Here is a 56,156-nt window from a genome sequence, read left to right on the forward strand (position 1 = left end):
CACTCACGGTTACATACGGTTCATAGGATGCATCAGGAGCTTCAAAGCTGACCGTAAAAGAGTGCTCCTTAGTTGGAACGACTTCAATGATGTCGGAATTCGGCTTTTTCACAACCACCTTGGTGACATTCGAAGTCACAATCCCCTTTATGTACACTTTGTTATTTTCAGTCTTGGCATTTACACTCACGATTTCTTCATCATTGTCTGTCAAGCGCACTTCCAGCCAAATATCGCTGTAGTACTCGTTGTAAATACGCTCCCACTCCGCCTTGTTTTCTTCCATAAAGGTTTGCAGCTTCGTATTCAAGTTAATCTCTTCTACAATGATGTACAAGTGATCCGCTTGATTTTTCAAGAGCATATTCAACGTGGTTGGATCATTTTGGGCAAGCTCTTTCAGATTGTAGCGTGTGACTTGCTTCCCCTCGTCATTCATGACTACCTTTGTGGCACTTGGACTAGCAATCGAGCTTGCATCGGCAAAAATCGGCGTCAAGCACCCAATAATACCTGCAGCTGTCACCACGGCTAATACGGGCTTCGTCATGTACTTTTTCAATGGTAGTTCCCCCTTCTAGTCTGTCAAAATCCCCGTGTTTGTATGGGGCATGAATATTGACGGGAAATCTTTTTCAAAAGTTGCATCATCCAAGAAACCGCGGCTTATTACCTATGACAAGCCCTTGATACAAAAAAACTCCACCCACCTTCCGAACCATTTCGGCAAGTGGGGGAGTCTTTGTCCCGTTAATTACAATTGTACTTGGGTTCACTCTCAATCGCGACCAGTAAAGCTTCGACTGATTCCGCCGGGTATCGCACTTCCATAGACTGTGAATCAGCGTTTCCAAATAGCACGTACCAGCTGCCTTCCTGACGATAGCCGATATCGCTGATTTGATGATCCTCTTTCAGCAATTGCAAGAAAAAAGCAGCTGTATCCAAAGCAGAGCGGTCTTCTGGTCGCGCATCGGCAACCACTTGGATTTGGAGCCAATTAAAGAGTGCATCTTCACGTTTCACGCGGTTCTCCTCACTTTCGCCCCGTTTGCTCCGGCTTGATCCGTACCTTCACTATCACGAGAATTGCAATCGCCACGAACATTGCACTTTTCACAGGAAGCTGCACATCCAAAATAGCGAAAATGAGGGCTCCAGCAAACAATAGAATGTACAGAAGCACGTTTTTCAAAATAGGCATACGGATACGGGTAGCAAAGCCAAGATAATAGACGATAATTAATTCCACGAACAAAATCCAAGCCCGATATTTATCAGCCCATACGCGAAAGCTATCATATGCTGTGAGCTGATCTGGATTAGTTGGCACATAAGTTGATGCGATTTGTATCCAGTCCATCAGTTATCTCTCCTGTCTTCAAGCGGTGAAACTCCTAACGCTTCACATGCCACTACATAGGCGGAATGAAACGAATAGTCACTCCTTTTTTCTTAGGAAAACGCTATCTTTCTTACTTTATCAGGTGGTGGATTCTGTGTCAAAAAACGGTAGTCCTTTCCATGTTGCTGGCATGATTTTCGCCGTACATGCTATGATGAGGATACGTCAGTAGAAAAAGGTGGGAATAAGATGAGCTTGTATGATATTGCCGTCAAAACGATTTCCGGTGAAGAGAAGACATTAACCGCCTTCAAAGGGCATGTACTGCTAATCGTGAATGTCGCTAGCCAATGCGGCCTTACTCCTCAATACAAAGGGCTACAGGAGCTGTATGAGCGCTATCAGGATAAGGGTCTCGTCGTTCTTGGCTTCCCTTGCAACCAGTTCGCTGGTCAAGAGCCAGGAACAGAAGAAGAAATCGCAACGTTCTGCGATCGAAATTATGGCGTGACGTTTCCACTGTTTGCGAAGCTTGATGTCAATGGTCCTGGTACTCACCCGTTGTATCAGTACTTGAAGGAGCATGCCCCGAACGAAGAAAATCAAGATATCGAGTGGAACTTCGCCAAATTCCTCGTGGATAAAAATGGTCATGTCGTAAAACGCATCGGTGCTCGTACACAGCCCGAGGAGCTCGTCTCAGATATTGAAAGTCTCCTATAAGGACTCCCTTGAAAAGTCAAAAGCTCCCGCACCCAATCGCTGAGCAGGAGCTTTTTTTCGTTGGCGTCAGTGGGCTCATCCCCGCTTCAACTCATCGACATGACCAATCAATAAAACGAAAACGCCACTTCATCCCTTAACAGGATACAGTGGCGTTTCTCATTTTAAGCTTATGCTTGCGGTTGTACTTCCCAACGTCTTTGCTTCTCGTAGCGCTCACGATCTGATTTGTTCAGATATTTTTTGCGCAGACGAACGGATTGAGGAGTTACTTCGCACAGCTCGTCGTCATTCAAGTACTCCAATGCTTCTTCAAGAGAAAGAAGGCGTGGAGCCTTCATTTTTACGGTCTCATCTTTGTTAGCAGAACGTACGTTAGTCGCATGCTTTTCTTTACATACGTTAACAGTCAGGTCATTGTCGCGGTTATGCTCGCCCACGATCATTCCTTCATATACTTCTGTACCTGGCTGAATGAACATCATTCCGCGATCTTCTACGGACATCAGGCCGTATGTGGAGGCTGTACCTGTCTCATGGGAAATCAGTACCCCTGCGTGACGTCCACCTACCGCTCCTTGAACCAGCGGACGATAGCTGTCGAAGGAGTGGTTGAGAATGCCGTAACCACGTGTGATGGTCAAGAACTCGGTACGGTAACCGATCAAACCACGGGATGGAATGATGAACTCCAAACGTACTTGTCCGAAGCCGTTGTTGATCATGTTCACCATTTCGGCTTTGCGTTGACCCAATGTCTCCATGACAGGCCCTGTATATTCTTCAGGCACGTCAATGATCAAGAGCTCTGCAGGTTCCATTTTTTGACCGTCGATCATACGGATGATAACTTCAGGCTTGGATACACCTAGCTCAAAGCCTTCACGACGCATGTTTTCTACTAGAATGGACAGGTGCAATTCACCGCGTCCAGATACTACATACGCATCTGGCGAATCTGTTTCATCCACACGAAGAGATACATCTGTCTCCAGCTCAGCCATCAGACGATCGCGCAGTTTGCGGGAAGTAACGTGCTTACCTTCGCGACCAGCAAACGGGCTGTTATTCACCAGGAACGTCATTTGCAGAGTAGGTTCGTCAATTTTCAGCAATGGCAATGCTTCTGGATGGTCAATATGACAAACAGTTTCCCCTACGTTAATATCGTCAATACCCGAAATCGCTACGATATCTCCCGCTCTTGCTGTTTTTTGCTCAACTCGTTGCAAACCGGAGAAACCGAACAATTTTTGAATACGAGCTTTTTTCACATTACCTTCACGAGTGGTTACCGATACCATATCATTCAGGTTCATGGTTCCGCGATAAATACGGCCAATCCCGATACGACCCAAAAAGTCGTTGTAATCCAGCATGGTTACTTGCATTTGGAGCGGAGCAGATTCGTCTGCGTCAGGAGCAGGCATATGCTCGATGATGGTGTCAAACAGTGGGCGAAGGTCGCCTTCCAGTTTATCTGGCTCATGTCCGGCAATTCCTTGCAGACCGGAAGCATACACGATTGGGAATTCCAATTGGTCTTCCGTCGCATCCAGATCAATGAACAGGTCATACACTTCGTTGATAACTTCTTGAGGACGTGCATTGTCGCGGTCTACTTTGTTCACGACAACGATTGGGGTAACTTTTGCTTCCAGCGCTTTTTTCAATACAAAGCGTGTTTGTGGCATACAGCCTTCGAATGCATCGACGATCAAAAGAACGCCATCCACCATGCTCATGATACGCTCAACCTCGCCGCCGAAGTCAGCATGGCCCGGTGTATCCAGGATATTGATGGTGAATTCATTGTATTGTACGGACGTAGTTTTCGCCAGGATCGTAATTCCACGCTCGCGCTCTAGGTCGTTGGAGTCCATCATTCTCTCCTCTACCTGTTGGTTAGAGCGGAATGTGCCCGATTGGATCAATAGTTTGTCAACCAGAGTCGTTTTCCCGTGGTCAACGTGGGCAATAATTGCAATGTTGCGTATGTCAAGACGCTTCATGTGAACCTCCTCTATTATGCATACCTTCCATATTAACAGGTCGTGAAACGTGGCACAATGGGCAGTTTTTTACGGGAGCCACTTCCTGAGTAAGGGACTTTATTTTCGTCATACTAAGAGAAATGGAGGTGGCATACGTATGAAACGGTACGGCCCGAAATATTTGGTTGGCTTGGTTATCATTGCAACCATAATGAGCGGATGCGCAAGCTCGAGCAGCCATCCAAAAAATCAAGCGCACACACAAAGTACCACCAATCAGCAAGCCCCCGGTGCCAGGACCAGCCTCGCTCATGATTATCATGCCTACACTGGCACAATCAATGCCCGCAATTATCGAAACGGCTATACGGTCAATGGCTTTAATCAGGATTTGGCTGAACAGCTCACCTTGGCCGCAGATGACGTGCCTGGTGTAGAACGTGCTACTGTGCTCGTAAATGGTACGGATGCCGTCATCGGGATTCGTGTTCGGAAAAATTTTGGCCCTGAGCAAACGCGCGTAATTGAACAGCAAGTCCACTCAGCCGTTCGTTCACGTGTGCCCAACTTTTCAATCCAAGTAGCCTCCGATGCGGCCACATTTGATCGGCTTCGCGCCATCCATGCAGATATTTATGAAGAAGCGACGCATCGGACCAATCAAGTCTATGTGAAGCCCGATATGAAAAGCCAGATTACCAATACTTCCACGGAATTTCGTTCGCTGCTCCACGATCTTAGCCGCAGAATTCCTACTGTTACTCCATGATGACAAACTTGATCCGAAGCTCCATATAAAAGAGGTGCGGAATCAGCCCGCACCTCTTGAAAACTTTTCCATTTGTTACTTACTTTGCCGCTTCAACCAGTTTCATTTCTGGCTCAACAACTTGCAGTTCACCCAAACCACGAACTAATTTCTTCGCGTAAGTTTTTTCCGGCTTCAGCACGGAAACCAAGTAGTCGATGGCAATTTGCGGATCAACGGTTTCCCCACACGTGTAGCAATCCAGAGCTGCGAAGCCGCGCTCAGGATACGTATGAATGGACAGGTGACTTTCCGAGAGCAGAACCAGTACGGTAGCACCCTGAGGAGAAAACTGCTTCGCTTGCACACTCAGTACCGTAGCACCGCATGCCTCAGCAGCCTCAATCATTTCCTTTTTCAAAAATTCTGCGTCGTTCAACAAATCAAACTGAACTCCCCATGTGTCAACAGCAACGTGTCTTCCGAAAGTCGAATATTCCATCTTTCGGTTCCCCCTTCCTAACGAGTGTAATGTTAAACATCGCTAGGACCTGCGTCATTCACTAACGGGGGCGGTTTCCGTTGTTATCCACCCTTTAAAGTGAATCCTGGTTCCTAATCCTGTTTCCAACGAAAACAACAATACCATGCATAGGCCTAGTTTGACAATACCCTTTTTCAATAATCTAAAAGAACAATACAAATAAGCTGACGACTTTCTCTATAGGACGAAGCGCCGCCACCTGCTACACACGGCTTTTCGCCTATTTTCCCTTATTCGTTTTTTAGCGCTTCCCGGATATTGTCGTTTACTCTCAAGCTATTTTTGATAAACTTTACCATCCTCACTCGCCCATAACCCTTTTGAAGTGTGCTAAACTTTCAGAAAAGGAAATGAACCAGAATGGAGAGGATCGCAACCCATGATTACTATCCGTAATGCCACAACAGAAGATTTGCCAGCATTGATCGCCATCGAGCACCTTTGCTTCTCGCCAGAAGAAGCTGCGACACAAGAAGCATTTGAGAAGCGCATTCGATTGATTCCTGACAGTTTTTTGGTAGCGGAGGCGGATGGGGTCGTTGCAGGTTTGGTCAATGGACCTGTCACTGAATCCCCCTTCATTACCGATGATTTGTTTCAAACGATTAAAGAAAATCCGGCGACTGGCGGACATCAAACCATTTTAGGATTAGCGGTTTCTCCCGCTTTTCAAAAACGTGGCATTGCCTCCATGCTCCTAGCACACCTGGAAGCATCAGCAAGAGCGTCCGGTCGTGAGACGATCACGCTGACGTGTAAGGAAGATTTGATTCGCTACTATGAAAGCCATGGATACCTCAACAACGGTGTTTCTGACTCCGATCATGCTGGAGTAATTTGGTACAATATGAGCAAGCCATTACGCTAAGTGAGGGCACAAAGCAAACGCGGGCATCCCTTGTTAGAAGGGGTACCCGCGTTTTATTAGTCACTGCGATACATAAAAAAGGGCGCCCAAGGCACCCTTTTCTCACTAAACTTCTAATTCAAATAGACGCCGCGATAACGTAACTAATCGAACATCAATTGCTGGAAGTTTTTCCGGGGCAGTTCTCTTTGCCCAATTACGCAAATCCAGCCATCGGTCCGTTTCTTGACGTAAGGACTCAATCTCTTGCTCACTGCCCACTTGCTGGAACAACGCCTCCAGCTCATTGACCATGTGCAGAGAGTTATTTTCAAAGATGGACACTTCTTCGTCTCCGGTTAGCTCCTGAATGCTCACAACCGATCCTTGATCGTAGTGATACACCATTGTGAAGCCATCATAAATCCGGTGGACAATTCCATAGCCTCGGAACGTTTTCATTGCTTTTCTCATAGCATTTGCCAGCTGCCGATCTTGGATCAGATACGAGCTGTCGCATGAGTAGCGGCTGCCAACCCGGCAAAAACTCAATTGAATTTCGCCGTTCTTGTCATTCAAGATTACGTCACGATCGCCATTGTCACACACTTTGACTTGGACTGAAATGTGATCATTGGTGAAAAGCGAAACGAACTGGTTCAGCTCTTCTTCATTCACCGTGAAATAGGCCTTGGCGTAATTAGTTGCTAAACGCTGTGCCATAAATATCTCCTCAATTCTTTTGGTTTGCATGGGTCGAGTACGACCGAACAGTTATCCAAATCAGAGGAGATACGCTAAGTGTCAACAAAAGAACGCTGTAGAACCTGGCCTTGCCCCGCGAATCGAAAATCGATTTGGGTAATGAAGGCGGATCACCTACTTTTTGTTTTTCGCAAAAAAGCCATTTTTGACATCTTTATTATACCTCAAGTGCCCTCAAAAGTCTTGAGCAAAATGACGATGAATTTTAGCAAAAAACCGGAATATCCGCAATCAGAGGCAGGGAAACCAAAAGATCTCCCTGATTCATTCATATGCTTGCTGTTTCATTGAATTTCAGAGGGACTTATATCCCTACCGTTGAGGTCATCGCTTTTTTGATCGCAGCCTGTTCTTCTTCAGACAGATGGTAGCTCGATGTCCCTTGCTCAAGCGGCTTGGCGTACACCCGAGATTCTTCACGTCCAAAAATGCTGGTGATCACAACGCCGTTCCCAGCGTCGTCTGTTATCGCCAACGAAAAGCTAAGATCACTGCCGACATCCCCGAAGGCATTGTAACGGATAATCGCTACTTTGCCACATTGCGCTGCCATACGTTGTGACAGTCGATTGATAGCAAACTGCTGATCGCTATGCTGTTTTTTCATCTCATCTACCTGATCCAGCAATCTGTGCAACCCTTCCTCGAGATTGGCTCCTCCCGCTCCTGTCATAATCCGGTTGATTGATTTCCTCAATCGACTAACCCGGACGGACTGCATAATCACGATCCATAACAGGATCAGTGTCAATGCGATAACAGCTAAAAGCAGGATCGCTACATTGGGGATTTGTGATAGGAATGCTTCCAAAACTTTTCTTCCTTTCCGGCGCGTGCGTAAATATGCTGTCAAAAACCTTCTTTATTGTACAACCGCTGGGCCTCCCATTCAAACAAGTCTTTTCTAAAAACAAGAATTACTAAATGGGCGACTATCACACTAAAAAAAGCGACACCCTCATTTGTTTGAGATGTCGCTTTTTCATTCCGTATTGGTTTGTGTCAAACTCATCGTCCTTTGCCTATCCTCCAGTCTGCCTACGCTTCCAAAAGCAACATTTCCCGACGGAGCAGTTTTAATCGCTCTGTGGACTGCTTTATTTGAGTTTGGTCCTTTGCTTGCATCGCGTCATACAACGTCGCCAATTCATAATCCAACTCCAGACGCAGCACCGGGATTCGTTCTTCCGAGTCACGTCGTTTCATCGCGGCAATTACCTGATCCATCGTTACATTGCAAAATTTTTCATAGATCACTTTTTTCTCAGCTCCTTTTAATTCCACTATTCTGACAACTTCCCCGTACTGGATTTGCTTCAGCAAGACGCACTCTTCAAAAGTGACCTTGATCATGGCATGCCCTTTTGCCCGCTCTACGAAGTGGTACAGTACGAGTGCCACCCGTGAATCATTGACAGGAATGCCTGCAATGTGCAGCTTATAGGACCCATTTAAACGCTGCATTTTCCAGTCGGATCGGCCATCTGTGGTGTTCACGAGGAGGTGAAACTGCTCGGGAGATTCTTTCCACGTGACGCTCACCCCTGCTTCCACCAGGGCCTGCACCATCGCGTGCAATGTTTTGCGGTCAAACCAAACTGCCAAATGAAAATACTCCAACTCCATGCCGAGATTCATCTTCTACAGGCCCCTCCCTTTGACAGAATACTCAGTTATCGTTTTTGCCGTAAGGGAGTGAGTGGTATATCATATTATTCAGGCTTTGGTTTTGCTATTCATAAAACTCGGCATGTATTTTTTTCCTGGATGGTATGATATCATATGGAGGATTCCAAGCTCCCTTGACGGGGACGATCGCCCTTTTCTTTCCAGTAGGGTTCGATGATGCTTAAAAAGAGGTGTTTGTTACATGCCAACGTTTCCGGGCTTTCGTCAAGAAGATTTTGATGTTTTTGCCATTGATGGATTGGATGCTCGGATGGACGCGATTAAAACCAATATCCGTCCCAAATTCGAAGCACTCAGCCAACACTTTGCGCCTTTTCTCTCCGTATCAACCGGGGATGAAATGTTTACGCACATAGCAAAGCATGCACGCCGTACGGTGAATCCACCCGCAGATACGTGGGTTGCCTGGGCTAATGATAAACGCGGCTACAAAAAACATCCGCACTTTCAAATCGGCTTGTGGGGAACACATTTGTTCGTTTGGTACGCGGTAATTTACGAGTCTCCTTCCAAAGAGGTCATCAGCGATGCGTTTAACAAGCGTCTAGATGAGGTCATTGCGATGATTCCGGAGCATTTTCACTGGTCCCCAGATCATATGCAACCAGCAAGCACCTCTCAAAAAGAGCTTGGTACGCCTGGCGTGAAAAAGCTGGTGGACAGGCTGGCACAGGTAAAAAAAGCGGAGTTGCTCTGTGGAATTACCATTGACCGTCATGATCCCGTCCTGGCAGACGGAGAAGCATTGCTCAGTCGTCTCGAAGAAACATTTGGCGTGTTGAGCAAGCTCTATACATTGGGAAATTCTCGTGGATAGATCGCCTCCCGCTTACTTTAGTTAAGATATATGCAAAAGAACAGGTCCGCTTTCTTTTGAAAAACGCAGGCCTGTTCTTTTGTTTTAGGAAAAAGACTGCAGTCGGTCCAAGGACTTGTTCACATCGCCAAACATGCGATCAAACAATTGCTGGACACTTGGTACATCATCAATCAAGCCGATAACCTGACCTGCCCAACCAAAACCACGCTGACTGTCGCCTTCATAAATAAATGTGCAATTGTTCTCTCCACTGATGAAGCTTTTTAACTGTTCGTAGCCTGCTCCTTCTTTTTCCAATTGAAGAATGTGATCAGAGCCCAGTGTACGAACGACCCTCGCAGGTGTTCCCAGTGTGCGCTTGATAACTGCGGTATCGTGCTCCGATCCAGCAACCAACGCCTCTTTGTAGGCAGGATGCGCATGGACACACTCTTTTGTCGCAATAAATCGCGTCCCCATCTCCACACCTTCTGCGCCAAGTGTAAGCGCAGCCAAAATCCCCCGACCATCACCGATGCCACCGCTTGCCAATACCGGAATTTTCACGGAATCCACCACACGCGGAATCAGAACAAACGTCCCGATATCATCACGCCCCAAGTGACCCCCACCTTCTTGTCCAACAGCCATCACAGCGTCTGCACCGATCGATTCCGCTTTTTGTGCTTGACGGGCAGATGCAACCAACACGAGCTTTTTGATGGGATGACCATCGAGTCTGCGCAGCAGCGGCTCTGGATTGCCTCCTGTTACTGAAATAGCCGCCACCCCTTCTTCAATTGCCACATCCAGCATTTCTTCATACGGTCGACCGTGTTGCCCAATCGCATAATTCACACCAAATGGTTTATCTGTCAATGTGCGGACCTTGCGAATCTCCTGTCGCAATGCATCCGCTGATGGCAAGGACATAGCCGTAATTTGACCGAGTCCCCCGGCGTTAGAAACAGCCGCAGCCAAGTCTGCGTAAGCCAAATAAGCCAAGCCACCTTGAACTACCGGATATGTAATTTGAAGTAGCTCCGTTACTCTCGTTTTCATCCTTTTATCACCCCGTGTAAATGACCTTCTCGGCTTACAGGCCAAACTCCTGCCACCACTCGCAAGCATGAATAAAAATTCGCTTGCTTTCCCCCCCTATTTTGCTATACTCAATTTGTTTGTTTTTGTCCTTATTATTCTTGATTAGTAAAGCGAGGCGATCGTAGTGAGACAAATGAAAACTCCTTTGTTCAGCGGGTTGTTGGAGCACGCCAACCGGAACCCGATTCAATTTCACATTCCGGGCCATAAGAAGGGTATGGGTATGCATCCGGCATTTCGCGAGTTCATCGGGGACAACGCTCTTTCGATAGACCTCATTAACATCGCGCCATTGGATGACCTGCATCACCCGAAGGCAATGATTAAAGAAGCACAAGATTTGGCAGCCGAGGCATTCGGCGCTGACCATACATTTTTTTCCGTTCAAGGTACAAGCGGTGCCATCATGGCGATGATCATGGCGACCTGCAGTCCTGGCGACAAAATTATCGTACCGCGTAACGTACACAAATCGATTATGTCCGCGGTTATTTTCGCTGGAGCAATCCCAATCTTTATTCACCCTGCAATGGACGAGCGTCTGGGTATTTCTCACGGGATCACAGTGAAGGCCGTACAAAAAGCACTGGAAGCCCATCCTGATGCTGCTGCCCTGTTGGTCATTAACCCAACGTACTTCGGTATTGCAGGTGACCTGCGTGAGATCGTGCGGGCTGCGCATAACTATGAAATTCCTGTCTTGGTAGACGAAGCTCATGGTGTGCATATTCATTTTCACGAGGAACTGCCGATTTCAGCCATGCAAGCAGGTGCCGACATGGCAGCGACGAGTGTACACAAGCTGGGCGGCTCTTTGACTCAAACGTCGATCTTGAATGTACGGGAAGGCCTCGTCGATGTCGATCGGGTTAAAACTGTAATGAGTATGCTCACGACGACCTCGACTTCTTACATCTTCCTCGCGTCGTTGGATATGGCGCGTCAGCATTTGGCCCTCAACGGAAAAATGCTTGCGGACCAAGCGATGGAACTGGCAGCAAAAGCACGCGATATGATTAACGAAATCCCACGCATCTACTGCGTTGGCAAGGAAATCCTTGGAAAGCCTGCAACTTTTGCGATGGACCCAACCAAGCTCCTCATCCACGTACGCGATCTCGGAATTACTGGATGGGAAGTCGAGAACTGGCTGCGTGACAAGTACAACATTGAAGTAGAGATGAGCGATCTGTACAACATCCTCTGCTTCGTTACTGCGGGAGATACGGAAGAATCTATCCGTACGCTGGTAAATGGCTTGCGTGATCTGTCCGTTGAATTTTCGCACGTACAAGCAGAAGAGAAGCCCACCATCTCACTGCCGAACATCCCTGTGCTGTCCACCACCCCTCGTGAAGCATTCTATGCAGAAACAGAGACGATTCCGTTAGTGGAAGCAGCAGGTCGGGTCATCACTGAATTCATCATGGTGTATCCTCCAGGTATCCCGATTTTCCTGCCTGGCGAGGTAATCACCGATGAAAATATCGCGTACATTCAAGAAAACATTCGAGTCGGGTTACCTGTACAGGGCCCTGAAGATGAGACACTGAAAACGATCAAAGTCGTAAAAAGACAAACCGCCATTTCTGGCTAAGCGATCCGAAACCAAAAAACGGCTGCCTCTTTCACGAGAGAGCAGCTTTTTTTATTTTTTATGCCAACATTTTGAGATAAGATGGGGATAGGAAAAATCAGGAAAGGCGGGCGATGCTGCCATGCCAGACTGGTCGTATCAAACGATGTTTCGGCCACTTCTCTTTCTCATGCCACCCGAACGGGCCCGATCTATTACCTTGCAGGCAATCGGCGCTTTGGCAAAAATTCCGGGTGGTTCGTTCATCATCGAATGGATGGGACATATGGAGCCTCCCTCACAACTCTCCAAAACAATTGGTCCTGTCACATTCCCTACTCCAGTCGGGTTGGGTGCCGGATTGGACCTGGAATGCATCGCCATTCAGGCGCTGTCCAAATTCAGTTTCGGGTTTCTAGAGCTGGGACCTGTGTCCAAAGAACCGATTGATTCTCACGGCACCGTTCAACGTGACGTTGCAGCGATGAATATCCACTATTCCAATTCTCTGGTAAATAATGGGATATATACCCTTCAGAGACGCTTGGAGGGGTCTTCTGGCATCAAAATTCCTATCGGAGTCAGATTGGCCTGCCGACCAGAAGCCAGCCTGAGAGAAGCCACAGAAGAGCGTCAGGAGCTGATCGTCCAACTGGAGCGTTTTTGTTCGTTTTTCACGATTGATACGCGGGCGAACATAGGACAGCCAGGATGGAGTCAGCCAGAATGGAAGGAACACTTTTGCAGTTTGCGTAGCCAAACGGATCTGCCACTCTTGCTGGCGCTCCCTCCTAGCCTTACAGAAGCGGAAGCACTCCCGATTTTTATCTCGGCAAAAGAAGCAGGACTCAACGGTCTAGTTGTCGCTGGAGGTATGATTCAGGAAGATTCACCATGTGCGAACAACTCTGTTTACATCACTGGGAGGAGTTCACACGAGCAAGCCGTCAAATTTGTCTCTTGGGCACGGGAACAGTGGTCAGATTCCCTTATTATTGGATCAGGTGGCATTCTGGAGCCACAAGATGCTCTGACCCTTCTTGCAGCGGGTGCCAATTTTGTGCAGTTGCACAGTGGCTTGGTCTATTCTGGCCCCGGCTTGCCAAAACGAATTAACGAAGCCATCTTGCAAACACAACCAGACACTGACCCTCCTCAAGAAAAACGGCCTGCTTTTTTATTTCCTTCTTGGATATGGGGAATCATGTTGGGCATGGGCATGATCATCGGTGGGGCACTTGCTTGGCTGGTCGCCGCAACAACCGTCATCCTCCCCTATGACGAACGTTTTCTCGGAATGTCAGCCGAACAGCTTGAGCTCCTTAATGCGCAGATCCTCTCTTTTATGTCACACGATCGGATTAGCCTGGCTGGAACGATGATGTCCATAGGAATTTTGTATAGCCAATTGGCCTACCATGGCCTACGCAAAGATATTCACTGGACGCGGACCATCTTGCTCGTCTCTGGTGCCGTTGGGTTTTCCAGCATCTTTTTATTTATTGGATACGGGTACTTCGATTACTTGCACGCGATTTTAGCGCTCGTGTTGTTTCCCTTGTTTTTGCTCGCATTACGGACACCTGCAAAGGTTCATTTGACTCGCTTACCACCACAGCTTCACAATGATCGGGATTGGCGAATGGCTCTATGGGGACAATTGCTCTTTGTCATCATCGGATTCGGTTTGACAGGGGCTGGTCTTATCATTTCGATCATTGGCGTCACAGGTGTCTTCGTTCCTTCCGATCTCGTCTTTCTCTGTGTGTCTGCTGATACCTTGCAGTCTTACAATGAGCGATTAATTCCGGTGATTGCTCATGACCGTGCTGGCTTTGGCGGGGCATTAGTTTCGAATGGCCTGGCCGTCTTGCTGATTAGCCTTTGGGGTATCAGGCGAGGAGAAGCGTGGATTTGGTGGACGTTGTTTTTAGCAGGCATTCCAGGCTTTGTTTCTGGCATAGGCATACATTTTACTGTTGGCTATGTCGATTTTATTCATCTCTTGCCTGCTTATGTTGCAGTCATTTTATTTCTCGTAGCACTCGTCCTTTTGAAGCCGTATTTATGCCGGACATAAAAGAAAACAGACGAAAGAAATCCTTTCGTCTGTTTTTCTCTCATGGAGTCTGACTCTATTTATTCAGAATCAGTCCTCGTCTTTTTCATCATCATCATCGTCGTCTTCGTCATCATCACCCGAAGCGAAAGCCAACGTGTAAACGTACGGATCTTTGTCGCGATCATCTACCCAGACAATGCGATTTCCACCCATGCGCGGGTTTTTGATTTCCGCATCATCATCCCACTCGATATCGCTAAATGACCCCTCTTCGAAATCATACAGCTCAAAGTAGGACTGTTTGCCTTTCCCGGACAGACGATTGTCTTCGAACAAAATCATATTGCGTGAAGCCTGTGGATTTTTCTGGTCGCCTTCTGTATATCGCAGCAACGGATTCACTTTTTGACGGTCGATGCTGTAATAATACAAATCCCAACCTGTTTTGGAATTGCCAGTATCTTCGCTCCAAACCACGAAATTGTCGCCAAGCTCTGCTTTCTCGACTTTTACGTTATCACGAATTTTTCTTTCTTTATCATCTTCGATATCGTAGAGAACAATCGTTGCTTTCTTTTTACCTTCTTCGACTACCCAGGTTGCATAGTTTTGATAAATATCAACGCTCAACGGTTCACTTTTCAGCCTTGATACCTCCGTATGCTTTCCAGTGGACAGATTTGTGATGATCACTTCTGCTCTGCGATCGACATTGACCCACAATAGGCGCTCTCCGTCGATTTCATAAAACTTCTCACTCGGCTTTTGATCATCATCTTCATTTGTAATCTGCGTTTGGACGCCTTTCCGAATATCGTAGGAGAAGAGTGCGTCTTCCCGCTGATCATACCAGACAACATAACGAGAACTGACGACAGGGCGAGCTGCATCGTGATCTGGGTCACTGATGGCTTTGCTCGTTCCTTTTACCATATCGTAAAGAACGATGGAATTGTTATTCTTAGACTTTGATGCATAAGCGACATAGCGATCGTGACCACTTGGATCAATAGGATTGCCACCTACACTCCCCAGCGGAACTTGCTTTTTCTCGTCCAGATCATACAGGTGAAGCTGGAGCCTTTTATTACTGTCCTTTTTGGCATACAAAACATAGTCGCCATAAATTCTCGGCCCTACATTTCCATAAAGGTTGGAGTCAAGTTTCTTTTTGGACGATTTATCGACGGTACGATACATCAGATTATTATCTTCAGCATACACATAATCGTCTTTGTACATATGTACAAATTCTTTGTCATTCGAACCGTTCGTCAATTCTTTATTTCTACCATTGCTGATGGTATGCACGTAGATTTGATTATAGGAGCGATTCTCGTACAAAATTTTATTCGAGGAAAGAGTAGGACGCCCTTGATCGCCTTTTTGGACGACAGCTGCCTTTTCTTCTCTCTTCTTGATATCGTAATAGTAAATATCGCCGTTGCCATCACGATCATCTTCCCATGCGACATATGCATCGCTTACCACTGGGTTGCTTGCTTTTCCACTCGCAGATACGATCTCTGTATCTCCTGTAGAAATTTTGTGCAGATAAACATCCCCGTTATCTGTCCAGACAACGTTTTTATCCCCGATCTCCACTCCATCGACAGATGCTGACCCGTCTGACAATCGGGTTTCTTTTTGCTTCGCGATGTCGTACAAGTAGACGTTCGAACCTCCGTCACGGGAGTCGATCCACACGACATACTCACCATCGACTTTTGGATTCGTCTTTTCAGATTCCTTGTCGCCAATTTGAGTTTGTGTACCTTTATCGAGATTGTAAAGGGTTACGGCTTCTTCCCCTTCAACCATCCACACGGCATATTTTTTGGAAATGTCATAACCGGCTCCAGAAATTTCAGGCTTGCTCGCGTCAATTTTTTCTTCATCACCAATAGTGTAGGCAAGCGCCGGTGTCCCGCTCCACAGAGATGTGACCAAAAGTGCAGCGGCCAGCATTCCCTGCATCGGTTTTCGCTTCATGAAACAATTCCTCCTTTTGCAACGATTTTCACACTTCTCCATTATCCTCCATACGGAAAAGGTTGTCAAAAAAAACAGGCCTCAACATAGGCCTGTTGACTATATTTTATTCTTTTTCCTGTCTGTCACCAGGTCGGCAGTCACAGTTGCACACCGCATAAAGCGTTTTCACTGAATTACATTCAAAATGCTCGATGATGGTTCCGCAAGTCTGACATACGATAGTTCCCATCTATGTCCCCTCCGCATTCAATTGATTCACATATTCCTGTAAATGTTATGTTACATTCATATTAATATGCCACCACATTCGGAGTCAAGATGCATTTGATGATAATTAGTATGTCACATTAATTTGTAATATTGTCATTCAACCAGTTCACGATTTTTCGCAAGACTTCTTCCTTTTCCGGTTCATTCAATATTTCGTGCCGCAAGCCTGGGAATCGTTGAAAGGTTTGTCTGTCTGGTAGACCCGCTGTAAACTGCTCCACTGCATCCGCATCAACCAATGTATCAGCACCAGCCTGCAAAACAAGGACTGGATGCTTGATTCGACTTCTTTCTTCCCATGCCTTTTCCATAGAGCGGTTCAATTCCGTGAACCATCTGACACTTACCTTGGAATAATTAAGCGGATCATTCTGATAAGCAGCCTGAACAGCTTCGTCACGCGATACCATGTCGGGAGTGATTCCATTCGGCATGACAAGTGTTGGCCAGACCCGATCGAGAATCTGTGCCAATTGCTCCTTCCACGCCGGCACAGTCAGTTTTAGCTTCAAGCATGGCGATGTGAGAATTAACCCTGCTAGCTCTTTACTCCGCTCATCCGTTTGAATAAAGCGAGTCGCAATGAGACCTCCCAGACTATGCCCCATTAAAAATACTGGCTTCTCTCCTGACGCATCTGCAAGAGCGTTGCTCGTCCACTCGCGCACACGGGACAAATAGTCTTCGAATGATTCAATATGACCCCGTCTCCCAGGAGAGCTCCCCCATCCCGGCAAATCATCCGCATATACGTCCCAGCCTGCCTGATTGAAATATCCTGCTACATGTTCATAACGCCCATGATGCTCACCCGTTCCATGGACGAGAACAATCGCTCCCCGAGAGTCTTTGGCCGACCATTTATGTACACCCATCCACACTGTTCCTCCTACTACTTGATTTCTTTCGATTATACTAAAAAACGGATAGGCCATTTTTTACAGAAAAACCAAAACGAGCAGAAGATAAACTTCTGCTCGTTACCTAATACTGATTTTCTTCAAATGGAATGGTTGGTAAATGCTCCTGGAAAAATTCAGCAAGCGCGACTGCCTCGTTCTCTGAATCCAGCCTGAAAATTTTTTGCAGGTATCCTGGATTCACCGCGTCCTCTGAACTGAGAAGAGTCGATTGCCCTGTTTGCATACAGATCACTAACGGCTTCCCATAAAACTTGTGTGTGAATACCATGCCAAAGTCGTAACGAGTTCCCTCTGAGATAAAACCAAGGAAACGTACATTAGCGTTCTCCGAAACGTCGTATAAGTGGTCGTAGTGCTCCATCAGCAATCCCTCCTCAACAGTATTTTGGCATCCGAATTTCGTGAAATATTCGGATTATTAACTAGTATAAGCGAAAAATCACGATTTTGCCACCCATACTGCATTATTTACCAGACGCGTCGGGTTAATAACCCTGTCTTCCCCTTCTTGAATCCATCTCACTTTTTCTGCACCATGCAAAGATTGCGCGACAAAGGAGAGACATTCAAAGAACAGTTCAACTACTGCTGTACTGTATCGTTCCTCCATTTTCTCCAATGCATACGTCAATCTAAAAATATCTGGTACACTTCTTCGACTGGCTTCCAATACTTCTTTTCCTTTTTCCGTCGGGTATACGTGAACCACGCGTCCATCCAACTCCGACTTTTCGATGGTCACCATGCCTTTCTCCATTAATTTCTTGATATGAATGACAATCGATGAGGGATGCCAGAAGGTCCAATCTGCAATTTGTGTGACGCGTACACCTTCATAACAATAGATGATCCAGAGAATGTTTAACTGTACGGAAGAATCCAATTCGGCTTCCTTCGCTGCCCGCTCCCAGTCTTCTTTGTTCACCACATCGATGGCGCGCATGGTGTTTAAAGCTTCGAATACGTGTCTAATTGAGGCCTCCTGCATCGTATATTCCTCCATGATCCTTTATCGTTCATCTAACGGCTATATAAATATGATATATATTTTACACTTTTCAGAAAAAACGCGCAATTGTTTTTGGTCGCCAACTGCCTCATTGCCAAAGAGTGGAAGACAATGCTACACTAAACGCACAGAATACCGGTACTAGGAGTGAGTGCAGTCGTGAAACTTCAATCGGCCTACATCTATTTCGTTGATGGTTCTACCGCAGCATCTGTAAGTATTGACGACGTGAAAGCCAAGTTTACGCGATACGTTGACATGACCACAAAAACAGGAAAGCAGTTGGGCTGGACCTATGCTGACGCCGCTTTCCCTTACACCCTAGAAGAACGCCCTGAAGGAACGAACTCGTGGTTCCTTCTCAAAGGAAAAGACCCAAACATGTACAAAGCCATCGTCGTGGGAGTCGGGAGCAAAAATGAAAACGGTTCCGAAAAGCACTACATACAAGTGTCCCTTCCTGAATCAGCAACACACGGCGATAAAAACAAGGCAAATGAGTACTGTCGATACTTGGCACGCGATTTTAAAGGAGAGCTCCACCTCTTCAACAAGCGTATTCAATACTTCCAGCCTCGAAAACCATAATGCAAAAACGTAAAAACAGTCGAGAAATATCGGCTGTTTTTTTCATGTTCAGGCCTATTCCCCCTACCCTCTTTTTTTCATACGAATAACAAAGAGAGGAAAGGGGTGTGCTTATGGATGCGGCATTTATTGAGTTGGTTGCTGTCCAAGCGAGAAAGTCTTATCTGAACTATCGTTTATTCCCCTCCATTATCATAGCGCAAGCCATACTCGAGTCAGGTTGGGGTAAAAAAGTACCTGTTGACCCTGCCACTGGCAGATCCTCGTACAACCTCTTTGGAATTAAGGGAACGGGACCTGCTGGCTCTGTCACCATCGAAAGCAAAGAGGTCGAAAACGGAACGACGGTCACACGTACTTCCCAGTTCCGTGCTTATGAAAATTACCAGCAATCCATGGACGATCATACCCAGTTTTTACTCAAGCCCGCGTACAAAAACGTGCTGACAGCCACTACTCCCGCACAAGCCGCACAGGCTTTAGAAGAAGCCGGCTACGCTACAGATCCTGCGTACGCTGAAAAGCTAACGCGCCTCATTCAGACGTACAATTTGTCCCAGTACGATCAATTCGCCTCAGAAGAACCACAAGCGTTTCCTCCCTGGAAATTAGAGCTGGGCAATCGTGCGTTACAAGAGGGCTTACTGACCTCGCCTGAATGGCTAAAAAAGTTAGACGAACCAATGCCAGTATGGGCGGTTTTAGCGGTTGCCCTGCGCCTGCTGGATATACAGAGAAATAAGCCATGAGTGCATGAATAAAAATCAAAAGCCCCATTGCCACAAACAAATCTTGTGGGTAATGGGGCTGTTTCGTATAAAAATGCAGTTGCCTCAGTCGTACGTTGCTTGAGCACGTTGATCAAATCATTTGAGACCTGGACAGCGAATAAAACCTTCCGTCCACCATCCGAATTCCCAGATCGACGCAATATTCCAATCCTTGCGTCACTCCGTACAATATCCATTCGGAAGAGCGGTGGTTGATATCAAAATCAGTGTAAAGGTCAGTGCCATCATTTCGGATCTCTTTGCGGTACGTCACATCAAAAAGGCGTAGGACAAAAGGCAGTTCAGCAAACGGAATAGCAAACTTTCGCTCTATTTCTTGCTCAAACTCCTTCGTCATGCTCCACTCTGCCTGAATGGATTGTTCATCTTTCCAGGCAATGCGTATACTCGGGCCTTCTACATCTGTGGACGATCGCGGGGGATTTGTCTCCATTTGCTCCCATCGTTCCTTTCTTTCATGTACTTGCTATCACCAAGAATATTGGCTTTTCCGTCTATTATAGCACGGGGACATGCAAAGTGGAAACGCATCCAAGCCATAATTTTTAACGCCCAACTGCAAATGTATTTTCACCAACGGTTACATAAGAAGTGAATTTCTCGGATTTCATTTGAACTTGTACTTTATAAGTACCGTATGCTTCGAGTTTAGTAGATACAAAAGGCTCAGAGAAATAGAAGCTGTTTGCATTTTGCGTGGAGTATTTCCACTCTTTCCCTTTGGACACTTCTTTGCCGTCTGGTCCGATCAACACGAGTTGCATGCGCAAATCTTTGGCTATAGGCGCGTCATCGACCTCGACGAACACGTTAAACGTACGAGGCACATTCTTGTCACTGTATCCTTTTACAGGGTTGCTGAAAACGACATTTTTATTGCGGGTCTGCTGAATCCCTTCGACCACAATAATATTCACGTTTGGCTTAATCACTTGCAATTTTCCAGATTGCTGATCATAATCGGCGAAACCACCGAGCCTGTTCACTAATGTTCCTACCGATTCAGCCTTGGATGCAGGCATTTCACTCGCTACCGTTTCAGCGCCGAAAAATACGCGCATCGCACCCTCTCCCATCGCGGCAGTGCTCCCCACCCCTGCTGCTACAGTCAACGCCAACAAGGCCGATAACCATGCTTTTTTCATGTCAATAATCCTCCTGTATGTGTGCGCGGCAGCGCTTGTTTTTCCGGAATTTCTTCTCTCTAGTTTATACGTTTGGAAAAGAAAATAGTTGTGCTGCCCCGATAAGTTTTTTCAACACTATCCACATTATCCACAAGCACAAAAAGCGTAGGAAGAAAGACTTATGCACAGAGATGTTAGTAACTACTTCTGTAATCTTGACGAGAATACCCGTTGGGAATGAATGACACAGAAAAAAGAGCGGCTATCAAGCCACTCTTTTTTGCTCCTGACACCTGCTACTCCTGTTGCGAAAGCCTTGTAAAATACCGAGAGACCAGTCGAATGGCGACCTCGATCGCGTCTTCGTTCGGCTCAATTTTGGAATGATGCAAGCCGTACGGCGTCTGCACACCCAGCCAGAACAAAAAGCCGGGAATTTCTTTCAAAAAGTAACCGAAGTCTTCTCCAGTCATGGCTTCCTTGCAGGTGATGAGGGTTACATCTTCAGATTGTTCCTGTACCCAATGCATGAAGTCTGTCGTTAGCTGCTCCTCGTTGTAAACCTGGCAGTAGCCAACACCGTAGTCAATCGTAGCCTGGCACTCAAAGCCTGTTTCCACTCCCTTTACGAGAGATTCAATACGGCTCTTGACGAGTGCCATTGATTCCATCGAAAAGGTTCGGATGGTCCCTTCTAGCCTGGACTTCTCCGCGATGATGTTCTGCTTCGTCCCGCTCTCCAGCTTGCCAATCGTGACAACGGCCGAATCCAATGGATCAATATTGCGCGAAATAATCGATTGAAGCTGTGTCACCAGATGGCTTCCTGCGACCACCATGTCGTTCGCTTTATGCGGGAAGGCTGCATGCCCCCCTTTGCCAATCAAATCAATGTACAACTCAGAAGTGTTGGCAAACAGAATTCCAGGCTTCGTCGCAATATGACCAACTGGATATTCTGGTGCGATATGCAGGGCAAAAATACAGTCAGGTCGCCACCCTGCAAACTCTTCACTTTCCATCATCGGTTCCGCACCGCCAGGACCTTCTTCTGCCGGTTGGAAGAGGAACAGCAAATCATCTGCTATAGGATGCTCGGTAAAATGAGTCAGGAGGCCAAGAGCAATTGCCATATGCATGTCATGCCCGCATGCATGCATGTATCCTTCATGAAGCGAGCGAAACGGGTAGGACGTTTCCTCTGCGATTGGCAGGCCATCCATATCCGTTCGCCAGGCAATTAGTCGTTTTGGCTTCATTCCTGCCAGCTTGACCAAAATGCCAGTCCTCCACGTTTTGATCTCGATTCTCTCCTGGGGAAGCTTTTTCAAATAATCGAGCAAGTATTGTTGCGTCTTCACTTCAGCGAAGCCTGGCTCTGGTATTAGGTGCAGGTCTCGGCGAATTTGTGTAAACAAGGAAGTCGTCATGGTTTACGCCTCCTTTTTCGTACCTGTTCTTGCTGTTAATTGCCCCTCGAACACAGCAAGGAAACGGTCTACATCGGCTTTTGTCAACGTCAGTGGCGGAAGCAGACGAACAATCGTTTTCTGCGTCACGTCAACGAGAATTCCTTCGTCAAGCAATGCTTGCTGTAAGTGGCTTACCTCTTCTGGGGTCGATGAGAGCGGAATTCCAACCATCATGCCTTTCCCGCGAAGGGATTGAAGCTGATCTGGAAGACGCGTTCGCAGCGCATCCAATCCCGACCACAGGTACGCAATCACCTCTTCTACATGAGCAGTGAAGGCTGGATCAAGCAATTCGTCCAACACGACATTCCCGAGGGCAGCAGACAGTGGTGATGGTGCAAACGTCGTTCCGTGATCCCCCGGTCTGAACTGGTTCATCAGCTTTGGACCAGCGATGACACCACCGAGCGGAAGCCCTCCCCCTATGCCTTTGGCAAAAAGGATAAGGTCTGGTGTTACGCCTGCATGCTCATAAGCAAATAGCTTTCCTGTTCTGCCCATTCCTGTCTGGATCTCGTCCATGACAAAGAGCATGCCTTCTTGTTCACAGATCGCAGCTACCTCTCGCAAGAACTGTTCCGTTAGCGGCACCACACCGCCAGAACCCAAGACTGGCTCCATGAGGATCGCAGCGGGGCTTGCTTCCTGGCAAATCGCTCGCAATCCTTCCGTGTCCTCCGCATCCAGTTCATAAACAGGAAAAACCGGCTGAGGAAAGTCTTGATAGACGTGAGCCTGCCTCGTCAAACGCACGGCTCCAAGTGTTCGACCGTGAAAGCTGTTGCGTAAAACAACGATGCCTTCACGACCTGCTCCCTCGTTCTTTGTCCATTTATGAATCAGCTTGATCGCAGATTCTGTAGCCTCTGCACCAGAGTTGGTGAAAAATACTTTCCCACTGATGCTGTTCGCAACCAAGCGCTCGGCCAAACGAATCGCCGGCTTGTTTAAAAATACATTAGAAATATGCAAGAAGCGCTCTCCCTGCTCACGCAACGCCTGTACAATGCGCGGATGAGAATGCCCCAGAACGTTTACCGCGAGTCCGGTAAACAAGTCGAGATAGCTCTTTCCATTCGTATCGTACAAGTAATTTCCTTCGCCTTTTTCGATGGCAATCGGAAGTCTTTTGTAAGTGGAGACAATATATTGTTCATCGAGCGAACGCCAGTCCATGTGCACTCTCTCCCTTACAGCTGACGTAGCTCCTGCTTGATCTCTGTCTTGGAACGAGTTTTTTCATCGATTTGCTTGATTACACGTGCAGGTGTTCCCGCAACTACCACGTATGGAGGTACATCTTCAATCACGACAGCACCCGCTGCAACTACAGCACCTTTTCCTACTCGTACGCCTTCCAGAATGACAGCATTTGCTCCGATGACAACATCATCCTCGACAACAACTGGCTGTGCAGATGGCGGCTCGATTACACCCGCGATAACCGATCCCGCGCCGATGTGGCAGTTTTTCCCGATGGTTCCACGTCCACCTACCACAACATTCATGTCGATCATTGTACCTTCACCGATAACTGCACCGATGTTAATGGAAGCACCCATCATGATGACCGCGTTGTTACCGATTGTCACTTGGTCACGAATAATTGCGCCTGGCTCAATACGCGCTTGAATCCCTTTCGTATCAAGCAATGGAATGGCGGAGTTGCGGCGATCGCTTTCTACCACATAGTCTTCAATTTTGTCTGCATTAGCTGCGAGTACTGGCTCAATCTCTTTCCACTCACCAAAAACAACACCAGTCGGGCCAGTAATGAAAGCTTTGGAGCTCGCACCGAAGTCGATTCCCTCCAGATTCCCTTTCACATATACCTTCACCGGTGTTTTCTTTTCGCTTTTTTGAATAAACGCGATAATTTCGTTGGCATCCATCATGTTCATAGTTACATCCTCCTCTAAAATAACAGCGTGGTAAATCAAAAAAAGCAATGAGTGCATTCGCTATCTCATTGCTCTTGATACTACTTAAGCAAATCATAAATAGCGCTCCACAAAAAGACGTAAGGTCCCTCGTGACAGGATGATCATTTTTCATGAGACACCCCAGCCTGTGCTACGTAAGGGCATAGCATAAGCTTCGGCGCTTTAGCCTTTCTTCCTTCTCCTGCCCCCTGACAGATTACGAAAAGGCTTACTCTTCTTCGGCGCACCTCTATTTAGAGTACATTATTATAATTTTATTTAACTCTACCAAAATCAATGAAAGGTGGCAATAAGAAAAAAGTTGTTGACAACGATTCTCATTTTCATTATTTTATTTGTGAGAATGATACTCATTATCCGATTGGAGGTTTTACGTTTTATGAGCATTTTGATGGTTTACGCGAGCATGACAGGGAATACACAGGAGATTGCTGAAGCAATTGCGGAAGGTATTCGTTCAACTGGTGCTGAGCTGGAGATAAAAGAAGTAATGGATGCGAGCGCAAAAGAACTCGAAGCTTATGACGGAATTCTGCTTGGCGCCTACACATGGGGCGATGGCGAACTGCCAGACGAATGCCTGGATTTTTATGAGGAAATGGATGATATTGACCTCAGCGGGAAAAAGGTTGTCGCTTTTGGCTCTTGCGACTCCGCTTATGAGCATGTCGGTGCAGCTGTCGATATTTTGCTGAAAAAAGCGAGCGAGCGTGGCGCGGAAACGCCGATGGAAGGATTGAAAATCGAGCTTTCTCCTACTGCAAAAGAAGTGGAAACTTGCAAAGCATTTGGTGTATCGTTTGCTAAATTGCTCGGCTAAATTGCATTTCCCAAATACTCTGGCACATGATATACTATCAATCCAACTTTATCAGGAGGATTGATCTCATGTCATTACATACAGATGAGATTCTATTACGGCCTCTCCACCAACAAGACGCAGCCGAGCTCCTAGAGCTTCGGCTGCGTAATCATGACTTTCTCCAACCATTTGAGCCGATCCGTCCCGCTTCTTTTTTGACCCTCGCAGGACAGCAAGAGCAGAGTTCACAAGCACAAAAAGATTTTGAACGTGGCACCGCCTATGCTTTTGGCGTATTCTCCCGAGAATCCGAAAAGATGATTGGACGTGTAGCGTTGTCTAATGTCGCACGCAGCGCATGGCAAAATGCGACGATTGGCTACTTTATGGATCAGGCGTGCAATGGCAAGGGCTATACGACATCCGCAGTAAATCTCGCCCTTCGCTTTGCTTTAACAGATGCTGGGCTGCACAGGGTGCAAGCTGCTGTCATGCCTCGCAATAAAGCTTCCATTCGCATTTTAGAAAAGAACCGTTTTCGCCAGGAAGGGCTTTCTTTACGCTATTTGCAAATTAACGGTGTATGGGAGGACCATCTCATCTACGCTCTTACTGCTGAGGAGTGGTCTCATTAATCTCGTCGCTCTTTTCGCTTTCACGTAGCCGCTCCAGAACGCGCCGTTTGCGATACAGCATCATCCCGGCTTCAGCGACATCCTGTACGGTTGAGCGGTTCAAATATGCCCCGAACAAAATACCCGCAATGGGTACCATTTGAAATAATTTTTTCCACCCAAAGTTTTCTGTGTATGTTACCACGACTTCACGCCATCCCTGCAATTGGGCCATTACCTCTCTCTGCGCATTTGGATCATCAAAGCGCGAGAGCTCAGCGAGTATCGCTTTTTTCCCTACGATGTCTGATGAGGCAAACTGCAAGCATTTGACAACAAACAGCCGCTCTCTCTTCTCTTCTGGTCGATAGCCATAGGCAAGTGCCATCTCTTGTAATACTTTGAGGGATGTCCCCATTAATAACGGGATATCGATCGCGAGGGTAAAGATCCCTCCGAAGCCGGTCGTCGCACCTTGTACAGTGGCAAAATTCGCACGTGAATCCTTCAGCTCCATCGCAACATCATTCATAATTGTAAGCGGCACTGCAGCAATCTCTTCCTTGCCAATAACAGACGTGCCCTGTGCCTCTAACCGTTTGCGAAACCGCTTGTAAATGGGTTCATCCTGCACCAAATAAGTTCCACCTGTCTCAAGAAAGGCTGCCATTTCATCTACGGCTTTTCCCAGCTTCTCTTGGACGAATGCAGGCGTAATCCGATCCAACAGAACAAATGGAAGCCTGCCAAGCTTTTCCCAGAACCACAAGTCGTTCTGATCCTTCTCCCAAGCCTCCACTTCACGTAATGCCGTAACCAATGTCTCCTTAGACTCCCTCAACCCCAACAACCTCCCTGGCTGCTCACACAGATTCTCCTCGCTTCCACTGACATTGGTTGCGCAAAATGGACTTCATATAGTCCTGCAACTCTTCTGACGTGGCGTGACAGACGAATTCTTTTTTATTTCTTACGATTCCCAGCTTCAAATGTTTCACTTGCTCTCCTTCGATCCGAAACCCGAACTTTTCCAAGATCGCCTTCTGTTCGTTTGTCACAAAACTTCCTCCCCTTGTAGTCGAAGACCCCCATGCCAAAATGCAAGGGGGTCTTCGTACCTACTTCACTTCAATTGTAATCGTCAATGTTTCATTGCGCTCATTTACATCGGTTTTCTTATTGTACTTTCTTTTGGAGTTGATAACCGTGCAGGTCTTGTTTTTGAGCGTATTCGTTACCTTGATCTTGTATTCTCCAGGCTTATCCGTATCGATATACCTTTTCAAATTCAGTGATTCAAGCCCCTCACCATCGTCGCCATCACCTTTGCTTGGCTTGATGCTGGCGATCACTTCCTCCCCGGAAAAGATCTCGATCCGATTTTCTGAGGAAATGGTACCGTTACTGTGCTTCCGAGAGGCACCAATACCGATTTCGCCATGTTTCCATTCAAATTTCGGCATATAGTAGGCCTTCTTTTCGCTCTTATCCCTGATCTTTTTGGATCCGACTAACTCAGCATGAGTAGCGATCAGCTTTAGGTCTTCCCATTCTTCGAGATCATCGCCTGCGCTCACGGTAATCTTTTGTCCGTCCCGGTATTCCTTGCCGCTCTCGCTTCGAAGAAGGAGTGGCGAACTTGGCGGACTTACGCCTGTATCACCCGGCTCACATGCCGGATACGACTTGATTGGAGGCAAATCTTCAATCACTTGAACGTAGCCGCACCATACTTGGGCCGGGTCTCTTTTGCTATAGTAGTTGACTTTGTAGCGACCTGGCTTATAACCGGACAACAGCAATGCCGTGTGATCCCAATTCAATTTGCTCTCGTCGGCAATGACGTTATCGATCGCCCATACACCTGGCCCCTCATCATCATCCGCTTCACTTCCATATTCGATATGTTCGGCAGCAGTTGCCAGCCAGATCACATGAACAGGATTCTGATACAGCTTGACTGTATTATCAGAGGAATACAGGTTCATCTTTTCTACCCTCGGTGTTGATTGTTCGTTCTGCTGCATCAACACATCCATCGTGACATTTCCACCAGCAGGGCCGCAGGCATTTGGTGCACCTGGTATTTGTATTTGAACCGTTGTCACCGAAGTATCGCCCCACAAAGACGATGTCTCTTTTTGCCCCGAAACAGGTTCAAAGGTAACAGTGATTGTGATTCCAGCCAGTCTCTCAGGAATGTCCACCTCAAAATGCTGTGCATCTGCCAAGGTTTGTCCTGTCCCGTTCACCGACCATCTTCCTGGGATTGGCGAATACAACGGAACCTTCCCTGATGCTGCTGGAGCTGTTATTTTTTGATCTTGTGTCAGCTTTTGACCGCTTGTATCCGTTCCCATGTACAGCTCTGCAACGCCTACTTGAATCGTCGTCATCCAAGGTGACATGGTTGTATCGTCCGGAACAAAGAGGAGCTCATACTGCCCCGTCAACAATGTACCCGTCGAAAATATTGTCGCAGGAACAGACCTCATCTCTGTACTCGTGGATTTATTTGTTAATTTCCATGTGCCCGGTACAGAACTGGTAAAGTCGTGTGAACCCATCGTTCCAAAAATAGCTGTTTGCCCGCCACTTGGTACTGGTTCTCCTTCTGTCTTTTCCCCATTAAATATACTCGGGTAATTTTTGGCCTCTACTAGAAACCGCACATGCAACGTACTGCTCTTCCCTTTGGCATCCGTCACAATAAAGGTCAAGGTATGCGAGCCAGCAGACAGCTTTTCCGCTGGAATGGTAAACCGAGGTACTTGCCATTTGAAAGAAGTCTGTGACGAGGTATTTTCGGCTTGATACTCCGTTAACTCTACTCCATCCAATAAAACTTCCTTCCGATTGAGGTTGGTGCCAGTTCCATAAGTGGTCTGTATCACGTCAATATCAAGTGGCGTCTCTGGAGGAAGAATAAACTCATCGTTCTTCACCCAGTTCCAGCCATTTGAATCCAGTCCTGCAACCTGATAATCGTTAAAGATAACCATATCGTGAACAGGCTGCTGCCGGATCGGCTTAGATACTTGGCTGTTTTTTTTCATAGATGCTGCTGCCCCGGCCCCCATGGCTGGCGGTACTGACACACCTGATAAAAAGGTGCCAGTTGCCAAACACACTAGAAGTGCTTTTACAACCCATTTTTTCACGAATTGTCCTCCCACTTTCTTCCTTACAATTTTATCAACTGTGATCATTCGACAAAAACGGCGAAATATCCTTTACGACCGTACAGCTTTTTCTCGCGCTAGATATAGTTAAATACTATCCAGTTTATAATTAATATAGATTTGACTTATATCTCCCCAGTCGGTAAAAATTGATGATAGGGAGGGGATCCAGATGGTTCAAACCAATCAATGGAATGCCGGGCTATACGACGCCAAAATGAATTTCGTCTCAGAATACGGCAAAGGATTAATGGACTGGCTACAACCAGCTCCTGGAGAAAGCATTCTTGACTTAGGCTGTGGAACAGGCGATCTGAGTGCTCAACTATCGCTTGCGGGAGCAAATGTGACAGGAATCGACTTTTCTGCCGCCATGATTGAGGCTGCTCGCCAAAAATACCCGCAGTTAGCCTTTAAAGTAGCCGATGCGCATACGTATCGAACAGATGTCAGCTACGACGCAGTCTTTTCCAATGCCGCACTCCACTGGATGAAACGTCCTGCAGAAGTCGTTGAAACCATATGGTTGGCTCTTGATCCCGGAGGACGCTTTGTTGCCGAATTTGGAGGACACGGCAATTGCGGACAAATAACAAAGGCATTACGAACTGTTTTGGCACGCAAAGGAATCTCAGCCGATGAGCGCTCGCCATGGTATTTTCCCAGCATAGGAGAGTATACGACCCTTTTGGAAAAGCAAGGCTTTCACGTTGTACTCGCGTCCCATTTTGATCGTCCCACTGTCATGGCTGATGGGGACCTGGGGCTTTTGCATTGGTTGAATTCTTTTTGCAGTCCTTTTTTTGCCGGACTGTCTTCAAATGAAATCCAACAGGTATGTAGGGACGTCGCTGACTTATTGCGTCCTGCTCTGTTTCAAGAGGGTCACTGGGTGCTCGATTACAAGCGCATTCGCGTCATTGCCCATAAGAAATCAGAGAATGATGCTCTACATGGGGGAACTGCACGATGACTCGTATTGCCTGTCTCCATGGACATTATTCGAATATTTCCCTCTTATCAGATGCGTTCGCAACCTTTGATGTCGAGCTCATTCATTTTGTTGATCCAGGTTTACTCCTGCAAAACGCGGGAACACCTGTCCATACCACGGAACAATCACATGCCAAATTACGTGATCAACTAACCTGGATGCAGTGCTGCGCCGTAGACGCTATCGTAATCACTTGCACGCAGTATGCCTCACTCGTAACACCAGAGGATGAAGAAACTGCCACTATCCCAATCTTCACAATCGATGGACCTTTTTTTCATGAGCTTGCTCTGCATACTGAACCACAAGTTCTGCTGTTTTCCAATCCCGCTACTATCCAACCTACGATGGAGCGTCTCGTGAAACACGCACGTTCCCACAACCTTTATCCAGAGATTCAAGTAAACATCGTCGAAAATGCTTTTGCCCTACTCATGGAAAACAAGCAGGAAGCGTACAGAGAAGCGATAAAGGACGCCCTTTATCAACTCCACCGTACGTTTCCAGATCAACCTATTGCCGTGGCACAGCTCTCCATGGCACCTGTTGCCGATCAGTTTGCAAAGGAAAACGGCTGTACAATCTCCCATCCTTTACATAGTTTGACGTCGCAAATGTCCACTACGTTGCAATTGCGTTCAAACCTTTGAAAAGCGTATGCATGTAAAAAACAGCCCCGTTTGCTTAGGTCTTTGGCCAGTGGCAACGGGGCTGTCGCTATAATCGAATTCGATTGACTTTTACATGCCTTCGGAGTTGGTCACCAGAACCTCTTCTCCCTCATTCAAGCCACCTTTGATTTCAATAAAATCATATCCTTCAATACCGATTTCTACGTCTTTCGGCATTGGATCTCCGGTGCTCGGATCTTTCACCATTACTGTTCCCTGACCTGGCCCCAGAATTTCAACCGCATTGCTTGGCAAGCGCAGGACATTCTGTGCTTGAGCGACGATAATATCGTTGTCTCCCGTCATCCCATGCTTAAAATCAGCCTTGTCTAGCAGTTCCACTTTTACCGCGAAACGAACTTCCTTGTCTTCTTTTTTCCCTTCTTTCGGGAGCTCTATGACTTTGCCTTTAAACGGCTCGGTACCAAACGCATACACATAAACATCGACATTTTGTCCGATTTTAATCGCGGGAATATCAAGCTCTCCAACGGCTGCCACAAAGTAAACAGAAGTCGTGTCCATAATAATGGCTGCAGGATCAGATCCTGGCGCTTCACCTTCTTTTACACTTAGCTTGGTGATGACACCGCCAATTGGTGCTGTTACTTGGTTCTTCGCAATTTCACGCTTTTTCTGCTCCATGTTCAATAAGGACCCTTTTAGCGCGAGCTCTTTTTCCATCAGCTCCATACCGGACGCTTCCATATCCATCTTGAACAGTTGTTGCCCTACCTTGATTACATCGTCCTTTTTCACGTCAATCTTGCCGATTTTCCCGTAAGTACCCGCCAAAATTTCCATTTCATCTGGCAGTTCAAATTCTTGCTGGTTTCGGCTGACATACAACAGTCCCTTATCGTCCGTATACTGAACTTCACCTTTGTCCCCTACATAGATGGCTCCTGGCTTCTTAACCAAAACCTCGACATTGTGAATTCCGCCAACACCTGCTACTTTTTGACCTATTCTATCCACTTCCGTGACAACACCCTCCACAAAATACATGGAAGTCGGAATGAATACCTTCACTTTTTGACCTACACTGAATCGTTCAGACTCATAGGAAGTAAATTGCCCAATAATTTTCAAATAGTCGGTATTAGCCAGCTTGACTACTGCCTGATCCGGTCTTACATCTTGCCCTTCTTCCACAAGGACCTCAATCACTTTTCCTTCTTTAGTGGCCGCGATCTTGTCTTTCTTTTGTTTAATTTCACTTAGCTCTTTTTTCGCTTTTAAAATTTCCAGCTCCAGCTTTTGCATCTCCAGTTGTGCATCCGAGCTGTCTATCGTGAACAAGGCATCGCCTTTTTTCACAGACTGACCTTCCTTGACTAACACACGTTGCACCTTGCCATTGAGCTCTGGCTTGACTTCCTCACGCGCCTTCGCTTCCACTGTACCTGCTGAGTTGATCGTTTTCTTCACGTCACCGCGTTCCACGAGCGCTGTCGGGAAGGTCGGTTTTTCTTCTGGCTTTTCTTCTGTAACCTCTTCGCCCTTGAAGTACGGATAGCCGTAATAGCTTCCCCCTCCAAGAACGGCCACGACCGTGGCGATAATGATCCATTTTTTCTTGTTCATCCTACGTTCCCCACATTTCATCTCTTATTCAGATCGAATCGCTTGCAGTGCACTTAAACGAGATGCGCGAATCGCCGGGAAGATTCCCGCCAATACCCCAATAATAAAGGAGAAGCCAATCGCAAACAGTGCCAGCCAGCTCGGAATGACCGCTAGCTTTGTCGGCTCAGCCTCAGGATCTCCTCCACGGCCATAGCCCATGTTCAGACTATCCAAGAGACCGCCAGACGCTCCGAAGTAATTCACGAGCTCAACCGCTCCCCACGCCATGCCAAGACCAGCTAGTCCACCTATCAAGCCAATAAAGCCTGATTCCATTAAGAACAGCCAGCGAATATTCAACACAGTGGCTCCGATTACTTTCATGATGCCAATCTCTTTGGTCCGCTCTAAAATCGACATGATCATTGTATTGACGATCCCGATGGTTGCGACGAGCAAGGAGATTGCGGCGATTCCTCCGAGGACCATCTGAATCACGAAGAAGAAGTTATTGATGGTTTCCAGCTCACGTGCAGGCGACCATACTTCAAAGCCCTTTTCCTTCAACGCTTTGACGACACCCTCGACTTTTTCACGAGACTCTACCTTGACTGTAATTCTGTCAAATTCAAATGTATCCTTTTTGGCTTTATCACGTGAGCGGCGCGATGCACCCTCTTCGACTTCGTCACCTCGACTGCGCGTGACCCACTCGTTCAGCTCTTTCACAACGTTAATCGGTACATAAACCGCTGCAGACGAGTTACGTTCTTCAGACTTCTTTAATTGACCGACAACCTTCACACGTAGTTCTTTTTTCTCGTATTTCGGTTCATCGTCGATGCGATATTCTCGTGACAAGATGAGAGTCCCTGCTCTGTCTACGAGATTGAAGGCCAGTGCTTCTCCGCCCCCGATATCAGGCGGCGGCATGTTGGACATTTCATTACGACCGCCTCCGGCCTTTCTTCGCCGCTCCTCGCGCTTTTCCTTTTCTACGTCGCGCATTTCTCTGGATACATCGAAAGCAACAACTATCTCTTGTGGTGCCCCTGTCAGATAGCTCCCTTTTTCAATGTCATTTTTACGATAGGCAGCCGACTCATTCACATCAACCCCAATAAGCTGTACGTGACCTTCTCGTCTACCCACCTTAAGCTTCGCTTGCTCACGCAATTCTTTTATCGGCATAACTGCCTGAATGCCAGGAATCTTTTTTAATTCCTGCACCGCTTGCATATTCAGCTTCTTGACTTTATCCTCTGGCACATCAATCCATTCGCCATTTTCCTCGTACCAACGCAATGGCTCGACGTCCATCTCTGTCAAGTTCCCGAAGTTCTCCAAGCTTTTTACTGCACTTTCCTTAAGCCCTAAACTAAGTGCCATCATCGCGACGATTGCAGCCGTTCCGATCATGACACCAACCGACGTGAGGGCTGTCCGCAGCTTCATTCGCCACAGATTCCTCCAGACGATGCGAAAAGAATCCATTACTTTCACTGTTTGTTCACCTCATACCCTCGCCTACGCTGGTCTTGTCTTTTTTTGTACAACCCGCCCGTCCTGGAGATAAATGACGCGGTCGGACTGTTCCGCTACTTCCTGCTCATGGGTAACGATGATGAACGTAGTCCCATTTTCCTTGTTCATTTCTCTCATTAATAGGAGAATCTCTTGTTCTGTCTTCGAGTCCAGGTTTCCCGTCGGTTCATCCGCCAAGATGATGCCTGGCTGATTGACGAGCGCTCTCGCAATACTAACACGCTGCTGTTGTCCACCACTAAGCTCATTGGGTCTGTGGTCGATACGACCTTCTAGCCCTACACGGTGTAGGATTTCCGTTGCTTTCGCCCGACGTTTTTTCTTGCTTTCGCCCGCAAAAATCAAGGGAAGCTCTACGTTTTCCAACGCTGTCAGATTTGGGAGCAGATTGTATGACTGGAAGATAAAGCCCATATTTTTACGGCGAAACATGCATAATTCGTTTTCGCTGTAACTGGAAATCTTTGCTCCGCTAACCATGACACTCCCTTCCTCCGGCTTGGTCAAACCCGCAAGCAAATTCAAGAGCGTAGACTTGCCTGAACCCGACGAGCCGCACAGAGCCACGAATTCTCCCTGGTTGATATGAACGTTGATATCAAACAGCACGGGCACTTTAATTTTTCCCGTTCCGTAGCTGTGATTGACCGCTGTCACCGTCAGCTCTCCTGTTGAATTGACCATCGTTTGTCGCACCTCATTCGTTCTTTCAAAATGGAAGCTTTCGTAAACATCACATATTAAAGACGTAACATTTCGCAAAACGTAACGCTCTTTCAGAAACAATTTACGATTTACAGAATAACCATATTTTCTTCAAAAATATGTAACAGCTATGTAACCTTTTGCAGCCCGTTACGTAATACAATGTAGATGTCAACAAACCATGGAGGGTCGAAGAAGATGACTATCTATCGCTTTTTATTTGAAACAGCAACACGCAGATGGGTTGAAATCATCAAGGCACCCAGTATGTTTGAGGCAGCAAAGCAAGCCAAACAACTTGCAACCAAGCGTTCCAAGTCCATGTCCACTACCATAAGCTTCTCTTTCCACCACGCTGCATCTCAAGCATAAATGCACACATACATAAACCGCTTTCCCACTACGGGAGGCGGTTTTTATATTTTGGGGATATTATTGACAGCACGGATTTCTTCCTCTTTAATATAGAGAGAGGCAATACAGCGCATGACAGTATAGATCCGCTTCGATTGTGCAGCGGTATACAAAGGGAGATAATCACAATGACCATGAAGAAAGCACTCACCATTGCAGGTTCCGACACCAGCGGCGGAGCTGGTCAGCAAGCAGACCTCAAAACGTTTCAGGAGCTTGGTGTTTTCGGGATGACCGCCCTCACCGTTATCGTAGCCCAAGATCCACATAACGAATGGTTTCACGAAGTGTTTCCGATCGATGTCGGGATCTTGGAAAAACAAATCGAAACCGTACTTTCCGGAATTGGCGTAGATGCTGTAAAAACAGGGATGCTCGGAACCACTGAACTGGTTGACCTCGCTACCCGTAAAATAAAACAATACGATTTGAAAAATGTTGTCGTTGACCCTGTGATGATCTGTAAGGGTGCAGATGAAGCACTCCATCCAGAAATTGCAGTCAGCCTGCGTGAAGTCTTGCTCCCACACGCGACAGTTGCGACTCCTAACCTGATCGAAGCTGGTATTCTCAGCCAAATGGGCGCACTGAAAAGTGTCGATGACATGAAGGAAGCGGCGAAGCGCATCCACGACTTCGGCACCTCTTATGTCGTTGTAAAAGGCGGCAGCAAGCTTCAAAGCGGCAATGCCGTAGATGTTTTCTATGACGGGAAAACGATCGAGGTATTGGAATCAGAGCGTTTTGAGACGAGCTTTACTCATGGCGCCGGCTGCACGTTCTCAGCTGCAATCTGTGCTGAATTGGCAAAAGGAAGCTCTGTGCACAACGCAGTAGCTGTCGCAAAAGAATTTATTACCGAAGCGATTCGCCATTCGTTTGCGCTCAATAAATATGTGGGACCTACTAATCACGGTGCGTACCGCATGAAAAAGCACGGCGAAGCGATTTTCTAATCACGTGTTGGTAAGCAAAAACTCCTGACCATATCCGAGTCTTTCTCGGCGGGTCAGGAGTTTTCTTATGTTTACGCTTGTTTTTTGATGGCGACCTCATGTTTGATTGGGGCAACTTTTCGATTCATGCGCACGGAAGACACCGTAAATACGATGAGCGCAGACCAGATGAATCCAAAGCTGATGAGATGTGTTTGGGTGAAAGTCTCACCGAACAAGAAAACAGCTGATAGTAGCGATATTGTAGGTGCCAAGTATTGAATGAAGCCCACAACGGAAAGTGGGAGTCTAGTCGTTGCTTGGGCGAACCAGTAGAGCGGCATAGCAGTAGCTATCCCGGCCAGCGTCAACAACAGGAGTTGCCACCACGCTAATGATGTCATCGTCTCCGTCCCATTGACCTGTAGCATCAACAGATAACCGAAAGCAATGGGCGCCACAAACAGCGTTTCCCAAGCCAGCCCGATCATCGCTTCCATCCGGACGACCTTTTTCGCCAGACTGTAAAAAGCAAAGGTCACGGCAAGCGATAGAGAGACCCATGGAATCTCACCATACTGGAAGGTGATGAACAAGACTCCAAAAGCGGCGAGTATAAGCGCGAGCCATTGCCCGGCATGTAATTTTTCTTTTAAGAAAATGACTCCAAGCAGTACGGTGATAAGAGGATTCATGTAGTAGCCAAGACTCGTTTGCATGACTTGATCATTATTCACTGCCCAGATAAAAATGAGCCAGTTTGCACTGATCAGCAGTGAACATATCGCTAATGCTCCAAACATTTTCAAACCAGTAACCGCTCTCCACATACTGCGCCAGCGTTTCGTTACCTGGATAATGATTGCGACAAAAATAATCGACCAGACGATTCGATGGGCGAGTATCTCCCATGCCCCCATTGCCTGAAACAGCTTCCAATAGAGCGGGAGTAACCCCCAAGCCAAATACGCCACTGTTGCGTAAATAATCCCCTGTCTCATCCTTGCTCCTCCAAGTGTTTCGCCTTCTCTTTTTCTATAGACGACTTTTTGAACTTCTTCTCTATGGAGTAGTGTAACGGAAATATGAAAAAACAGCTATGTATTCTCACCAAGTATAAGGGGTCCTTTACACTTTCGTTCGTTACCATATTACCAATGCATGCAGCTAGCTAATTACCTTAGTAGCACAGTGAAGTATAGACAAAAATTTTATTGTACCACTTTTATAGCTGTAGTACAATAGTCATTATTCTTCCGAGTTTAGTCATACGAAAGGAACTTTTACTTATGACATACTGGCGATCTATCTTTTTAGTTTTACTTGGTGCATGTAGCTACGGTGTTCTCTCGATCTTCATGAAGCATGCTTTTCAACTCGGCTTTACACCATTCGAAATGAGCGGGAGCCAATTGATTTTTGGCGGCTTGATCATGACAGTCATGGCCATCTTTTTCTCCAAGCAACGGTTTTCGTTCAAGTATTTGTTGCTTTTGGCACCAGCCAGCCTCATGATGGCCTCAACCAGTCTTTTTTACCATCAGGCTGTTAGCCGAGTCTCTGCTTCACTCGCAATCGTTCTCCTCTTTCAGTTTACCTGGATCGGTGTCTTGCTGGAGGCGATTGTCGATCGCAAATGGCCGACCGCTGAAAAATGGGTGTCTCTGGCTATGCTTGGAGCAGGGACGGTTCTTGCAAGCGGCCTGGGCGAAAGTGGCATTCAGAGCGTAGACATGGTGGGATTGATCTTCGGTCTGCTGTCTGGCGCGACATTTGCCCTGGTTATTTTCTTCAGCGGGCGAATTCTCCCTGGCATGGACCCCTACTTACGAAGCGCGATTTCGATTGGCATGGCAGCCCTGATGCTCTCGATCATTTATCCGCCCACTTTCCTGGTAAATGGTCAACTTCTGCATGGTCTGCTGCCGCTCGGTCTTTTAGTTGCGATCTTCGGTTCGGTCATCCCGATTTTCTGTTTGGCTGTCGGTGTGCCGCGGATCGGCAATGGACTGGCCACCATTTTAAGTGCAGTCGAGCTGCCTACAGTCGTGCTCTTGTCGAGCTTCGTGCTTCAAGAGACTGTCTCTCTCCCTCAATGGGGTGGCGTGTTTATGATTCTCGCTGCCATTTGTGTACCGCAAGTAAAATGGCGGAAACTATTCTCCCCTTCTCGCGCCCTCGAGCAGGAAAGAATGTAACGCAGTTTCCTATACACAGCGTATAAATGGCGTGCAGACGAGCTGATTCTGCACGCTTTTTTTGTTGCTACACCCCTTCTTATAGAAGGAAGGTAGATTCTCTCGCTCGAATGTATTTGCAAAGACTGCCACGCAAAGGGGAAAAGGTATGGAAGAAAAACGTCATAGGGTGCTATTCCAGCAGCTAGAGGATTATCGACAGGAGACATTAAAAGCAATCGATGGTTTGACGGATGAAGATGTGAACCTCATACCCGATAGTTTCTCAAACAATATCTTGTGGAATCTGGGACATATCTATCTCGATCAGTATTTATGGATTGCCCACCTTACAAAAGAAACGATCCCGTTATCCCCTGGCTTCAATGAATGGTTTAACTTCGGGACAAAACCTGCTGACTGGGATACCCCACCACCAAAACTCGCAGTGCTCGTCTCCCTTTTACAAGAACAACCTCAGAAGATACAAGCCGCTTACAAGGATCGATTAGAAGAAGAGTTTCCCGCAACTGAATCCGGCATGCATACGATTGCACAAGTGCTTGTCCGAACGATTTTTCACGAAGCGTTGCATCTCGCATCAATCAACACAATCCGGAGGTTTCTAGGTAAATGAATCAGACGATAACTCCTATTTTTCGTATGTTTGACGTGGATAAGGCAAGAGAGTTTTATGTAGACTTTCTAGGTTTTCAGGTTGATTGGGAGCATCGATACGAGGATCATTTTCCTTTGTATATGCAAATTTCGTCTCCATCGTGCACGATCCATCTGTCCGAGCATCACGGGGATGCTTGTCCTGGCTCAGCGATTCGCGTGCAGGTTGAGAACATTGAGCTTTTTCATCAGTCACTGGTGCGTCAAGGATACAAGTTCGCTTGTCCTGGTCTGGAGGAGACGCCGTGGGGAACGCGTGAAGTGAGCGTGACCGATCCTTTTGGCAATCGCCTTCACTTTTATCAACCTGTCGATCATTCGTAAACGAATACAAAGAAAGCCCAGCAGAAGTTCCTTTACAGGAGCCACTGCTGGGCTATTTCATTTTACTTTTTCATTATAAATGGGGCGATCGATGGGACTTGAACCCACGAGTGCCGGAGCCACAATCCGGTGCGTTAACCCCTTCGCCACGACCGCCATGTATAGGGTTTGTTTGGTGCGGTCGAGAGGACTTGAACCTCCACGGTGTTGCCACCACTAGAACCTGAATCTAGCGCGTCTGCCAATTCCGCCACGACCGCATATAAAAATGGTGGAGGCTGACGGGATCGAACCGCCGACCCTCTGCTTGTAAGGCAGATGCTCTCCCAGCTGAGCTAAGCCTCCAGATACCCCACAAAGTGACGCCAATACAATGAAGCATATTCCGAGTACTTTGCGGGGGCCCCGGATTACTATACGGGATGTTTAAGTGACCCGTAGGGGATTCGAACCCCTGTATGACAGCGTGAAAGGCTGCTGTGTTAAACCGCTTCACCAACGGGCCAAGATGGCGGATGGAGTGGGATTTGAACCCACGAGACGATTCGACACCGCCTACACGATTTCCAATCGTGCTCCTTCGGCCGCTCGGACATCCATCCATCGTGCCTGTAAGCGTTCGCTTCGGCAAGAATTAATCTATCATATTTACAACATGATTTCAAGTGATATTTTGATAGTTTTCCCCTTGTTCGACCTTCGGGTAGAAAAAAGGGAGATTGCCTAAAGCAACTTCACTTTCTGTTTAATATGATACAAGTAGTATCCCTTTACAAAACGGAGTGATGTCAGTTGTCAAAAAGAAATCGCCGTTCAGGAGGCTTGCCCTGTTTGTACGGAAACTGGTGTGGGCCTGGATGCTCCGGGCCAGGTGCGCCGATTGATGACGTCGACAGATGCTGCAAGCGGCATGATGATTGCTATCGAAAGCACGGCTATTTTTCTTGTCATTGCGATCAGGAGCTCGTGCGCTGCCTTCGAAATAAAGTAAACAATTCGACGGAAAAAGGGAGAATGGCCGGACTCATCTCGAATTTTTTCTCTCGTACAGGGTGCTTTCCCAACAATCCTCGCTAATTTATTCTGAATCATTCTCCTTGTCAGTTTTCATACAAAAAACAGTAACAACTTGGACATGAATCAGACATAATTCCCTTGTTTTTCCTTGTATTTTTTTGGTACTCTATTGAATGTCCAAGGAGGGTACGCAGCGTGGAATTGCACATACGAACAGACGCCAGTGTGGCGCTGACGTTAAAGAGAGAAATTATATGTCATGGTATTTCCCGTTTTTATGTCCGTCCATACGATGAAGATCAAGTAGAATTTATATTCCTAGCACTATCAGAGCACCAGAAGAAGCTGCTGTCTTATTCACTACGAAATTACAGCTACTGTCTAACATATCTAGCTTAATCGTTCTACGGCCATTTTTATTCCCCTTTTTCAAGGGGAATTTTTATTCTTTTTTTTCGATGTACCCAAAACGGCGCACTTCGTCTGGTGTCAAGTTATGCAACGCATTCAAAAATTCGATTTGGAAACTGCCAGGACCTGCTCCCGCTGCTTTTTCTGCTGCCAGCTGCGCAGCAACACCGTAGCATACCAATGCCGCAGCTCCTGCAATCAGCCTGTCTTTTGCAACGGCTGCAAACGCTCCCATAACAGATGTTAACAAACAGCCTGTTCCGGTCACCCTTGTTAAGATTGGATGACCATTATGGATCGAGTAAGTCGTTTCTCCATCCGAAATCACATCGACCTTGCCTGTAATTGCGACAATTGTCCTTAGCTTTTGCGCTGCTGTTCTCGCTAGGTCCGCGACATCTCCTCCCGCTTCCTTCGCATCTACACCTTTAATCTCCCAGCGCTCCCCGATGACATTAGCAATCTCGGCAGCATTTCCTCTAATGAAGGTAAGGTCGAGTTCCTGCGCAAGATGTTGACTTGTCTCGGTTCGGTACGATGTCGCTCCCGCTCCCACAGGATCAAACAAAACAGGCACTCCATGCTGATTCGCCGATTTGCCTGCGATCAGCATCGCTTCTATCTCATGCTCATTCAATGTCCCTATATTCAATACAAGAGCTCCGGCGATCTTTGCCATGTCTGCCACCTCTTGTTTGGCATACGCCATGACAGGTGATGCACCAAGGGCTAACAAGCCATTCGCTGTAAAGTTTGTGACAACTACGTTCGTCATGTTATGCACAAGTGGATTATCTTCTCGCACTTTAATTAGTAATTGCCCGATTGTCTCCAGAATCATGCTCGTTACCCCTTTCCTCTTGAACGACGACTCGTGGAATCATCTTGTACACCTCGATGACTTCTCCTAATATAGAATGCTCTTGCATGACGCCAATGATGATATAGGAGTGTTTTAAGATAGGTAGTTCGCGCATGTCAGCTACGATTTTCCACGTTTTCCCATCATCATCCGTCACGCTAGCACTGAAGGAGACTCTTCCCGCCCCTTCCTTCAAGATGTCCACGGCATCAAGGACCCCACATAGTTTCATCCGATCATCTGGATGCATGATCCGGTTTTCCTCGACCCATTTCAGCTTCATTTCTTCTACTTTTAATGTTTTCCATCGATCAAGGAACTCCCAATCCTTGGAATGCGGAAATATATGCTTCGTTTGCTCAAGGAAGGTGTTGTACTCTCCGTGAAGCTGATCTACATAATCATCTACATCCTCAGAAATCACACGAATCGAATCCTCTCCGCATGTCCGGATGTGGTGAGCCAGGTATTTGAAGGACTCGATCATGTCAAAGTTCCCCCAACCCCAGGCCTGTTCGCCGAAAACTCCCCCCCGGGTTCGGCATTTTAGGCAGGTGAAGTAATAGTATGTAGGCATATCTGTTCCCCTATCTCCCCTATTTTGTCTCTCTTTTGGTATCGGTTGAGGAAGCCAAGCAATTTATGTTACATTCGAACCTATTTTTTGAAACTTCTCATGCAATTTGTTCACAATTTAACTTCTATTATTTAGTGTAAGTTAAATCACAAAAGGTGGCTCCCCCCAAAATTTTTCAGGAAGCCACTCTTCATTATACTCCTTTTATGGCAATTAGAGGATTACATTTTGCGACGACAGATGCAAGATTTGCTCCCACAACTGAATCGATGATTTGATCTACATCTTTATAGGCTTGCGGGCACTCATCAAGGATGGAAGCGAGCGAACGGTGATTCACCATGATCTCATCTTCCTGTCCCACACGCATTGCCTGTTCGAATTGATCGATGGTCACTAGTTCCTTGGTTGCCTTGCGAGAACGGGCACGTCCTGCACCATGGCAGATCGAATAAAAGTTTTTGGCTCCGGCATCCGATCCGACCATGATATAGGACGATGTTCCCATAGAGCCTGGGATCAAAGCTGGATGTCCCGTTTCACGGTAAGCCTTCGGATTTTGGAAATGACCTGCCGGCAACGCCTTCGTCGCTCCTTTTCGGTGGACGAGCATCGGTGTGTTGCGGTGGAATTCTTTCAAGGCGTAATTATGCATCAAATCATACAAGACTGGCGTACGCATCTCACTTCCGAATACATCCTGAAACGCCTTCTCCACTGAAAATCCGATCATATGCCGATTCGTTACCGCAAAGTTCAGAGCGGAGTACATCAAATTCAAATACTGTTGCCCTTCCTCGCTTTGGATCGGGGCATATACCAAGCTCGGCTCGGGATTCGTGATCCCCCACTTGTACATGGCTTCCTTGTAGCTTTTGGTATAATCACGCCCTAGCATTGCCCCCCACGCCCGTGAGCCGGAATGAATCATGATGACGACCTGGCCGTCGAAAAGTCCCCACGCTTTCGCAATCTCCCGGTTCTCCTCCGCGATCTCGAGATACTGGATTTCAATAAAGTGGTTACCGCCCCCCAAAGTTCCCAGTTGGCCCCACGCACGACTCCAAGATTTTTGTGGGATTTGCTCAAGGAAAGAATGGTCGAATTCAAATGTGTACTTTTCCACATGCGAGAAAGAACGACTTAGTGTGTCAGGTGCTACTTCTGTGTCCGGAATGTAGTTGCCAGGCAGTCCTTTCAAGCCATGCTTCACCACATCTTCCAAGCGAATATCTGTAAAATGCGTGTTTCCCCGTTCGTTTGTCGGGACGTACGCTTCGATCGCTTCGATCAATGCACGTTTTAGTCTCTTGTCTTTAAGGTCGTCTCGATGCAAGGGAGTCAGATGCACACGCATTCCACATCCAATGTCTGATCCGACGATGGAAGGCGAGACAAATCCATCGGCAAAATTCCAAACCGCTGTCGTCCCAATGCAGGTCCCGACGCCGACATGCGCATCGGGGGTATACGAAAAATAAACATTTCGCGGAATACGCAGATTATTGTCTGCCATTTGATATACGCGTTCACCGAAGCTCGCAAAGACTTCGTCATTCGCAAAAACGTGCACATTTCCATGCTCTAGCTTCACTTCACGATGGTTGTTTCCATGCAAAATTGCTTTCATCATCCATTTCTCCTGTCTTTCACAGCCTGTGCTGTTTTTCTTACCCTTATTTTCCATCGGCGCATCAGTTTTGAACATGGTAAAAGTATTACGAACCTCTTTTTATCATTGACTTCTCTTCCGCCTCTTCGTAATATGAGGACTAATTTGGAAATAAATGACGAATGAATAAGGATGAGTGTAATGGCACGCGAAAGCTTTGACAAAGAGCTGCAATTGCTCCGTCTCCTGTTTTTAACCGCTGGTGCATACAATCGTCAGCAATTGGCCGAGCGGCTTGGGATCTCCGTTCATACCCTAGATAAAACGATAAGAAAGCTAAAAGACATCCAATCGACCTTTTACCAGCATGTAGGCGATGAGGAGAAAAAAGAGTATTACGCACAGCTTCGTTACAACTATTTTGAGGTGACGGACAATTTCTTGATGTTTTTATACCATGCAAAATCATTGAAGGACTCGGAAGTAGAGCGACTGTCGCACATCTTGGAAAAGCTCAGACAGCAACCGCTCTCCATTAAAGACTTGCTGGATACGTTTGTGGATACAGAGCCCGATGAAAAAACAATTCGCCAGGACATGAAATACCTCGAAGAAATTGGCGTGATTAAAAACGTTAGTACGGTCAGGCCGTATGTCTATCAATTCGACGGTGAGCTGCTGGACTCGCTGACAGACGACGAGCTATTGGATCTGTATGATTTCATCGACTTCATGGCCAATACACAACTGCCGGCCGTCCCAGGTTATCTTCTGCAAGAAAAAGTGAAGCGTTATCTCAAATTTCGCTTGAAGCGAACCGATGCATCTGCGTTTTTATACAAATATCATTTCGTCTCACGTATTCTCGATGAATATCAAGCTTCGCTTCTCACCGAAGCCATTCGTCAGCGAAACATCGTTGAATTTCACTACTACACGCCCAAACGCCGAAAGTTTTACGATTCCCAAAATACGAATCCGGCTTTCCAACGGGATACATCGGGGCGACATCAGAAAGTGATTCCGCTCCGGGTTATTTTTGATCATCAATACGGTAGATGGTACTTGCTGGCACAAGGATGCGGAAATGGCCCGCTGCGCAAATACCGTGTGGAAGGAATGACCAAGCTAATAACAGGCAGATCGGTCACACCGGACATCTTCTCTTCCTTGCAAGCAAGTGCGGATGAGCGCATTGCCCACAGCTGGCTGATTGATACCGGAAAACTCGTAACCGTACGCCTTCGCTTTTTCCAGCCTCGCGACACGCCTCATTCCTTTATCCAAGAGCGAGTGGAGGCACAAGGGCAATGGGGGATTGTGACAGAGGAATCACGGGAGAGCTTTGTCTATGAGATCAAAGTGAACAGCACGATGGAAATTACACCGTGGATTCGCAGCTTCGGTTCAAGCGTCGAAGTCCTTGAACCTCTGTTTCTTCGCAAGCAATTCCAAAAAGAATGGGAGGAGCTACTCGCCTACTATGAATCTGTTTGATAAGATACATAATTATCAGTTAGTGACACGTATGGATGAAGCGGGTGTTTATCCGATAACATCACACGAAAAAGCGTGGCTCGCCTTGATGCTGGCGAATCCGTCTGCGGCAGAAATCTTCGAGCCCGCGACACTCGATAAGCTTCGCCGTTTGACACACATGCCAGAAAGTGAGTTGACCGAACAAGAACGTTTCATAGAAAAAGCGCAAACGCAGGCCAAACAACTCTGGAGCCCACACGTGCGCACTCTGCGGCGAATCATTCTTGGCAAAAATCACATAAAAATAACCGCAGCCACGAATAAAGGCCGGGTTTTTCACAATCAGCGAGGGGTTCCCTACAAGCTGGAATATTCACTTGCCAAGAAGGCTTGGTACCTGATCTGGCTGAACATGTCTTCCAATCGCGTGATCACGACTCTGCTGCATCTCATTCGCTCCGTCGATGAGCTTTACATAGAAGATGTATGGTATGACAGTTTTTTACCGACCATTTCGGAACAGATCCACCAGCGCAAGCAGATGGCAAAAATTGTGATCATCCGCCGTTACAACGCAGAGCTACAGCGCATATTGTACGCCTTTTCCTGCTTTGACAAAGTGGTCGCTTTTGACCCCGAATTACAGGTGTATACGATCACCCTGCATTTTCTATCCGACGAGCAGGAGTTTATTTTATCGCGCATTCGTTTTCTCGGCCTGCGGGTAAAAGTAATAGAAAACGATCAACTCAAACAGCGAATGGCAGAGTCAGCAACGAACGCCTTGGCAAGATACACAGAACCTCCACTTTGATTGTCCCAAAAAATCAGGAAATCATACCCTATTCGATTTCCTACATTTCCCTTATGATAGTTCAGGTGAGATAATAGCTAATCCAAGTCAGAGGTAGAAATGATGAAAACAACATGTAAAAAAGCGTCTCTCATATGTGGGCTATGGCTTAGTTTGTCATGGCCGTTTCTTACAGAGCCGGCGCAAGCAGCAAGTGTCATCCAGGCAAAAGTGGTCGCAACCTCTCTGAACGTTCGCAGTGAACCAGCTCCCAATGCTTCCGTTGTCACTACCGTGCCGTACGGAGCCGTCGTGACGATTACGGATGAAGCATACGGTTGGGCAAAAATTAGATACAATCAAAAGGTAGGTTGGGTCGCGGGGTATTACTTGCAAAAAGGAGCGGTAACGAGTACGGGTTCAGCTTCTTCACCAGCCACAGCAACCGCTGTCAAAAGCAAACAAGGTACGGTTCTGGCCGATTCGCTTCGAATGCGAAAAGGGCCAAGCCTCAGCCATGAAATTATCCTTTCGCTGCCCAAAGGAACCCGTGTAGACATTTTGAAAAAGCAAGGCGATTGGATCCAAGCGAGAGCTTCCAACGGACAAACAGGCTGGGTGTCTGCGACGTATATTGGCGATGCCAAGGTCAACGCTCCGGTGTCCAAAAGCTCCAAAGCGCCAGGCTTAAAAGGAAAAGTCATCGTCATCGATCCAGGACATGGCGGTTCAGATGTCGGGACGCAGGGAACGAAGTGGAATAGCATGGAAAAAACGTTGAATTACAAAACATCCATGCTGCTCGCCAGCAAACTGCGACAACGGGGTGCGCAAGTCTTCATGACGCGGACAAGTGACACAGAAAAGCCTTCGCTATCGCAGCGTGTCGCTTTTAGCGAATCCAAGGCGGCAGATGCCTTCATCAGCATCCATTACAATTCTTCTCTGAAGCCAAATAGCGGTACCCTGACGTTTTATTATTCGCAAGACAAAGATGAGCCGTTAGCTCGAGCGATTGAGTCTCGCTTGGCAGGCGGCATCGGTTTAAGAAGCAACGGCATTTCATTCGGCAATTATCATGTCCTGCGAGAAAACGACGATCCGTCCGTATTAATTGAGCTTGGCTTCCTATCGAATCCAAAGGATGAAGACATCGTCCGTACAGCTTCCTATCAGGATAAAGCTGCGCAGGCGATTACGGAAGCTCTCGCTGATTATTTCGGTCGATAATCATAGGGCTGGACACTGTAGGAAAACAGCTTCCGCTCGAATTTTCCTTTGGCACCAATGATCTGATACCAAGTCTCCCCGATCAGCAAATCGGTGGCGAAATCTTTCTCCAGCAGATTGGTGATCGTCTCCATGACCGCTTTCTCATTGTCTTTTTGAATTTTCAACAACAAGGCCAGGACGAAATACGCCTGGTCTTCTTCCATTTCCAACAAATGCAGCCGGGCTGTACCTCGTCGTTTGACGTTGAAACCATCGATCACATTCGCCAGACTCTTTTTTGCCTGCACTTTATACTTTGTCGCTTCCCTCCAGGCGGTAATAACCGCATCGTACAACGAAAACGTCAGGATGAAATGGCTGGCGTAATCCTTCGGTTCAAAAGGCTCCGGTCCGATTTGCTTCTCATCCGCTGGTATGACGACAAATGCTTTGTAGTTGCTAAAAAACGGATCGCTCATGGCAGGTCCTTTCCTCCGATAATCTTCTGTGTTGGTTAGTATCCACTAGGAAAGCAGGATATTATGTACAAAAACGGTCATAAACGTTCAAAAGGCCAAGTCGACATGAAAACCGACTTGGCCTTTTGCTTGCTTTTGTATAGGCATGTTTTTCAACTAAATATTTACTCATTACCGGTGGGTCATCGAGACGTTTCCATGCCCGTGCTCCTCTTCCATGACCTCCATTCCTGCACCATGATATACGGTCCAGGTAATGACTTGGCTGGAAATGACAACGGCCAAAATGGTATACATCATCTCTTTCATCGGTACGAACCAGAACGACATGCAAAGCACAATAACGTCCAGTAAAAGAAAGACCGTACCAATGGACAATCCCGTGTACTTACTGATCAACAGGGAGAAAATATCGTCTCCACCTGTCGCAGCTCCATAGCGCAGAACCAATCCGGTACCCAGCCCGGTCAATACACCGGACAAGACAGACGCCAGCGGCATCATTCTGCTCATATCCATGACAATCGGTGAAAATCGTTCAAACAAATCGTAAAACCCGGTAAAAGCAAGTGATGCAAAGATCGTATCCCAAATGAACTGGCGGCCTCTTACTAACCAAGCAACCAAAAACAGTGGAATATCTAGCAAAAGCATCACCATCGCTGGGGATAAGTCAAAGGCGTATTTCGCCAATAACCCCAAGCCAACAAACCCACCTTCAGACAAATGGTTCTGAAAGTTAATGTGATAATACGCAAAAGCAAGTAAACAAGCTCCAAACAAAATCATACTGTAACGCTTAGATAACTGCAGCGCTCTCCTCATCATGGTTTCCTCGCATTTTTGTCGGTTTAGGCACAGACAACCAACCAACTACCGAGGAACTTCGAAAGTATAAGTCGCTACTCATACAAATGGCCTCGCTTTCGTAGTAGATTAGTCGTCTTCAGTGACGATCGACTACTACGAAGCTAGATGTAGGAGAGGTCAAAACGTTTCCAGATCGTCCTATGGGGACGCATGGTATCCTGATCCCTTCCATGGCTTTTCTTGTATTATATCATAAAAAAGGTGAAAAGACGACTCGAAACCGTCTTTTCACCGAGTTAAAATCGGAAAGCTTGTCCTTTTATCTCCACCGGAATCCCTGCTGTGACAAGAAAAACTTGATCAGAAACAGCTGCCACGCGTTGATTCATTAAGCCCGCCAAGTCACGGAACATACGGCCCAACGGGTGTTGTGGGACGAGACCGTCGCCTACTTCGTTTGTCACCAATAAAACGGTCCCTGAGTAGTCTTTTAGCTTGTTTACCAGCACATCAACCTGCCGGAGCACTTGCTCAAACGGCAGCTCCTCTCCATCATGCAGCAGCCAATTGGACAACCAAAGGATCAAGCAATCAACCAAAATCACTGTCTGTTGATCTTGTATTTCCTTTTGAGCTCCCAGCTTCGCGAGCCATTCTGTCAATGCGTACGGCTCCTCGATCGTTTCCCAAGAGAAGCCAGACTGCAAACGGCGGTCTCGGTGGTGCAAGATCCGCTCTTCCATCTCCTCATCACTGATTTGTGCGGTCGCGATGTAAACACCCGAGGAGCCCAAGTGAGCCGCGTATTTTTCGGCAAATGTACTTTTACCGCTGCGTGCTCCGCCTGTAATGAGTACGATCATGCTCCTATCTCCTTATTCGTGCGAGTTCAAACTTGCGATTGCAAAATAATTTGCGGCAAATGGTGAACAGGATGCTCCATGACGATCGGTCTGGTTCCGTATACCGCCTCTATTCTGTCACTTTGCAAGATGTCTTTTGGTGTGCCGACACTCATCTGCTTTCCTTTATGAAGCATCAAAATACGATCGCAGTATAGGGAGGCTAGATTCAGATCGTGCAGCACAGCAATGACCGTCACCTGCGTCGTCTTTTGCCATTTTCGCACGATGTCCATGAGTTGAATCTGATAGCCGATATCGAGGTAAGTCGTGGGTTCATCGAGCAACAGCACCTGAGGTCTTTGGATCAATGCTTTTCCCAAAGCTACACGCTGCTTTTCCCCACCACTCAACTGATCCAGTATGCGATCTTCCAAATGTTCAAGACCGAGCATCTGTACGATTTCATCAATGAGCGATGCGACATCCTGCTTCTCTTCCCCCAACCAATTTTGGTAAGGAAAGCGCCCCATCTCCAACACCTCTCGGACACGAAAGCCGACTGGCGGCAGTCCTTCTTGCTCCAAAACAGCCAGTATTTTGGCAAGCTCTTTGCGTGGATATGAATGAAGCTTTTTCTCTTGAAGCAAAATGCCTCCTGCATCTGCCTTGATGACACCTGAAATGATTTTTAGCAAGGTGGATTTACCGCTTCCATTGGGCCCGATGATGCCAAAAAATTCTCCCTTGTCCACGCAAAAATCGATTCCGTGCAAAACAGGCGCATCCTGATACGATTTTTGCAAGTTGCGCACATTGATCATAAGCTTACGTTACCTCTTCCTAAAGCGTTTATTTTGCTTCAATAAATAGGCGAAAAACGGGGCTCCCAGAAATGCTGTTACGACACCGAGCGGGATTTCCGTTGGACTCAGCAGCATTCTGGCAAGTGTGTCGGCCCACAGCACATAAATACCGCCGCAGATCGCAGCCATCGGCAGTAAAATACGGTAGTCAGGACCAACCAGCAATCGGACGAGATGCGGTACCACCAGACCAACGAACCCGATAATTCCCGCGATAGAAACCGCCGCTGCAGTCAGGAGGGTCGAGACAACCAGAACCACCAGCTTCGTTCGATCAACATGGACGCCGAGATGCGCAGCCTGCCGCTCCCCCAAAGCAAATAGGTTCAAGGAGCGCGCATAGCTCACGAGCACCGTTCCCCCTATGACCAAGTACGGAATCAAAACATACGTGAAGGCCCAACCGCGAAATGACAGACTCCCCATAAGCCAGAATACAATCTCATTCACGGTCTGATCGGATAGCGACACCATAAAGGAAACGAGCGAGCCAAGAAAAGCCTGCACCACTACACCAGACAAAATTAAGGTCTCCGTTTGTAGCTTTCCTTGCGTGTTCGCGAGGCCCAGTACGATCCATAAACTGAGCAGTCCGGTAAGAAAAGCGACGACAGGCGTGCTCCATGCACCCAAAAAGGTGATTTGCAAGCCAAAAAGGATCAAGAAGGCTGCCCCGACAGCAGAACCCGATGCCACGCCCATCGTAAAAGGATCTGCTAGTGGATTGCGCAAAACTCCCTGAAAGCCCGCTCCCGCAAGTGACAAGCAGGCACCAATCAAGACAGCCAATACAACGCGTGGAAAACGAACCTTCATAACAATTTGCTCAGAAGACTCCGGCCACGTTACTGTGATCCACTCAGACAAACCCGGGATCTGATGGAGCAGGATGAGCCATACTTGCGAAATGGGTAGGTGTGCCGCTCCCATCGAGATACTGATGACTATCGATGCCAGAAGGACGAGACAGCTTACTCCTCCCCATACGAACAATCTCTTCTTCATTTTATTTCACCAAGTCAGGGTAAATCGCCTTGGCAACTTCGATCAAGCCTTGTGTAATACGCGGACCAGGACGGGAAAGAATATTTTGGTCCATGCCAAAGATTTGTTTCTCACGGATCGCCTTCATCTTATCCCAGCCATTGCGATTCGCGATCATATCCTCCAGCTTGACGCCAGTCTTTTCATCGGTAATGCCGCTCGCGTACAAAATGACGTCTGGGTCGTTTTGCAAAATCTTTTCCTCACTGATCGGATTCCAGCCCTCGGTGTCAGACGCAATGTTTGTCGCTCCAGCCAGTGTGATGAGCTCATCCATGAACTCGCCTTTACCGACTGTCCAGCCTGGGGAAAATTCCAAGTATACCTTTTTCTTCTCTTCCGGTTTTACATTTTTCACTGCTTCTTGAACGTACGCGATGTCTTTCTTCATTTGCGCCACGACTTTTTCGGCTTGTTCTTGCTTGTTGGTAATAACTCCCATCGCCAAAATGTTGTTCAGGATGTCATCCATCTTTGTCGGATGGGTAATATAGACAGGCATTCCGAGAGATTTTAGTTTGTCTGCGACTGGCTTCTCCATCGAAATCCCGCCGATGACCATATCTGGAGTCTGAGCGAGAATGGCTTCTTCATTCGGTTTGACGACTCCGCCAATTTTTGGTTTCGCCTTCGCCGCATCTGGATAATCGTCATAATCTGAAACCGCTACGATCCGTTCTGCCAAGCCTAAGGCGAACAAAATCTCTGTCTCGGCAGGTGATGTCGAGACGATTCGCTCAGGGGCTTTTGCAAAGGTCACTTCTTTTCCTGTCGCATCCGTGACGGTCAATGGATACGTTGTTTGTTTGGCAGGCTGCACGGCCGCGTTCTCTTGCGGTGCGCTTGTTTGCCCACCTGGTGCCGGTTGACTGTTACCCGCACAACCTGCGAGACTCGCTGCAACCAATAGTGGGATCATGAATCGCAATGAACGTTTCATATAGTAAACTTCCTTTCTGCATGTCTGATTGACTGTCATTTCCCATAAAAAAATCGACCCTTGCTTCCGTTCGGAAATCAAAGGGTCGGCACTTCAGGGCAAACAGACTTAATGGTCTGCTTCCTGAAATAGGCCGATCCTTTCCGCGAAGGCAACAGGCACTAAAACAAACAGGCAGGTCTCCTGGCTTACGGCTGAGGAATAAACCGCTTTACAGTGGCGGGACCGCGTCGGATTTTCACCGACTTCCCTTTTCACCCGGTCTTCTGGTATAAAGACGAGGCACCTGTTTGCTGTTACGTTTGAAATTGTTACAGTCCATGACTCATCCTACATCATAGCACTCCTTGGATGAAAAAAGAATGACAAACACTCTGTGAACGCCATCTTGCTTCCTAAAAATGAAAAACGCCTGAACAAAAGGTTCAGGCAATTGTAACGCTTATTTCCCTCGTTTCTGCAAATAATCTAGAATGCCCATGGAGCATACTTGCAAATCGAGCTTGAGCACTTCGAAAACATCGTGATCACTGTTGATGCCTTGTGACTGTAGATGATCAGCGACTCGTTCAAATAACTTATGAGACAGCTCATCGTATGTTTGTCCAGCAGCAAGCGCTGACTTTCCTTCCGCTACAAACACGGGGAGCCACTCATGTAATTGGCGGTACGCGTCATCTACCTGCTCTGACATCCCAAAATGACCAAAGTAAATGCGACTCAGCTTGCGAGCTTCATAACGTCTTAGAGAAGCTAACACGGCCTCCGGGTCAAACTGATTCGGGGAAGTCGATGGTAGCACGAGGTGTATGCCATCCTTTTTAAGCTGTGGATAGAGAACGCCTGCCGTATCACCTGTGAACATGCCACGGCTTACTGGATCATAGATGCTGAAGTGATGATTGGCGTGACCTGGCGAATCCAGAAACTCCAACACGCAATTCTCTCCGATCTTTAGTGTATCTCCATCCCCGCGAATCAAAATCCGATCTTTGGGAACAGCCTCAATCGGATCAAACAAACGATCAAAATCATCATGATAAACGGCTCTCGCCCCTGTAATCAGTCGACTCGGATCTACGAGATGTCGTGCACCTTTTGGATGGACAACGACCTTTGCATTCGGGCAATCCTTCAGAAACAGTCCGGCTCCTCCCGCATGATCCAAGTGAATGTGCGTCACGATGATGTATTTTACTTGTTCCGTCGTATAACCGAGCTTGGCGAGACCGGCCTTGATATAAGGAACGGAGGGGCTTGGCCCTGTTTCTACCAATGTGAGCTCGTCTTCCGCGATCACATATGTCCCCGTACGTTCCGCCCAGCCCATATCGAAACCGTCTATTAAATGGATGCGTTCCCCTAAATAGATTGGCTGTGTTGCTTGCATGTAAATACTCCTCCTTTTCAAAAGTCCGAGTTGCCATTATATTGCAGGAATATTTACACTTTACCATCTATTTTGGACGGATTGGGGATGAACAACACAAAATCTTCATATTTTTATCGTAATATGAGGGCAACAAAAACAATTCCATTACCTGGAGGGGTGCAAATGGGTCAGCTTTTTTCTGAATTACGACCTGAGCATGAGGCGTTTATCAAGAAGCAAAGGATGTACTTTGTCGCCTCAGCTCCTTTGGACGCAGATGGTCACGTGAATCTTTCACCGAAAGGCTACGATTCTTTGCGCATAGTATCGCCTACAGAGGTCGCCTATTTGGACCTGACTGGAAGCGGAAACGAAACCAGTGCTCATCTTCAGGAAAATGGGAGGATTACACTCATGTTCTGTGCATTTGAAGGCCCCCCTCTCATCATGCGCCTATACGGCAAAGGATCAGTTATTCTCCCAGATACTCCTCGGTGGGATGAGCTCGTAAAAGACTTCCCGCTTCTGCCCGGTGCTCGTCAAATCATTACTGTAAACATCCAGGAAGTAAAGACTTCTTGCGGCTGGGCAATCCCCTTCTACTCCTTTTCAAAAGAACGCGAAACCCTTCAGAAATGGACCCTGGCGAAAGACGAGCAGGAACTGCTTGCCTATCAACAAGAAAACAACGTAATAAGCATGGATGGATTGCCAACACCTTTGGGACAAAAGCTTTTTCCCGTAGCAGAAGGAGATAACTAAACGTACAACGCAAAGAAGCTGCCTTGCTCGCAGCTTCTTTTGATTGAAACCTCTTTACTTGCTGGTATAAATGACCACTGCATCGCGGAGAAACGCAGCTACACCTGGCTGTTCCTTGTCATAGTAAGCGGTAAAACGCGGGTCATCGACGTACATCTCGGCAACACCTGCGTGAGCTTCTTTGCTGTAGCTGTCCCAATAAAAACTGAGCCATTGACGGTGAAGATCAGCTGCTTTTTGGGCAAGCTCATGTGCAGGATCTCCCGTCGCAAAAGCCTGTGCCAACGTCTCATGCAGTTCTTCATTCAACTGCTCAAGTGCAGCGTACTCCTGCTCGGTCATTCCTTTCATTTTACGATTGGATTTGTCAACCTGGTCACTTCCATATTTTGCGCGAATCTCTTCTCCGTACTGAGCCTCGTTGTCGTCAATCAATTTTTGCTTGAAGCCTTCAAATTTTTGCTTGTCACTCATCGTTTTGGTCCCCTCTCTTTGTGCTAATGTCAAATCGACATTGGCGATTAACGCATCCAATTGCGTTCGCCTATCCAGGAGCTTCTCACGGTGCTCCAGCAGTGCCCGGTCAGCATCAAAGGTTGGTGAATCCAGGATCTCCTTGATCTCCTCCAAGCTCACACCCAGCTCGCGGTAGAAAAGGATTTGCTGCAATCGATCAACCTCTTGCTGTCCGTAAATGCGATACCCTGACGAATTGATTCTCGCCGGCTTGAGAAGATCAATTTCATCGTAATATCGGAGCGTCCGGGTGCTGACACTCGCCAGGAGTCCTAGCTTTTGCACCGTATATTCCATGTTCATTCCTCCTGACAAATTGATCGTACACATTTACGGAGCGTCAATGTCAAACACATTTTCACAAAAATTAGCGTTACTCTATTTTCATAATTTGCTAAAATATAGAGAAAGCCATACAAGGGGGGACTTAAGATGCTCTATGTCTTCGGCTTCATTGTAGCCGTACTCGGTGCCGGATGGGGATTAACAGGTCTGCTTAGTCTCAAAGCGAGAGATAAACATGCCATCACCCACTACAGTGACGATGCTTATAACCAGCAAACCTTGTTCCAGATGCACAACCAACCCTAGCCAAGGAATGTAAACATAGAAAAAGGCTGCCCGCAACTTGTGCACGGGCAGCCATTCTTATTTCTTACAGCGCTTGGAATGTATCAGTCAATATCGGTACGATTTGCTTCTTACGGGAGACAACGCCCTTCAGAACGGCTTTGTTGTCCACCAATGTTACTTGGTACGCTTTTTCTACTGCTTGTGTTGCGCTGCCGAGTGCGATGGCAACAGAGTCGTTGTTCAAGATATCGGTTACGACAAACACGAACAGGTCCAAACCTTTTTCTGCGATGTTTGCATGCATAGCCGCTTCCAATTCGCTTTGGCGTGCAAGTACATCATTGACATCAACTGCATTTACTTGCGCGATTTCTACTTTCGCATTGCCCATTTGGAACTCTTTTGCATCCAGTGTGAGCAGTTGTGCGATTGTTTTGTCGCTCAGGTCTGCCCCCGCTTTGAGCATTTCCAAACCGTATGCTTCCAGATTGACACCCGCGATTTCAGCCAGCTCGTGAGCTGCAGCTACATCTTGCTCCGTGCACGTTGGAGATTTCAACAGCAACGTATCCGAGATGATAGCAGAAAGCATCAAGCCCGCTATTTCTTTTGGAATATCTACGCCGTTTTCTTTGTACATTTTCTTCAAAATGGTTGTCGTGCATCCAACCGGCTCGGCACGGAAGTAAAGAGGATTGCTCGTCTCAAAGTTTGCAATTCGGTGATGGTCAATAACTTCTACCACTTGCACTTGCTCAATGTCATTCGCGCTTTGTTGGCGCTCGTTGTGGTCTACAAGGATGACTTCATTTACTTCATTCGCCACTGTTTCTACGAGGCGCGGCTCTTTTACTTGGAAGTAATTCAACACAAATGCTGTTTCGCTGCTGATTACACCGAGGCGTACAGGCTCTACATTCGCGCCCAATTTCGTTTTCAAGTCAGCGTACACAAGTGCTGAACAAATGGAATCCGTGTCTGGATTTTTATGACCGAAGATTAGTTTTTTTTCCATCATCCATACTCCTTAATCGTGATTTGGCGTCAAAATTATACCATAGGTTA

Annotated in this window: 60 protein-coding genes, 5 tRNA genes and 2 riboswitches (1 of these 67 only partly in view); of the genes, 22 read left to right on the forward strand and 43 right to left on the reverse strand. The window is 47.1% G+C overall.

The genetic code is table 11. The features are described from left to right. The 3 genes from ACFYU8_RS08195 to ACFYU8_RS08205 form a co-directional block, all read right to left on the reverse strand. Positions 1-562, reverse strand: the 5' end (the start) of a protein-coding gene (locus ACFYU8_RS08195) for a hypothetical protein (protein WP_390294125.1). The gene continues 878 nt to the left of window position 1, outside the view; only the first 562 of its 1,440 coding nucleotides appear in the window; it begins with the start codon at positions 560-562; the stop codon falls past the left edge of the window. Between the two features lie 188 nt (positions 563-750). Next, the gene (locus ACFYU8_RS08200) at positions 751-1,026 is read right to left on the reverse strand and encodes a hypothetical protein (RefSeq protein WP_390294123.1); all 276 of its coding nucleotides are present in this window, start codon (positions 1,024-1,026) and stop codon (positions 751-753) included. A 10-nt stretch (positions 1,027-1,036) separates the two neighbouring features. Next, entirely contained in the window at positions 1,037-1,363 is a 327-nt protein-coding gene (locus tag ACFYU8_RS08205) for a YlaH-like family protein (protein WP_390294121.1), read from the reverse strand. Between the two features lie 231 nt (positions 1,364-1,594). Between ACFYU8_RS08205 and ACFYU8_RS08210 the strand changes: the two genes are divergently transcribed. Further along, entirely contained in the window at positions 1,595-2,068 is a 474-nt protein-coding gene (locus ACFYU8_RS08210; RefSeq protein ID WP_390294119.1) for a glutathione peroxidase, read from the forward strand. A 170-nt stretch (positions 2,069-2,238) separates the two neighbouring features. Here the strand turns inward: ACFYU8_RS08210 and typA are convergent, their stop codons facing one another. After that, positions 2,239-4,080, reverse strand: coding sequence for a translational GTPase TypA (gene typA, locus ACFYU8_RS08215; protein WP_390294117.1), 1,842 nt, complete (start codon positions 4,078-4,080; stop codon positions 2,239-2,241). A gap of 139 nt (positions 4,081-4,219) precedes the next feature. On the opposite strand from typA, the gene ACFYU8_RS08220 reads away from it, so the two are divergent. Beyond that, positions 4,220-4,831 carry a YhcN/YlaJ family sporulation lipoprotein gene (locus ACFYU8_RS08220; RefSeq protein ID WP_390294115.1) on the forward strand — a complete coding sequence of 204 codons (612 nt, stop codon included), beginning with the start codon at positions 4,220-4,222 and terminating at the stop codon, positions 4,829-4,831. 79 nt (positions 4,832-4,910) lie between these two features. Here the strand turns inward: ACFYU8_RS08220 and speD are convergent, their stop codons facing one another. Continuing rightward, entirely contained in the window at positions 4,911-5,312 is a 402-nt protein-coding gene (speD, locus tag ACFYU8_RS08225) for an adenosylmethionine decarboxylase (RefSeq protein WP_007723244.1), read from the reverse strand. 421 nt (positions 5,313-5,733) lie between these two features. On the opposite strand from speD, the gene ACFYU8_RS08230 reads away from it, so the two are divergent. Next, a complete protein-coding gene (locus ACFYU8_RS08230; RefSeq protein ID WP_390294113.1) occupies positions 5,734-6,222 on the forward strand; it encodes a GNAT family N-acetyltransferase in 489 nt (162 codons plus the stop codon). Between the two features lie 105 nt (positions 6,223-6,327). Here the strand turns inward: ACFYU8_RS08230 and ACFYU8_RS08235 are convergent, their stop codons facing one another. The 3 genes from ACFYU8_RS08235 to ACFYU8_RS08245 all read right to left on the reverse strand — a co-directional run bounded on the left by ACFYU8_RS08235 (position 6,328) and on the right by ACFYU8_RS08245 (position 8,604). Then, complete coding sequence (locus tag ACFYU8_RS08235) at positions 6,328-6,924, reverse strand: hypothetical protein (RefSeq protein WP_390294111.1); 597 nt, start codon at positions 6,922-6,924, stop codon at positions 6,328-6,330. A gap of 346 nt (positions 6,925-7,270) precedes the next feature. Beyond that, the gene (locus tag ACFYU8_RS08240; RefSeq protein WP_390294109.1) at positions 7,271-7,777 is read right to left on the reverse strand and encodes a DUF4446 family protein; all 507 of its coding nucleotides are present in this window, start codon (positions 7,775-7,777) and stop codon (positions 7,271-7,273) included. A 227-nt stretch (positions 7,778-8,004) separates the two neighbouring features. Further along, entirely contained in the window at positions 8,005-8,604 is a 600-nt protein-coding gene (locus ACFYU8_RS08245; RefSeq protein WP_390294107.1) for a hypothetical protein, read from the reverse strand. A gap of 232 nt (positions 8,605-8,836) precedes the next feature. Here ACFYU8_RS08245 and ACFYU8_RS08250 point away from each other — a divergent pair, with 232 nt between their 5' ends. Next, positions 8,837-9,472 carry a YktB family protein gene (locus ACFYU8_RS08250; RefSeq protein ID WP_390294105.1) on the forward strand — a complete coding sequence of 212 codons (636 nt, stop codon included), beginning with the start codon at positions 8,837-8,839 and terminating at the stop codon, positions 9,470-9,472. A gap of 84 nt (positions 9,473-9,556) precedes the next feature. Here the strand turns inward: ACFYU8_RS08250 and ACFYU8_RS08255 are convergent, their stop codons facing one another. Next, positions 9,557-10,561, reverse strand: coding sequence for an NAD(P)H-dependent flavin oxidoreductase (locus ACFYU8_RS08255; protein ID WP_390294103.1), 1,005 nt, complete (start codon positions 10,559-10,561; stop codon positions 9,557-9,559). Between the two features lie 121 nt (positions 10,562-10,682). On the opposite strand from ACFYU8_RS08255, the gene ACFYU8_RS08260 reads away from it, so the two are divergent. Together ACFYU8_RS08260 and ACFYU8_RS08265 are read left to right on the forward strand one after the other, a co-directional pair. After that, the gene (locus ACFYU8_RS08260) at positions 10,683-12,155 is read left to right on the forward strand and encodes an aminotransferase class I/II-fold pyridoxal phosphate-dependent enzyme (RefSeq protein ID WP_390294101.1); all 1,473 of its coding nucleotides are present in this window, start codon (positions 10,683-10,685) and stop codon (positions 12,153-12,155) included. Positions 12,156-12,276: 121 nt separating this feature from the next. Continuing rightward, entirely contained in the window at positions 12,277-14,214 is a 1,938-nt protein-coding gene (locus tag ACFYU8_RS08265) for a beta/alpha barrel domain-containing protein (RefSeq protein WP_390294099.1), read from the forward strand. A 69-nt stretch (positions 14,215-14,283) separates the two neighbouring features. Here the strand turns inward: ACFYU8_RS08265 and ACFYU8_RS08270 are convergent, their stop codons facing one another. From ACFYU8_RS08270 to ACFYU8_RS08290, 5 genes are all read right to left on the reverse strand, one after another. Next, positions 14,284-16,188 (reverse strand): hypothetical protein, encoded by a 1,905-nt coding sequence (locus ACFYU8_RS08270; protein ID WP_390294097.1) that lies wholly within the window; start codon positions 16,186-16,188, stop codon positions 14,284-14,286. Positions 16,189-16,294: 106 nt separating this feature from the next. Next, the gene (locus ACFYU8_RS08275) at positions 16,295-16,420 is read right to left on the reverse strand and encodes a GapA-binding peptide SR1P (protein WP_376897612.1); all 126 of its coding nucleotides are present in this window, start codon (positions 16,418-16,420) and stop codon (positions 16,295-16,297) included. A 118-nt stretch (positions 16,421-16,538) separates the two neighbouring features. Next, positions 16,539-17,336: an alpha/beta hydrolase gene (locus ACFYU8_RS08280; protein WP_390294095.1), complete on the reverse strand. Its 798-nt coding sequence runs from the start codon at positions 17,334-17,336 to the stop codon at positions 16,539-16,541. A 109-nt stretch (positions 17,337-17,445) separates the two neighbouring features. Continuing rightward, a complete protein-coding gene (locus ACFYU8_RS08285; RefSeq protein ID WP_106840098.1) occupies positions 17,446-17,745 on the reverse strand; it encodes a DUF3055 domain-containing protein in 300 nt (99 codons plus the stop codon). Between the two features lie 78 nt (positions 17,746-17,823). Further along, a complete protein-coding gene (locus tag ACFYU8_RS08290) occupies positions 17,824-18,372 on the reverse strand; it encodes a MarR family winged helix-turn-helix transcriptional regulator (protein WP_390294093.1) in 549 nt (182 codons plus the stop codon). Between the two features lie 180 nt (positions 18,373-18,552). On the opposite strand from ACFYU8_RS08290, the gene ACFYU8_RS08295 reads away from it, so the two are divergent. Together ACFYU8_RS08295 and ACFYU8_RS08300 are read left to right on the forward strand one after the other, a co-directional pair. Continuing rightward, entirely contained in the window at positions 18,553-18,981 is a 429-nt protein-coding gene (locus ACFYU8_RS08295; protein ID WP_390294091.1) for a DUF1885 family protein, read from the forward strand. A gap of 113 nt (positions 18,982-19,094) precedes the next feature. After that, positions 19,095-19,730 carry a glycoside hydrolase family 73 protein gene (locus tag ACFYU8_RS08300; RefSeq protein ID WP_390294089.1) on the forward strand — a complete coding sequence of 212 codons (636 nt, stop codon included), beginning with the start codon at positions 19,095-19,097 and terminating at the stop codon, positions 19,728-19,730. Between the two features lie 112 nt (positions 19,731-19,842). Here the strand turns inward: ACFYU8_RS08300 and ACFYU8_RS08305 are convergent, their stop codons facing one another. The 5 genes from ACFYU8_RS08305 to dapD all read right to left on the reverse strand — a co-directional run bounded on the left by ACFYU8_RS08305 (position 19,843) and on the right by dapD (position 24,272). Further along, positions 19,843-20,205 carry a DUF4912 domain-containing protein gene (locus tag ACFYU8_RS08305; protein ID WP_007723202.1) on the reverse strand — a complete coding sequence of 121 codons (363 nt, stop codon included), beginning with the start codon at positions 20,203-20,205 and terminating at the stop codon, positions 19,843-19,845. A gap of 112 nt (positions 20,206-20,317) precedes the next feature. Then, on the reverse strand, positions 20,318-20,917 hold the full coding sequence (locus tag ACFYU8_RS08310) for a hypothetical protein (protein WP_390294087.1): 600 nt from the start codon (positions 20,915-20,917) through the stop codon (positions 20,318-20,320). 278 nt (positions 20,918-21,195) lie between these two features. Continuing rightward, the gene (locus tag ACFYU8_RS08315) at positions 21,196-22,329 is read right to left on the reverse strand and encodes an N-acetyldiaminopimelate deacetylase (RefSeq protein WP_390294085.1); all 1,134 of its coding nucleotides are present in this window, start codon (positions 22,327-22,329) and stop codon (positions 21,196-21,198) included. 3 nt (positions 22,330-22,332) lie between these two features. Beyond that, a complete protein-coding gene (locus ACFYU8_RS08320; RefSeq protein WP_390294083.1) occupies positions 22,333-23,547 on the reverse strand; it encodes an aspartate aminotransferase family protein in 1,215 nt (404 codons plus the stop codon). Between the two features lie 14 nt (positions 23,548-23,561). Then, complete coding sequence (gene dapD, locus ACFYU8_RS08325; RefSeq protein ID WP_007723196.1) at positions 23,562-24,272, reverse strand: 2,3,4,5-tetrahydropyridine-2,6-dicarboxylate N-acetyltransferase; 711 nt, start codon at positions 24,270-24,272, stop codon at positions 23,562-23,564. Positions 24,273-24,364: 92 nt separating this feature from the next. Next, a riboswitch (Lysine riboswitch) is annotated at positions 24,365-24,554 on the reverse strand. A gap of 139 nt (positions 24,555-24,693) precedes the next feature. Here dapD and ACFYU8_RS08330 point away from each other — a divergent pair. Continuing rightward, the gene (locus tag ACFYU8_RS08330; protein WP_390294081.1) at positions 24,694-25,134 is read left to right on the forward strand and encodes a flavodoxin; all 441 of its coding nucleotides are present in this window, start codon (positions 24,694-24,696) and stop codon (positions 25,132-25,134) included. 68 nt (positions 25,135-25,202) lie between these two features. Next, positions 25,203-25,751 (forward strand): GNAT family N-acetyltransferase, encoded by a 549-nt coding sequence (locus tag ACFYU8_RS08335; protein WP_390294079.1) that lies wholly within the window; start codon positions 25,203-25,205, stop codon positions 25,749-25,751. On the opposite strand, the gene ACFYU8_RS08340 is transcribed toward ACFYU8_RS08335, so the two are convergent. Genes ACFYU8_RS08340 through ACFYU8_RS08350 form a run of 3 tightly spaced genes read right to left on the reverse strand, consistent with a single transcriptional unit; the run spans position 25,726 to position 28,891 of the window. After that, positions 25,726-26,580, reverse strand: a complete 855-nt coding sequence (locus ACFYU8_RS08340; protein ID WP_390294077.1) for an EcsC family protein — start codon at positions 26,578-26,580, stop codon at positions 25,726-25,728. The genes ACFYU8_RS08335 and ACFYU8_RS08340 overlap by 26 nt on opposite strands. A gap of 13 nt (positions 26,581-26,593) precedes the next feature. Then, the gene (locus ACFYU8_RS08345; protein ID WP_390294075.1) at positions 26,594-26,788 is read right to left on the reverse strand and encodes a hypothetical protein; all 195 of its coding nucleotides are present in this window, start codon (positions 26,786-26,788) and stop codon (positions 26,594-26,596) included. A gap of 60 nt (positions 26,789-26,848) precedes the next feature. Continuing rightward, positions 26,849-28,891, reverse strand: a complete 2,043-nt coding sequence (locus tag ACFYU8_RS08350) for a hypothetical protein (RefSeq protein ID WP_390294073.1) — start codon at positions 28,889-28,891, stop codon at positions 26,849-26,851. A 193-nt stretch (positions 28,892-29,084) separates the two neighbouring features. Between ACFYU8_RS08350 and ACFYU8_RS08355 the strand changes: the two genes are divergently transcribed. Together ACFYU8_RS08355 and ACFYU8_RS08360 are read left to right on the forward strand one after the other, a co-directional pair. Continuing rightward, positions 29,085-29,885, forward strand: coding sequence for a class I SAM-dependent methyltransferase (locus tag ACFYU8_RS08355; protein WP_390294071.1), 801 nt, complete (start codon positions 29,085-29,087; stop codon positions 29,883-29,885). Next, positions 29,882-30,556 carry a hypothetical protein gene (locus ACFYU8_RS08360; RefSeq protein WP_390294069.1) on the forward strand — a complete coding sequence of 225 codons (675 nt, stop codon included), beginning with the start codon at positions 29,882-29,884 and terminating at the stop codon, positions 30,554-30,556. The genes ACFYU8_RS08355 and ACFYU8_RS08360 overlap by 4 nt, the downstream gene beginning before the upstream one ends. 90 nt (positions 30,557-30,646) lie before the next feature. Here ACFYU8_RS08360 and ACFYU8_RS08365 read toward each other — a convergent pair whose 3' ends face one another. The 3 genes from ACFYU8_RS08365 to ACFYU8_RS08375 are packed head-to-tail and all read right to left on the reverse strand — an operon-like array spanning position 30,647 to position 34,375. After that, positions 30,647-32,164 carry an efflux RND transporter periplasmic adaptor subunit gene (locus ACFYU8_RS08365; RefSeq protein WP_390294067.1) on the reverse strand — a complete coding sequence of 506 codons (1,518 nt, stop codon included), beginning with the start codon at positions 32,162-32,164 and terminating at the stop codon, positions 30,647-30,649. Positions 32,165-32,188: 24 nt separating this feature from the next. Further along, entirely contained in the window at positions 32,189-33,649 is a 1,461-nt protein-coding gene (locus ACFYU8_RS08370; protein WP_390294065.1) for an ABC transporter permease, read from the reverse strand. A gap of 24 nt (positions 33,650-33,673) precedes the next feature. Continuing rightward, the gene (locus ACFYU8_RS08375; RefSeq protein ID WP_390294063.1) at positions 33,674-34,375 is read right to left on the reverse strand and encodes an ABC transporter ATP-binding protein; all 702 of its coding nucleotides are present in this window, start codon (positions 34,373-34,375) and stop codon (positions 33,674-33,676) included. A gap of 219 nt (positions 34,376-34,594) precedes the next feature. Between ACFYU8_RS08375 and ACFYU8_RS08380 the strand changes: the two genes are divergently transcribed. Together ACFYU8_RS08380 and pdxK are read left to right on the forward strand one after the other, a co-directional pair. Beyond that, a complete protein-coding gene (locus tag ACFYU8_RS08380) occupies positions 34,595-34,768 on the forward strand; it encodes a hypothetical protein (protein WP_007723176.1) in 174 nt (57 codons plus the stop codon). A gap of 170 nt (positions 34,769-34,938) precedes the next feature. Next, positions 34,939-35,766 (forward strand): pyridoxine/pyridoxal/pyridoxamine kinase, encoded by an 828-nt coding sequence (gene pdxK, locus ACFYU8_RS08385; RefSeq protein ID WP_390294061.1) that lies wholly within the window; start codon positions 34,939-34,941, stop codon positions 35,764-35,766. Between the two features lie 71 nt (positions 35,767-35,837). Here the strand turns inward: pdxK and rarD are convergent, their stop codons facing one another. Then, entirely contained in the window at positions 35,838-36,746 is a 909-nt protein-coding gene (gene rarD, locus ACFYU8_RS08390) for an EamA family transporter RarD (RefSeq protein WP_390294059.1), read from the reverse strand. A gap of 288 nt (positions 36,747-37,034) precedes the next feature. Here rarD and ACFYU8_RS08395 point away from each other — a divergent pair, with 288 nt between their 5' ends. From ACFYU8_RS08395 to ACFYU8_RS08405, 3 genes are all read left to right on the forward strand, one after another. After that, entirely contained in the window at positions 37,035-37,943 is a 909-nt protein-coding gene (locus tag ACFYU8_RS08395) for an EamA family transporter (RefSeq protein ID WP_390294057.1), read from the forward strand. Between the two features lie 148 nt (positions 37,944-38,091). Beyond that, the gene (locus ACFYU8_RS08400) at positions 38,092-38,559 is read left to right on the forward strand and encodes a DinB family protein (RefSeq protein WP_390294055.1); all 468 of its coding nucleotides are present in this window, start codon (positions 38,092-38,094) and stop codon (positions 38,557-38,559) included. Then, positions 38,556-38,924: a glyoxalase superfamily protein gene (locus ACFYU8_RS08405; RefSeq protein WP_390294053.1), complete on the forward strand. Its 369-nt coding sequence runs from the start codon at positions 38,556-38,558 to the stop codon at positions 38,922-38,924. The genes ACFYU8_RS08400 and ACFYU8_RS08405 overlap by 4 nt, the downstream gene beginning before the upstream one ends. Positions 38,925-39,004: 80 nt before the next feature. Here ACFYU8_RS08405 and ACFYU8_RS08410 read toward each other — a convergent pair. The 8 genes from ACFYU8_RS08410 to ACFYU8_RS08445 form a co-directional block, all read right to left on the reverse strand. Next, positions 39,005-39,080, reverse strand: a tRNA-His gene (locus tag ACFYU8_RS08410). Between the two features lie 17 nt (positions 39,081-39,097). Beyond that, positions 39,098-39,184: transfer RNA gene (locus tag ACFYU8_RS08415), tRNA-Leu, on the reverse strand. Positions 39,185-39,193: 9 nt separating this feature from the next. Beyond that, positions 39,194-39,269 (reverse strand) — tRNA-Val (locus tag ACFYU8_RS08420). Positions 39,270-39,355: 86 nt separating this feature from the next. Continuing rightward, a tRNA-Glu gene (locus ACFYU8_RS08425) sits at positions 39,356-39,429 on the reverse strand. A gap of 4 nt (positions 39,430-39,433) precedes the next feature. Next, positions 39,434-39,526 (reverse strand) — tRNA-Ser (locus ACFYU8_RS08430). A gap of 857 nt (positions 39,527-40,383) precedes the next feature. Continuing rightward, positions 40,384-41,193 (reverse strand): hydroxyethylthiazole kinase, encoded by an 810-nt coding sequence (gene thiM, locus ACFYU8_RS08435; RefSeq protein ID WP_390294051.1) that lies wholly within the window; start codon positions 41,191-41,193, stop codon positions 40,384-40,386. Beyond that, complete coding sequence (locus ACFYU8_RS08440) at positions 41,159-41,701, reverse strand: hypothetical protein (RefSeq protein ID WP_390294049.1); 543 nt, start codon at positions 41,699-41,701, stop codon at positions 41,159-41,161. The genes thiM and ACFYU8_RS08440 overlap by 35 nt, the downstream gene beginning before the upstream one ends. A gap of 283 nt (positions 41,702-41,984) precedes the next feature. After that, positions 41,985-43,421 (reverse strand): RtcB family protein, encoded by a 1,437-nt coding sequence (locus ACFYU8_RS08445; RefSeq protein WP_390297178.1) that lies wholly within the window; start codon positions 43,419-43,421, stop codon positions 41,985-41,987. A 183-nt stretch (positions 43,422-43,604) separates the two neighbouring features. Between ACFYU8_RS08445 and ACFYU8_RS08450 the strand changes: the two genes are divergently transcribed. The 3 genes from ACFYU8_RS08450 to ACFYU8_RS08460 all read left to right on the forward strand — a co-directional run bounded on the left by ACFYU8_RS08450 (position 43,605) and on the right by ACFYU8_RS08460 (position 46,905). After that, positions 43,605-44,900: a helix-turn-helix transcriptional regulator gene (locus ACFYU8_RS08450; protein ID WP_390294047.1), complete on the forward strand. Its 1,296-nt coding sequence runs from the start codon at positions 43,605-43,607 to the stop codon at positions 44,898-44,900. Then, positions 44,887-45,696, forward strand: a complete 810-nt coding sequence (locus ACFYU8_RS08455) for a WYL domain-containing protein (protein WP_390294045.1) — start codon at positions 44,887-44,889, stop codon at positions 45,694-45,696. The genes ACFYU8_RS08450 and ACFYU8_RS08455 overlap by 14 nt, the downstream gene beginning before the upstream one ends. Before the next feature lie 102 nt (positions 45,697-45,798). After that, positions 45,799-46,905: an N-acetylmuramoyl-L-alanine amidase family protein gene (locus ACFYU8_RS08460; protein WP_390297175.1), complete on the forward strand. Its 1,107-nt coding sequence runs from the start codon at positions 45,799-45,801 to the stop codon at positions 46,903-46,905. On the opposite strand, the gene ACFYU8_RS08465 is transcribed toward ACFYU8_RS08460, so the two are convergent. The 7 genes from ACFYU8_RS08465 to ACFYU8_RS08495 form a co-directional block, all read right to left on the reverse strand. Beyond that, positions 46,890-47,366 (reverse strand): hypothetical protein, encoded by a 477-nt coding sequence (locus ACFYU8_RS08465; RefSeq protein ID WP_390294043.1) that lies wholly within the window; start codon positions 47,364-47,366, stop codon positions 46,890-46,892. The two genes, ACFYU8_RS08460 and ACFYU8_RS08465, sit on opposite strands and share 16 nt — an antisense overlap. Positions 47,367-47,537: 171 nt before the next feature. Continuing rightward, a complete protein-coding gene (locus ACFYU8_RS08470) occupies positions 47,538-48,194 on the reverse strand; it encodes a YitT family protein (protein ID WP_390294041.1) in 657 nt (218 codons plus the stop codon). Between the two features lie 278 nt (positions 48,195-48,472). Then, positions 48,473-49,039, reverse strand: coding sequence for a bifunctional adenosylcobinamide kinase/adenosylcobinamide-phosphate guanylyltransferase (cobU, locus tag ACFYU8_RS08475; RefSeq protein ID WP_390294039.1), 567 nt, complete (start codon positions 49,037-49,039; stop codon positions 48,473-48,475). A 26-nt stretch (positions 49,040-49,065) separates the two neighbouring features. After that, positions 49,066-49,842 carry an ABC transporter ATP-binding protein gene (locus ACFYU8_RS08480; protein ID WP_390294037.1) on the reverse strand — a complete coding sequence of 259 codons (777 nt, stop codon included), beginning with the start codon at positions 49,840-49,842 and terminating at the stop codon, positions 49,066-49,068. A 9-nt stretch (positions 49,843-49,851) separates the two neighbouring features. Next, positions 49,852-50,889, reverse strand: a complete 1,038-nt coding sequence (locus tag ACFYU8_RS08485) for a FecCD family ABC transporter permease (RefSeq protein WP_390294035.1) — start codon at positions 50,887-50,889, stop codon at positions 49,852-49,854. 1 nt (position 50,890) lies between these two features. Beyond that, on the reverse strand, positions 50,891-51,868 hold the full coding sequence (locus ACFYU8_RS08490; protein ID WP_390294033.1) for an ABC transporter substrate-binding protein: 978 nt from the start codon (positions 51,866-51,868) through the stop codon (positions 50,891-50,893). 156 nt (positions 51,869-52,024) lie between these two features. Next, positions 52,025-52,173: riboswitch (cobalamin riboswitch) on the reverse strand. Between the two features lie 137 nt (positions 52,174-52,310). Beyond that, positions 52,311-53,258 carry an MBL fold metallo-hydrolase gene (locus ACFYU8_RS08495; protein WP_390294031.1) on the reverse strand — a complete coding sequence of 316 codons (948 nt, stop codon included), beginning with the start codon at positions 53,256-53,258 and terminating at the stop codon, positions 52,311-52,313. 165 nt (positions 53,259-53,423) lie between these two features. Between ACFYU8_RS08495 and ACFYU8_RS08500 the strand changes: the two genes are divergently transcribed. Beyond that, on the forward strand, positions 53,424-54,002 hold the full coding sequence (locus tag ACFYU8_RS08500; protein WP_390294029.1) for a pyridoxamine 5'-phosphate oxidase family protein: 579 nt from the start codon (positions 53,424-53,426) through the stop codon (positions 54,000-54,002). A 54-nt stretch (positions 54,003-54,056) separates the two neighbouring features. On the opposite strand, the gene ACFYU8_RS08505 is transcribed toward ACFYU8_RS08500, so the two are convergent. Next, positions 54,057-54,815 (reverse strand): MerR family transcriptional regulator, encoded by a 759-nt coding sequence (locus tag ACFYU8_RS08505; protein ID WP_390294027.1) that lies wholly within the window; start codon positions 54,813-54,815, stop codon positions 54,057-54,059. A 135-nt stretch (positions 54,816-54,950) separates the two neighbouring features. Here ACFYU8_RS08505 and ACFYU8_RS08510 point away from each other — a divergent pair, with 135 nt between their 5' ends. Beyond that, the gene (locus ACFYU8_RS08510) at positions 54,951-55,109 is read left to right on the forward strand and encodes a hypothetical protein (RefSeq protein WP_390294025.1); all 159 of its coding nucleotides are present in this window, start codon (positions 54,951-54,953) and stop codon (positions 55,107-55,109) included. 64 nt (positions 55,110-55,173) lie between these two features. On the opposite strand, the gene ACFYU8_RS08515 is transcribed toward ACFYU8_RS08510, so the two are convergent. After that, positions 55,174-56,106, reverse strand: coding sequence for a manganese-dependent inorganic pyrophosphatase (locus tag ACFYU8_RS08515; RefSeq protein ID WP_390297171.1), 933 nt, complete (start codon positions 56,104-56,106; stop codon positions 55,174-55,176). Between the last annotated feature and the right edge of the window lie 50 nt (positions 56,107-56,156).

The organism is Brevibacillus sp. NPDC003359 (assembly GCF_042878995.1).
In the GTDB taxonomy this organism is placed as follows: Bacteria; Bacillota; Bacilli; order Brevibacillales; family Brevibacillaceae; genus Brevibacillus.

Coding starts and splice junctions, on each gene's coding strand:
- ACFYU8_RS08205 (WP_390294121.1), bottom strand. CDS start 1,363: ATGGACTGGATACAAATCGCATCAACTTATGTGCCAACTAATCCAGAT.
- ACFYU8_RS08210 (WP_390294119.1), top strand. CDS start 1,595: ATGAGCTTGTATGATATTGCCGTCAAAACGATTTCCGGTGAAGAGAAG.
- typA (WP_390294117.1), bottom strand. CDS start 4,080: ATGAAGCGTCTTGACATACGCAACATTGCAATTATTGCCCACGTTGAC.
- ACFYU8_RS08220 (WP_390294115.1), top strand. CDS start 4,220: ATGAAACGGTACGGCCCGAAATATTTGGTTGGCTTGGTTATCATTGCA.
- speD (WP_007723244.1), bottom strand. CDS start 5,312: ATGGAATATTCGACTTTCGGAAGACACGTTGCTGTTGACACATGGGGA.
- ACFYU8_RS08230 (WP_390294113.1), top strand. CDS start 5,734: ATGATTACTATCCGTAATGCCACAACAGAAGATTTGCCAGCATTGATC.
- ACFYU8_RS08235 (WP_390294111.1), bottom strand. CDS start 6,924: ATGGCACAGCGTTTAGCAACTAATTACGCCAAGGCCTATTTCACGGTG.
- ACFYU8_RS08245 (WP_390294107.1), bottom strand. CDS start 8,604: ATGAATCTCGGCATGGAGTTGGAGTATTTTCATTTGGCAGTTTGGTTT.
- ACFYU8_RS08250 (WP_390294105.1), top strand. CDS start 8,837: ATGCCAACGTTTCCGGGCTTTCGTCAAGAAGATTTTGATGTTTTTGCC.
- ACFYU8_RS08265 (WP_390294099.1), top strand. CDS start 12,277: ATGCCAGACTGGTCGTATCAAACGATGTTTCGGCCACTTCTCTTTCTC.
- ACFYU8_RS08270 (WP_390294097.1), bottom strand. CDS start 16,188: ATGAAGCGAAAACCGATGCAGGGAATGCTGGCCGCTGCACTTTTGGTC.
- ACFYU8_RS08275 (WP_376897612.1), bottom strand. CDS start 16,420: ATGGGAACTATCGTATGTCAGACTTGCGGAACCATCATCGAGCATTTT.
- ACFYU8_RS08280 (WP_390294095.1), bottom strand. CDS start 17,336: ATGGGTGTACATAAATGGTCGGCCAAAGACTCTCGGGGAGCGATTGTT.
- ACFYU8_RS08285 (WP_106840098.1), bottom strand. CDS start 17,745: ATGGAGCACTACGACCACTTATACGACGTTTCGGAGAACGCTAATGTA.
- ACFYU8_RS08290 (WP_390294093.1), bottom strand. CDS start 18,372: ATGCAGGAGGCCTCAATTAGACACGTATTCGAAGCTTTAAACACCATG.
- ACFYU8_RS08300 (WP_390294089.1), top strand. CDS start 19,095: ATGGATGCGGCATTTATTGAGTTGGTTGCTGTCCAAGCGAGAAAGTCT.
- ACFYU8_RS08305 (WP_007723202.1), bottom strand. CDS start 20,205: ATGGAGACAAATCCCCCGCGATCGTCCACAGATGTAGAAGGCCCGAGT.
- ACFYU8_RS08310 (WP_390294087.1), bottom strand. CDS start 20,917: ATGAAAAAAGCATGGTTATCGGCCTTGTTGGCGTTGACTGTAGCAGCA.
- ACFYU8_RS08315 (WP_390294085.1), bottom strand. CDS start 22,329: ATGACGACTTCCTTGTTTACACAAATTCGCCGAGACCTGCACCTAATA.
- ACFYU8_RS08320 (WP_390294083.1), bottom strand. CDS start 23,547: ATGGACTGGCGTTCGCTCGATGAACAATATATTGTCTCCACTTACAAA.
- dapD (WP_007723196.1), bottom strand. CDS start 24,272: ATGAACATGATGGATGCCAACGAAATTATCGCGTTTATTCAAAAAAGC.
- ACFYU8_RS08330 (WP_390294081.1), top strand. CDS start 24,694: ATGAGCATTTTGATGGTTTACGCGAGCATGACAGGGAATACACAGGAG.
- ACFYU8_RS08335 (WP_390294079.1), top strand. CDS start 25,203: ATGTCATTACATACAGATGAGATTCTATTACGGCCTCTCCACCAACAA.
- ACFYU8_RS08355 (WP_390294071.1), top strand. CDS start 29,085: ATGGTTCAAACCAATCAATGGAATGCCGGGCTATACGACGCCAAAATG.
- ACFYU8_RS08360 (WP_390294069.1), top strand. CDS start 29,882: ATGACTCGTATTGCCTGTCTCCATGGACATTATTCGAATATTTCCCTC.
- ACFYU8_RS08365 (WP_390294067.1), bottom strand. CDS start 32,164: ATGAACAAGAAAAAATGGATCATTATCGCCACGGTCGTGGCCGTTCTT.
- ACFYU8_RS08375 (WP_390294063.1), bottom strand. CDS start 34,375: ATGGTCAATTCAACAGGAGAGCTGACGGTGACAGCGGTCAATCACAGC.
- ACFYU8_RS08380 (WP_007723176.1), top strand. CDS start 34,595: ATGACTATCTATCGCTTTTTATTTGAAACAGCAACACGCAGATGGGTT.
- pdxK (WP_390294061.1), top strand. CDS start 34,939: ATGACCATGAAGAAAGCACTCACCATTGCAGGTTCCGACACCAGCGGC.
- rarD (WP_390294059.1), bottom strand. CDS start 36,746: ATGAGACAGGGGATTATTTACGCAACAGTGGCGTATTTGGCTTGGGGG.
- ACFYU8_RS08395 (WP_390294057.1), top strand. CDS start 37,035: ATGACATACTGGCGATCTATCTTTTTAGTTTTACTTGGTGCATGTAGC.
- ACFYU8_RS08400 (WP_390294055.1), top strand. CDS start 38,092: ATGGAAGAAAAACGTCATAGGGTGCTATTCCAGCAGCTAGAGGATTAT.
- ACFYU8_RS08405 (WP_390294053.1), top strand. CDS start 38,556: ATGAATCAGACGATAACTCCTATTTTTCGTATGTTTGACGTGGATAAG.
- thiM (WP_390294051.1), bottom strand. CDS start 41,193: ATGATTCTGGAGACAATCGGGCAATTACTAATTAAAGTGCGAGAAGAT.
- ACFYU8_RS08440 (WP_390294049.1), bottom strand. CDS start 41,701: ATGATCGAGTCCTTCAAATACCTGGCTCACCACATCCGGACATGCGGA.
- ACFYU8_RS08445 (WP_390297178.1), bottom strand. CDS start 43,421: ATGAAAGCAATTTTGCATGGAAACAACCATCGTGAAGTGAAGCTAGAG.
- ACFYU8_RS08450 (WP_390294047.1), top strand. CDS start 43,605: ATGGCACGCGAAAGCTTTGACAAAGAGCTGCAATTGCTCCGTCTCCTG.
- ACFYU8_RS08455 (WP_390294045.1), top strand. CDS start 44,887: ATGAATCTGTTTGATAAGATACATAATTATCAGTTAGTGACACGTATG.
- ACFYU8_RS08460 (WP_390297175.1), top strand. CDS start 45,799: ATGAAAACAACATGTAAAAAAGCGTCTCTCATATGTGGGCTATGGCTT.
- ACFYU8_RS08465 (WP_390294043.1), bottom strand. CDS start 47,366: ATGAGCGATCCGTTTTTTAGCAACTACAAAGCATTTGTCGTCATACCA.
- ACFYU8_RS08470 (WP_390294041.1), bottom strand. CDS start 48,194: ATGATGAGGAGAGCGCTGCAGTTATCTAAGCGTTACAGTATGATTTTG.
- cobU (WP_390294039.1), bottom strand. CDS start 49,039: ATGATCGTACTCATTACAGGCGGAGCACGCAGCGGTAAAAGTACATTT.
- ACFYU8_RS08480 (WP_390294037.1), bottom strand. CDS start 49,842: ATGATCAATGTGCGCAACTTGCAAAAATCGTATCAGGATGCGCCTGTT.
- ACFYU8_RS08485 (WP_390294035.1), bottom strand. CDS start 50,889: ATGAAGAAGAGATTGTTCGTATGGGGAGGAGTAAGCTGTCTCGTCCTT.
- ACFYU8_RS08490 (WP_390294033.1), bottom strand. CDS start 51,868: ATGAAACGTTCATTGCGATTCATGATCCCACTATTGGTTGCAGCGAGT.
- ACFYU8_RS08495 (WP_390294031.1), bottom strand. CDS start 53,258: ATGCAAGCAACACAGCCAATCTATTTAGGGGAACGCATCCATTTAATA.
- ACFYU8_RS08500 (WP_390294029.1), top strand. CDS start 53,424: ATGGGTCAGCTTTTTTCTGAATTACGACCTGAGCATGAGGCGTTTATC.
- ACFYU8_RS08505 (WP_390294027.1), bottom strand. CDS start 54,815: ATGGAATATACGGTGCAAAAGCTAGGACTCCTGGCGAGTGTCAGCACC.
- ACFYU8_RS08510 (WP_390294025.1), top strand. CDS start 54,951: ATGCTCTATGTCTTCGGCTTCATTGTAGCCGTACTCGGTGCCGGATGG.
- ACFYU8_RS08515 (WP_390297171.1), bottom strand. CDS start 56,106: ATGGAAAAAAAACTAATCTTCGGTCATAAAAATCCAGACACGGATTCC.